Raw genomic sequence first — 57,671 nt, forward strand, 5'->3', positions numbered from 1 at the left:
CCCGAAGACAGCCATGAAGATGGACGGCACGAGGATGAACGCATCCAAACCTTGATGCTGTCCGAGCGTCTGGAACGACGCTGCACTTCCATCCGCAGCCGGGGGCGGGCTTATGAGCAGGAGACGGGGGTGCAGGTGCTGCAATGTGCGATGGGGTTCCTGGAATGGCAGGACAACGCCAGCGACCGAATTGCCCTATCTCCGATACTTCTTTTGCCGATCAGCCTGTCGCAGAAAAAAACCTCCAAAGGCTTGGAATTCTGGGTCGAGGCCAGCGACTCGCTGATCAGTAACGCCGTACTCAAGCACAAGATGCTTAATGACTACGGCATCGAACTTCCTCAGCCAGATGCCGAGGCACCAAATATCGAGCACCATCTGGCTGAGATAGAAGCTCTCAAACCCAAGTCATTTCGCGTGTGGCGTATCCGTCGCTTCGTGGCCATTGGTGTTTGGCAGGCGGTGAGTCTCGCCATGTATGAGGATCTCAATCCTGATGATTGGCCTTTACCTGATGGCGCCCTGATCAGCCGCTTCCTCGGTGGCCGAGAACTGAGCGGTGAAATGGGCCAATTCGCCGATGAGCACGAGGTGGACGATCCTGAAGTCGAGTCCCAAGTGCCCTTGCTAATTTCTGATGCCGACTCAAGTCAGTTCAGCGCCATGGTCGATGTCATGCGTGGCGAGGATGTCGCTTTGGAAGGACCTCCAGGGACAGGTAAGTCGCAAACCATCGTCAACACGATCGCTGCAGCGCTGGCGGCTGGCAAGAAGGTCCTGTTCGTGGCGGAAAAGCTGGCTGCTCTCGATGTGGTGCGGTCACGCCTAGAGGCTATGGGACTTGGCGAATTCCTGATGAACCTTCAGGCCAGTCAGAACACTCGCCAGCAAGTCCGTGACTCTGTGGTTCAGCGACTCGACTTGCGCCCATCGCAAGCTCGAGATCCCCATGGACTCGACGAGAAAATTCAAGAATTCACTCAGGTTCGTAACGCCCTGGCTGACTATATTCGCTTGATTGGCATGGTGTTCCGCGATACTGGCTTTACCTATCATCATATCCTCGGCCAGGCGATTGTAGCCCAGGCCACCTTGGAAGACCTTTCTCCGGAACTTAGGCGCTTGACGCTACCACACGTGGCCAACTTAAGCGGCCATCAGATCGACCAGCTTTATCGAGATTGCCAAGACTATGCAGATATGGTCACTCGCATGGGCACTCGAGATAGCGAGTGGAGCTTCGTCAATTGTGGTCCACTCGATCGTTTCCGGCGGGACAACCTACTGGATATGGCAGATGAGGCACGCCAGTCGTTGGAAGCAGTCCTTGAGGCCCGCGAAGGCTTGGCCTCATTAAGCTTACCTGTCTTGGATATACCCACCACGAGTCGGCTTCGAGATGATCTCAGGGAAAAAGGGCCACTGCTCCAACAAACCGACATCGACCTTGTCGAGCGCCTACTGCCTGACTCAGCCCGAGAGACAATAGCCAACTTTCGTCAGATCCTCGCCGACATCGAAGCCCTACTCCCCCGGCTTGAACTGTTGGCCGACCCTCACAGCCCTGAGGCCGTCTCTCAGCTCGACAATCTGCTCACAGGACTGGATAGCTTAGGGCAGATCTATCTCGACGATTGTCAGCTGGACGATCAGGTGGAAAAGCATCGCCAGAGGGAAAGTCAGTTCGATGCCATGAGCGAAGGGTTTGACCGTCTGGTTCGTTTCCAGCCTCAACTCGCACATCTGCCCCTGCGCCTGTTATCGGCCATGCTCTCCATTTTACGTGAAACACCCTCGTATATTTTGGAGCAGCGCGGCCAGCAGTCAATCTCCGAGACCGAGATCCATGCCCTGCCGGCAATTGAAGCACAGCTGTCTATCATCGAGACCGAACGGGAAGTCCTGAGCGACACATTCGACTTGAGCCTAGCCACCGATCTAAAGGCATTGACCAATCATCTCACTCAACTCCGCACTAAAGGCGCCCTATCCTTCCTTTCTGGTGCCCTGCGCCAGGCTCGCAAAGCACTGAAGGGATTGCTTCGTGACCCTAACAGTTATAGCGATGATCAGATGCTGGTGGACTTGCCGCCTCTTATCGACCACCTCAAGCGCGTCGAGGCATTTGTAGAGGATAAACAATATAACCAGTTTAGCTGGTTTAGAGGCATACAGACTGATGTAGCTACCATCCGTAAGCGCATTGCCTATCAGCAGCGTGCTCGTACGCTAGCCCGGGAGGAAGGGCAATCAGTGGTCAGTGTAGTGTTGCTCGACGAGCATCCCGAGGTTCTGATTGGCATGAGAGCCTTGGCAGAACAGCTCGATACATCTTCGCTTCCAAATGACGTTTTGTCGGGCACCTATCAAGATCTCGAACAGTTGCGCCAAAAAGCTAAGCAAACTCGGGAAGAGGTCGATAAACAGGTCGTTGAGCTTCGCAATACGCGCATATCGTTGTTATCAACCAAATCAGCGATCTCCCGGCAAGCAATTGCCGATACTCGGGAAAGTCTAATTACTTGGCAGGAGGCACGAGACAAGGCTACCCAACATGAGGCGGCATCGCTGTTAGGTGGGCATTTTGAAGGTCCCGCCACCCCCTTAGAGATCGCCAGTCAGGAGGTAGCCTTAGTTCAATGGATCATTGGGTACCCCGATGCCTTGCACAACCCCCTGCTATCGTTATGGAGGCAAACACCCGCAGCACTCTGTGAGGCCTTAGATATCTATTTGGCCCGGCATACAGCTCATTTAGAGCGTGTGGCAGTTCTGGTTGACACAACCCGAGTTCCTGCCGAGCAGTGGAGATGCAACCCTTATGATGACAGCGCCGTCGACGCCTTACGCCGCATGGCCCAGGATGCCGAAGGGCTGGATCACTTTGCCCAGCGTAATACCCAGAGAGCTCAACTTGAAATGTGGCATGTCACACCGCTGGTGCTCGCGCTGGACCACCAGGAGATCGCCGCCGAGGTATTTATTGATACCGTAAAGGCAGTAGTTGCGATGACCCTTGCGAAGGCCATCTACGACACCCACGGGCATCACCTGTCTCATTACCGAGGACAGAGGCTGAATGATCTACGAACCCGGCTTGCTGATCTTGATCGAGAAATTATTCGCCTCAACCGAGAGCGCTTGCGCCATCTGCTAGTAACCAACGCCCATCCACCGCAGGGCAATGGTAGTTTCGGCAAGCGGGCCAAGGTTTCAGAAATGACGGATTTGGCACTCTTGCAGAACGAGGCCAAAAAACAGAAACGCTTCCTTCCCGTACGCGACCTGACTGCCCGCGCTGGCACAGCGTTACGCGAACTTAAACCATGCTGGATGATGTCTCCTCTGACGGTAGCGAAGTATCTTCCAAAAGTAGAAAGCCTCTTCGACTTGGTGATCATCGACGAAGGCTCACAGATGCGACCCGAAAACGCCTTAGGGGCGATGCTACGTGCCAAGCAATCCATGACAGCCGGGGACACCAAGCAGCTCCCCCCCTCGAGCTTCTTCCGCAACCTTGGCCAGGGGGATGACGACGACGATGAAGATACCGTACAAGAAGAGTCGATCCTCGACCTTGCCAACCTAACGCTAAATTGTCGCCGACAATTACGTTGGCATTATCGCTCCCGCCACGAGAGCCTGATAGCCTTCTGCAACCGGCATATGTACAAAGATGACCTGGTAGTTTTCCCAACAGCGAATGCTAATGACCCACGTTTAGGCGTCAAGCTAGTACCCATTGAAAATGGCACCTATCACAAAAGCTATAATCGTGAAGAAGCTAAGGTCATGGTCAACCATATCCTTCAGCATATGAGCGAGCACCCTGATCGCTCACTCGGTGTCGTAACTCTCAACAAGGCCCAGCAGACCTTACTCGAGGACGAATTTCAGGCAATGGCGCAAACTTCGGCTGTCGCCCAGAGTTATGAGAAGCATTGGGAGGAAGCACGACATGGCCTGGAAGGCTTCTTTATCAAAAACCTCGAAAATGTCCAGGGCGATGAGCGTGACGTGATCTTTATCGGCACAGTGTTCGGTCCGGATCCTGGCTCAGGTAAGGTACATAACCGCTTTGGACCGCTGAGTGGGAGGGCTGGCAAGCGCCGACTCAACGTTCTTTTTTCTCGCGCAAAGGAAAAGATTGTCACCTTCACGTCAATGAAACCTAGCGACATCCGAGCTGAGCCAGATAAGAGCCCAGGAGCGCACATGCTCAAGCAATGGTTGGAATATTCCGCCACCGGGCAGCTGGATAGCGGATTCTCTACGGGAGCCGAGCCTGATTCAGAATTCGAGCGCCACGTGATAAAGGTGATCGAGGGAATGGGCTTCGAGGCCGTGCCCCAGGTCGGGGTGCAAGGTTTCTTTATCGACATTGGCGTGCGTCACCCTGATTACCCCTACGGCTACTTGCTAGGGGTGGAGTGCGACGGTGCTACCTACCACTCCTCACGTTCTGCCCGTGATCGGGACAGACTGCGCCAGGAAATTCTGGAGAGCAAGGGCTGGCATCTTCACCGCATCTGGTCGACCGACTGGTTCACCGACGCCCTCGGCGAAAAGGAGAAGCTCAAGGTGTCCATCGAGAATCGTCTCTCAGAGGCGGTGAGGCAGATGCCAAAGAGCGAAAGCATTCCATTAGATGAAGAAGATGATAGTCATAATACCATCCACCTTTCCCAATCAAATGAGGCTGAAGCACAGCGACCATTATTTAATTGAAAGATATGAGAAGGCGGGACCTTCCCGCCTTCTCATTAATAGTTACCCCATTCGATAATAACCAGCCAGCAAGACTCCCACCGCCTTCCTACAAAGGGAAAGACCGTCGCACCGGATGGCTGATGCAGGCTCTGAGTGCAACAGCGTCATTGGATAGATGATGGACCTTCTTGATATTTCGCCATCAGTTCACCCATCACCTCTATCGGGCATTTGAAATCAAAACGCTTACGTGGGCGCATATTCAGCTCAAAGGCAATGGCATCCAGCTCTTCCTGACTATGCACGGATAAATCCGTCCCTTTGGGCAGGTACTGGCGGATTAAGCAATTGATATTTTCGTTGGCACCCCGCTGCCACGGGCTATGTGGGTCACAAAAGTAGATGGCCACCCCTGTTTCCTGTGTGATCTTCGCATGCTTAGCCATTTCTCTACCCTGGTCGTAGGTCATGCTTTTGCGTGCTGCCAGAGGCATCCGGTTGAGAGCAGAACTGAACCCCTCCACGGCTGAAGTCGCGGTAGCGTCATTCATCTTTGCCAAGACCAGATAGCCGCTTTTGAGTTCCACAAGAGTGCCGACGGCAGAGGCATTGCCTTTGCCCTTGATCAGGTCACCTTCCCAGTGGCCGGGCACCTCACGTTTCTCAACTTCAGGGGGACGCAGGTGGATGCTGACCATATCGGGGATCTGATTGCGCCTGTCGACGTGCCCTTTTCGAGGCTTACGGGTCGATTTTCCCTGCCGTAGGCAATGAATCAGTTCTTTTCGCAGCTCACCGACAGGCAGGGCATAGATGGCGTTGTAGATCGTTTCACGGCTGTCAATGGCCATCAGAACTGACCCACCAGTGGCCAACAAAATTGACCCACCCGTGATCGTCAGCTGAGCGTCTTCTGCTTCAACCGGTAGCTCTCCCCGCCGAGCAGGTAGAGGTGCGAGTGGTGGATGATCCGGTCAACGATCGGCACCGCCACGTTGTCGTCGTGGAAGAACTCCCCCCAGCTGGTGAAGTCCTTGTTGGTGGTGATGATCAGCGAGCGGTGCTCATAGAACCGGTTGATCAGCTGGAACAGGGCGTAGCGCGCCTGCCGGCTCATCGGTAAATACCCCAGCTCATCGATCACCAGGGCGTCGACCTTGGCGAGCTTGTGCAGCGTCTTCTTCAGCTCCCCCTTCATCTCGGCGAGTTCCAGCTCCTCGACCAGGTCCAGGGCGTTGCGGAACAGCACCCGGTAGCCTGCCTCGATGGCCTTCTGGCCGATGCCGATCGCCAGGTGTGTTTTCCCGACCCCCGGCGGGCCGATGAACACCAGGTTCTCGCGGTTGTCGAGGAAGGCGAAGTCGAGCAGGGCGTTGACCTGGCGCTTGGTGATGGTGGTCTGGTGCCGGTAGTCGAAGCCCTCCAGCCTCTTGTCGCTGGGAAACCCGGCCTGTCGCCGGTAGAGGTCGACGCGCTTGGCCTCGCGGGTCTGGCGCTCGTGCTCGACCAGCATGTCGGCGAAGGCCAGGTAGGAGACCTCGTTGGCCTCGGCCTGGGCCAGCAGGTCGGTGAGGCCCCCGGCGATGGCACCGAGGCGCAGGCTGCGATAGCGCCCGGCGGTCAGCTCAAGCTGCCCCATGGGTCACCTCCTGCTGGCCGCTGGAGCGGCCAAGTCGGGCGTACTGGCTCAGGTCCGGGGGCGGCGTGAAGGCGCCGGACGGGGCGTCATCATCGCCATCTCGCCCGCGCGCCTTGGCCAGCCGGGCCGCCGCCAGGCGCTCCTTGAGACGGCCGGCGGTGAGGCGCTCACGGGTGACCCAGTCGCCGATCAGCGCCCGATCCAGCGCGTCCTCGCCCTCCAGCAGCTTTCTGGCGGCGCGCAGCTGGTCCTTGTAGTGACGCGGCATGCTCTCGCGCAGGCGCGCACACAGCTGGCCTCCCAAGGGCTCGCCGAGGCACCGGGCGATGGCCTGTTCCAGGTCGGCCTCTTGCTGGCGGTGATCGCGGTAGTGGGCCTCGTTGCGCAGCGTGCGGCCCTTGCCCAGGTGCAGGGCATGGGTGGCGATCTCGTCGCCGCTCTCCAGGTCATGGATCGACAGGCGATCATCTTCTTCCCGCACCCCGACGCGGCCCTGCTGGTAGGCCATCGGCACCGAGTACTTGTTGGCCTGCCAGGCGATCAGCCCGGTCTTGTCGACCCGGCGCGGGGCCAGGCCGTCAGCCTCGCGGCCCACGCAGACTGGCGTCAGGTAGGGGCGCAAGTGGCCCCGCTCCTCGGCGTCGAAGTGGGCCCTCGGCTGCTGACCGGTGGTGCCGTGAATGCGCACGTTGGCGACGTCGTCGAGCCACTGCTGCACATGAGCGCGCAGGTCGGCCTCGTCGCGGAACGTCTCGCCATAGAAAGCATCCTGCTTGGCGTACTTCACCCCGGCCTCGACCTTGCCCTTGCTCTCCGGGTCATAGCCGCAGCAGGCGTGGATCCGGAAGCCGGCGGCGGTGGCGTACTCGTGGAAGCGCTGGTTCACCTCCAACTCGCGGAACTGCTCGCTGATCACCACCATCTTGGTCTGGTCGTAGACGCACTCCTCCGGCAGGCCACCGAAGTAGCGGAACGCCTCGTCGTGCAGGCGGATGAAGGTGACGGTATCGAGCGGCGACAGACTGACGCCGACATAGGTCAGGCGCGAGTAGGAGAGCACGAACACCACGAAGTACAGGGGGCTCGGCTCGCCGCCGATCATCACCTCGCGCAGTTCGCCCGGATCCACCTGGCACTGCACGCCGGGCACCATATCGAGCACCGGCTCGTAGTAGCGACGCTGCCGGCTGGCCACGGTGCTCTTCACCTGCTGGACGTAGCGACGCAGGGTGCGTTCCGAGACTGCCAGCTCGCCGACCTTCTCGCGCAGCTTGCGGGCGACCTTGACGCTGCTCAGCCGAGGGAAGGTGCGCAGCAGGTAGGCGATATAGTCGCGGTGGGCATCGAGCTTCTTCTCGCGTTCCCGGTTGGACTGCGCCGCCTCGATGGTGGCCACCTCCTGGCGCAGGTACTTACGGACGGTGTTACGAGAGATACCCAGCTCCTGGCCGATGGCACGGATGGAGAGGCCCTGTCCGTCATCGTGTAACGCTTTGATCTTGTGAATCATTCCCCAGTCCTTCACATCTCCGTCCCGACCCTTGGCTGAGCCGACACGGTAGGTGGATGGTGGCAGCGCTGCCACCTCGGGGGTGGGTCAAAAGCGTTGGCCGGTACTGGGTCAATTTACTTGGCCATTAACACACGGCAGACGTAGGCGTCTCTGAGGCTTGGTATCGTCATCTTCTTGAGCTTGCCGGCGATCTGCTCAGGTGACAAGCGCTGCCGCAGCATGTCAAGAATCAGCTCAAACCGTTCGCTACCAGGCGCCAGCTTTTGCTTCGGACGACACCCGACTCGCCGTGCCTTTCGGAGACGTTGGGCATGATGAACAACGTAACGTCCACCAGGTTCTTGATTGCGTTTTATTTCGCGACTGATCGTGGATCGAGGGGGAGCGTTCCATCATTCGAGCGATCTGTCGCATGCTCATACCTTGAGCAAGGCTGACGTGGATCGTGGCGCGCTCTTCGATGCTGAGTTCAGAATATGACATGGATACAACACCTTACCTAAAAGATCAGGTGTTGCACTCAGATTCTGCGGCCAAGCCTTTAATATCGGGCAATATTGTGATGCAGGTGGCCTAACTTGGCTCAGCACCGCCAAGTCATCCGGTAGCCCCTTTGCGATACGCTCGGCGAAGCCGCTAAAGGGTGGGTTCCGCCAGCATGAAAAATGCCAAGCTTGATCATAAGCTTCTCCTCTGCGCCTCATGACCCGGCCTAGTACTTGGCGTTAGTACAGCTCGGTCCGAATTGGCTGAAGTAGCAGCACACTTAAAGGCGAGGAATATCTTATCCCTAGCTGATTATCCCAACCGCCACGATCTAGCGGCAATCACTATGTCGAAACGCGTTGATCAAGGGCATTGATCCGAGCCAAGCAGTCGTTTTCCGGAATGCCGCGACGACGCCAGCGTGACCATCAATTGGCGATTGACTTAGGGTGGATGGCCACAGACCGCCAAATCAAGTCCCTCGCGCCGGCACATGGACTTGCGGAAGGCCGCGAGATGCTGTCTCGGAAGCTCGCCAAGATTCGGGCAGCGCTACCAATTCGCCCCCTGCAAGGTCGGTCGGGGCGAAGGGGGCCAAGTATCATACTGATCGAGCCAGCAGCCTGCTAGCCAGTGATTAGCATGCAGAGAGAACGTATCTAGATTCGGGATCCAGGCACGCAGTCGACCTACTCCTCCGGTAAGAGCTGGCGGGTTTCGGATCGCCGTTGCGATGGATTTCTTCATCAAATAAGTCTCTACTGAGGTTTGCTCTGCGAAGCCAATGGCACGATTGACATAGTGGTCGACGCCCCCTTCGGTGCGCACCCAGCTCAGTGCAATAATGGCAAGATCGGCAACAAGGCCGGCTGAGCGCCGTCGCCAGCCTTGCCACGGCTTGGGCGGTGCTTCGGGCGATCTACCAACTGGAAAGGCCGACGTAGATTGTGATGCAGGCTGAGAACGGGCCAGGCCTCCGAATTTCGAGGATTATTTCAGGCTTCGTCGCAACCCAATCCCCTTTAGCAGCGGATGCCTGACGGCGTACTCACATAATCCAAAATTCCGATGTTCGAGCAAGAACTCATCGATAGCTTGGAGTGCTTCCTCGTCATCATGACCCCACAAATCTTCGATCACCACTGTGCCCCCCTTAGACACAAACTCAACCCAGGCCCCCAACGCGGCTAGGTTCCGGCGAAGATCGCCGCCTAGGTCGATCACGATCACGTCAAAAGTCCGCGTAATTTCGCACACAGAGGTCAGGGTCTCTTGACTCAGAGCGTCACCAATCAGCATATGCTGCCCGACCGCAGACCAGCATGACCCATCGATCGCCGGCTCTTGGGGATCGGTATCAACCGAAACCACAAGCCCCCCCCCCAGCAGGTGCAGCACGCTAGACAGAAACCAGACTCCGCCTCCACGCCCTCTACCGAGTTCGAGCACTCGCCGGCCTGCAGCGCCCATGAGCAGCTCCTGCAGATAGAACAGGTCGCTCGGCATCTTGACCACAACCTCACCCAGCCAACAGTAGTCTCGCTCGGTCTCGATCTCATGCCGCCAATACCAGCGCTGATAATCGGCAGCCAGCGCTGCTTCCGAGCCTGATGCTGGACCATGACCTGCGAGCGTGTCGGTGAAGGGCTCGACGAGCACGCCCAGCTCAACCCACTGCGCGAAGCCGGGCGGGGCGGAACTAAATCCCAAGAACTCACGCAGATACTCGTAAGTTGCACGATCGACACAATGCCGCTCTCTGCGGACAGCGTGCTGGACTTCAATGAAGTCGCCATAGTCCACAAACACAGCAAAGCGGCTCAATCGAAGCGGCTGCCCGATCACCGCAGACTCCGCCGAGCAAGAACAAAGGGGCTAATAGAGTGCAAAAAAGCTTCACCGCGCCAACTGTCTAACATCTCAATGTTTACAAAGCCGATTTCGGCCAGGATCGAGGTTAAGAGCCTCACGTCGGCTACACGGAGTTCGTGACGCTCCTTGAAATGCTCCGCTGTGGAGACACACTCAAACTCGTACTCGGCGAGCAGCTTCTGAGGCCCGTCAGACCAGAAACGGTAGTGCAGCACGATGTCTTCGGGACCACCAGGGCCGCTCTCTAAGTCAACGTTGAACGACGGCATCTCAGTGGCCGCACTTGGTGCGTGGGCAACCTGCAAGACCAGGCCACCACCAGGGCGCAACATCCGATAGCATCGTCGAAACACGTCACGTAGCTCGTCGAGGTCTCGGCAATAGTTGAGCGACCACGACAACGACACGAGACAATCGAACACTTGCTCATGCTCGAGCTCCTGCATCGGCAGAAGCTGCACTCGGTTTCGGCCGACACGTGCACGCGCACACTCAATCATCTTGGGTGCTGAGTCAATGCCGAGCGGGTCGAGTCCGGCCGCTAGGGCCTTCTCGAGTAGTACACCGGTGCCACAGCCGAGGTCGAGGAGCCGACCTTCACCACCGACTCCACATGCTTGCTTGATCACAAAGGCGTGATCATGGACGTAATGGTGAGGCGGCGTGTGCAGATCGTAGCGATCACCGAACTCGCCATAGAGCTTGTAGTTAAGGTCGTCGCTCATACGTCTCCTTCTGTGAGCACTGGCATATTGGTAAAGGCTCTCGCGACTGCGGGGGCGAGGATCAACCAAGAGCCACCCGCGCCGAGGTGGCACAGTTTCGTAGAACCGAGCTTTTCAGTGTTGAGCAGGGTGAGGACCTTGATGAGGCGAGCTTGCCGTCGCTCGCTGCGGGCATTGGGGGGTACTAGCTTCTTAAGTGCATAGCAGAGTTCGGCGACAGTGCCCGTTGTTAGCCAATCAGCGTAGCTGCGGCCAGCGAACTCGAACAACAACACGTGCCGGCGCAACCCCAGACCGGCACACAAAGGGCAAGAGATCATCTCCTCAGAAGCCAGCACCGCTTCGCGCCATTGCTGCGAGCCGCGCGAGGCATTATCACGCATATACGCGAACAAGCCATCCCAGCGTAGCCAGCTCGCTACTTCCTTGGGATTGCTCTTAGGTGTCCGCAGGAATGACCCCGGGCCGGGACGAGCCCAAAAACCGTATAGCAGCAGCTTCCACTCATGATCGGAGAGCTGAGCAATAGGGCGGCCAGCTGGCCAAAGTTCTTCTTTGACCATGCGTCTAAAGAAAGGCAAAAGGACGTTGCGATGGACACCTTTGAGCACATCGAGTGCGCCCGGATGTAAGAAATCATTGTCCTCGACCGGCCTTCGCACATCGCCTATCAACAAGGTAAGGTCATAACTGAGCACCTGCCCGCGCCCCATGCAGCACGGACACCGTCCCCGCAAAGTGTGCCTATCAAAGTCGAAGGCCGAAGCCGAGTGCGGCCCGACCAAACCTCGCTCGAGATCTACTGGCCGTTTAAGACAGGTTGCCAGCACCTTCGCCCCTCTTTTCAGTTCAATATAGCCACCGCCGAGTAGCAACGCGCTATCGATCAGGCGAGCTCGCACGTTGCGCTCGGTTGCATCATCGCAAACGAGTGGACCACCAGCTGCGCGGAGTTGGGCGAGGTCTTCTTGCTCTATCCACTCTAGGCCCTGCTTGGACAACTGCTCGCGACGCTCCTGGATCGCACTAACTGGAACCTTGTCCCCCCATACATATAACTCGCGAATCAGTGGATAAATGAGCAACCGAGCGTCTGGTGCGCCTTCCCAAGCATCGAGCATCGAAGTTACGTCAAAACGGGGATCCATTGCGCACTTGCACTCGAGCATAAGCGAGGCGAGTTCACGATCAAGTCCTCCATACTCAAGCATACGACGATCACCCAAGCCCTGCGCATCAACGACCACCGCAAGCTGCTTCCCCTCGTGTGCGAGTTCTTGCTCCTGTGGAGGCAGGTCGTACCCGAGTAACCTTCGTAACCAACGAAGGGCACTTGCGGCTTCAGCAGAGCTAGGTGACGCATCGGGTTCGTAGCTTGCTGATCGGCGCGATAACTTAGCCGGCTTCGGCGATGCTCGGAGCATGCGACCGCTTGGAGTGTCCTGCTCGCGTAACTGGTTTGGGGTGCCCTCGGCTATTAGCCGCCCTCCTCGCGGACCACTTTCCGGACCGAACTCGACGACCCAATCTGCTGCAGAGACTAGCTCAAGGTTGTGCTCGACAACTACGAGCGAGTGCCCTTTTCTAACAATGTGATCTAAAGTTCGGAGCAAGCGTGCGACGTCGTCGCGATGCAGGCCCGCCGCCGGCTCGTCGAGCACGAATATCAACCGCTCACGCGAGCGTTGGTTCAGTTCGCGTGCAATCCTTAGGCGCTGAAGCTCACCGCCGCTTACGGTGTCGAGTCGACGCCCGAGTGAAAGGTGACCGACACCGAGTTCGTCGATAGTCTCCAACAGTGGCAGAGTGCCATCGAACGCGGAAAATGACTCAGAGCAGAGGCTTGAGATAGACCGCTCAAGGACTTGCGCGATATCAAAGCCGTCGTCGAGGACTGCCAGTACCGAAGAGCCAAACCGGGCGCCCCCGCAACTCGGACAGGTAACCCAAAGGCCTGCCTCATCAATCTCGCCAATACCTAGACACTGATCACATCGCCCCTCGCCGGCGTTGAGACCGAAGTCACTGGCTCGTAGCCCGATAGCGGCTGCCGAAGGCAACTTGGCATAATGTTGTCGCAGCGGCTCGGCCAGGCCCAAAAACGTAGCAACAGTGCTCCGCCTGTTCGCTGCGGGGGCCCGCTGATCTAGAGCGACAAGGCCCTCGAGATGTTTGGTACCAGAGAGAAATGTCCATCGTCCGCGGCGAACGTCGAAATCCAGCACTTCCGGCGAGGTCTCGAACGAAGCGGCAAGGGCGGGAACCAGCGCTCCGCGAACGAAGCTCGACTTGCCCGACCCGGATACACCAACCACGCATACGAAGTGCCCGAGGGGAATCTCCACGTCTACGCCCTGGAGATTGTTTGCCCGGGCACCCTTGATTTGAAGCTTCGGCCCACGCTCTTGTACGGCGAGGGGCTCCCGAGTGAGCCTAGCATCAGGTTGCCACCAACTATTGGGAACCTTACCCGCGTGGACGACAGTGCCGCCATGGGGGCCGGCACCAGGGCCGAGCTCGACAAAGAAGTCGGCCGCTGCAGCCAATCGGTGCCGATGTTCGTTAAGTATTAGGCTATGTGTACCCCGTAAACCGGCTAGAGTTGCCGAAAGTCGGTCGAGATCTTCATCATGTAAGCCGCGGGCAGGCTCGTCGAGCAACAGACACAGACCAGCATGACGACCGTCAAGGGTGGCCGCCAAACGCAATCGCCGCGACTCTCCCTCGCTGACGTCCAACATTCCGCGATCACCACTTATGTGATCTAGGCCAACGCCCACAAAGCTCTCGGCAAGGCGATGAAGCTGGGCGAGATAAGGACCAGCCTCCTTAGGCAGTGACTTTGCGAGGGCGGATTCGGGCGCGCAGAGGACCGATAGCTCATCGAAGGTGTACGCCAGGAGCTGATCTATTGAAAACCCTCCGAGTCGTAATGCACTAGTCACACCGGACCAACGACTGCCACAACAACTGGGACACGGCCCTTCGTCTACCAGGAAAGCTAACCGCTCAGCGGTCACGCCGCGCTTTCTTACCCGCTCGAGGATCGCTGAGCGAAACCCATCGAAACGGCGAGGAATGCTCATCTTGTGCCCACTACCTAGCTCGCGGTCAACGATAAGCTCTTCACCCGCCCCTTCGATGACCAACCGACGTGCGTCCTCGCTAAGCTTGGACCAGGGCTGATCGGGGCTGAAGCCCCTCACTCCACGCAACCCTTCAATCGTCTGGTGCTGAATGTTGACGTACTTATAGTTGTTAGTTTGCCACAACGCGAAGGCGCCCTCATGCATGGACAAATCGGGACGCACAACCAGCGAATCTATGTCCACAGTAATACTTCGCCCAAGTCCATGGCACTCGGGGCACGCACCGCTGGACTCATGCTCCGGCGCGTTGAACGACAAGAGATGCTCGCTTGCTGGTTGATAGCGTAGCGGGTCTGCTGGTATCACCCAGTGTTGTCGGGAATCAATCGCGGCCACTTCGGCCCCCTCAAGCTCGAGAAAAACACGTCCTTCGCCTGCATCGAAGGCGAGCGACAGCAACTTTTCGAGCTGCTGTTGAGTTGCCTTTGTCCGCTTGCCGAGGTTAACGCTGCCCACTTCGGTCTCGACGACGTGACGGGTTTTCGCGGAGAGAGGTTTGAATCTATCAAGCAGGACAATACTGCCCTTCTCCCAGCGTTTAGGAGAGTCGGTCTCGCTTCGCACGATAACACTAGTAAACCCCAGACCTCGCAGGCGCTCGGCCATCGCGACTCCGTCGCTAGTCACGAACGAGAGAGGGATTGCCCAGATTTTCACTTGGCCATGGTGCTGCTCCAGCAACCATGCTTTGTAGCTCTCCACGCTGGGAGCAGGAACTGCTTCGTCGCAGCACTTCGAGACAGGCACCGACCACCGGATGAACATCCGCCGAAGCAGAGAGAGTAGTCCACTTGCAGTACCGACTGTTGTCCTCGACGATGCTCGAAAGGCTCGTTGACCTAGGTGAAGAGTTGGCGGCATTCGACCCACGAATGCGTTACTCATCGGCAGGTCGAGGTGGTCCTGACCAACCCCAAGAAAGATCCTCAGCCGCAGGTTCCCCTCGCGAGCGAGCGTATTTGCAAGTAAGGAACTCTTGCCTGACCCCGAGACACCAACAACCATCGACACTCCCCCAACCGGGAAGCTAACGTCAACATCCTGAAGATTGTTGGCATTGGCGCCTACAACTTCGATAGTCTCAGGCTCTATTTGGGCCATGTAGGCTCGTCCCGTAGATGGAGAACATGAATCTCCCGGGCTTTGAAGCGTCGAGGAAATTCCAAGTATTGGACCGTACAATCACCACGATAGTGGAGTGCGCGGACATTAGAAACTAATAGCGCGTCACCCACCCCAAGTTCGATTGGCTCGGACGCCGCAAGTGCAGCGTTGTGGATCGTGTCGAGCTGATATTCAAGTGTATCGGTGAAGCGAGCCCCGCGCCGCTCGGCCGCCCTTAGAGTCTCAGGGTGAAAACGAATAGTCGATTCACTCGCCATAATCCCGGACCAAGATCCTTGTGCACGCTCATCAACCATCTCAACGTTGTCGGTGAGCAGAAGCTGCAAAGCCTTGACGGCTCCGCGCCGTTGAAGTTCCGCTAGGAGTTCACAGAGCCGAACGACACGGACAACACCGTAACCCTCGCTCGGGTCAGGCGCTCGACAGTGGATCAAGGTTACATGCGGAGGCTCGTCAGCCGTACTTAAATCAGTATGGAAGTGGCCATCGCGCAAACTCTGAGAAAGCTCTGTGGTCCACGGAGACATCTTGAAGTGCTTGACGATCTTCTCTCCACGGTAAGTCTTGAACTCGGCATCTAATGCGAGTGCGAGAAGCAGCGACGTGGTACCGTCTCCAAGTACAGGAAGTCCACGAATGACAGCGTGGTCGCGCATCATCCAAGTTCGAGCAAGATCTGCAACGAAAGCCCGCCAGTAGGGTGAGGCGAGTTCAGTAGCGAGCGCTCGTCGCTGCATGGGGACGAGCGCTAGTGCTTCGTAAAATTCAAGCGACCCACGAATAGCAAGGGCGATTAGGGTCTCTCTCACGGGAGTAGATAGCTTCAGCTCAGGAACGCTCATTCTCGGTTCTCGAATCGAAATAGCAGCTTATGGCGGAATTGATGTTTGAGCAGCGCTCCGACCGAAGGATACGAGAACGATCCGGATACACTCGGATCGTGGAATACCCAGCCGGTATCTCGTAGAGGACGAACCGAAGGTTTGAGCCCAGCGTGTGAACCTGCAGCCATCAATTCGAGTGGTGAGTGATCGTAGACAACATGACCCAGCTCTTCGAGTTCATGCTTCCAGTTGACCCACAATGGGTTTTCCGTGTGGCAACCTAGGACTAAGTACGCAAAACGGCCTGGTGCGAGCACCCGACGTATCTCTGCCATCAGCCACGAAGGATCGCTGATATATTGCAGGATCTCATGACCAAGGATGAGGTCCACACTCGCATCGGGGAGCTCGGACCAGCCATCGGAACCAACCAATTGAATCTCGGTCGCGAAACGAGCGAGACGTTGGGCAGCCGCGCGTCTCGCGCTAATGAGCGGCTCTAGACCTATAAGCTTCGACGGCCTTAAGCGCTCATGCACCAATTCCAGAAGTCCACCACGATGACAGCCGATATCGAGCACTGTCGCACCAGGCAATACGCAACCATCAGCCTGCACATGACCGACGAGCGCCCGCCAAAAATGAACATTGCGCTCGTCTAGACGCTTATCTTCCGCATAATCGAAGAAGTGCGTACGAATGACCTCAGACACTCAGGGACACCGCTGTGGAGCGCAGCTTCGGGCCTCGGCATCACCAGCGGTTGGATCGATCCCGAAGTGCGATACGAACAGGTTGAGTGACTCCTCGAACGTCGACTCGAGGTTTGCACGATCCGCCGCGCCCCGCATCCCAAAATACGGGAAGTGATGAAGATACTCGCCAAACAAGATATCGCAGTCCGCGAAGTAAGCATGCGTGTCGAGGATGTGAGCGTGCCAAAATTCGTCGATCGGTCCCGAAGGGCAGATCTTTTTATCTGGGTAGCGGATGTTGAGCGCGAGGAACTTGCGGTACAGGCTCTCAACCTCGTCGCAGTACTCGCGAGTCCAGCCACGTTCCTCCATTAATTTTCGCCCAAGCATGGAGAAGTCGAGTTGAGCGACCTTGTCTAAGGCAGCTTGCATCACCTCATCAATGCGTAGAAGTCTATGTGACTCCTCGAACGTGAGGGGGGCGCGGACAGCACTCTGATCCATAAAGGTCTCCGATATATCCATTAGCGTGACAATATTAGTTAAGACCTGGCTAACTTTATAGGATTAAGGACGGCATGTCAGGCCTCACGGAAAATCACCCCTTGGTCGGCGGTCTCAATGACCAAGTGCAACACTTAACCCATCAGGTACGGTGTTGCCATGACCTACTGCTACCGCCATCTCACTGCTGAAGACCGAGCTGCCATCATGATGATGCGAACGACTCACTCGATCCGAGCTATCTCCTGTCATCTGGGCCGTGCCCCGAGTACCGTATCGCGTGAAATCGCTCGCCATACGATTGACTCCATCAAAGGCTACGATGCCAGTCTCGCCGGCTACCGGGCCCGCCTAACGCGTCATCGGCCACGTCAGCGCCCCAAGCTGCATCCCGACGGCGAGTTGTTCGAGGTCGTGGTCCATCTGCTGCGCAAGTACTGGTCACCGCAGCAAATAGCCCGCACACTGAAACGCATGTCTCCCAACGATTCACATCGACAAGTTTCTCATGAGGCCATCTACAACGCGCTCTATGTGATGCCCCGTGGCAGCCTCAAAAAAGAGCTCATCGCCTGTTTGCGGCAGGGCAACGGCAAGCGTCGGCCACGCAGCCGTGGCTCAGATCGACGCCAGCAGATTCCCGATCTGGTCAGTATCCACATGCGGCCGCCTGAGATCGAAGACCGCTTGATGCCTGGCCATTGGGAGGGCGACCTCATCATTGGCGCCAATAATCGCTCCGCGGTCGGTACATTGGTGGAGCGCACCACGCGGCTGGTGATCCTGGCGAAGGTGGATGGCACCACGGCGGCGGCGGTTGGCTTCAGCGACAAGCTCAATGAAGTGCCTCGATCCCTGCGTCTGTCCATGACGTACGACCCAGGCAGGGAGATGGTTAAACATGCCGAGATCACCCAAAAGACCGGTACGGCCATCTACTTCGCTGACCCGCATAGCCCATGGCAGCGGGGCTCGAATGAGAACACCAACGGGCTGTTACGGCAGTACCTGCCGAAAGGCACGGATCTCTCTGTCTACCGCCAGGAAGAACTCGACGCGATCGCGGACTCACTAAACACGCGGCCGCGCAAGACACTGGACTGGCGCACGCCACTGGAAGTGTACGCCGAGGTGCCCAAGAAATCGGTCGCCGGTCCCGGCACCCTTCAATAGCGTTGCACTTGGAACTTGAGACCGCCGATACTACTGCCAAGGTATTAATGATACTTGGACCATTTCACACCCCTCCCCAGCAACAACAATTCTTTTTCTGTCGTTAGGTCTACATTTTCACCAGCGATGGATGCCAAGTGTAACGGGTGGTCGGGCGACCGCCTTGAGTGGAAGAAGGAACCTCTAAAGCCATGAGATGCTGGTAGTCCACCAGTGTATCGAGCGCATCACGCACGGCCTCGGGGGAATCCAGCCCGATCCAGCCCTTGCGCTGCACGTCTCGACTGGTGAAGAAGGAAGGCAGTTTGTCACGTCGCTCATGAATCAACCGAGCGCCCTCGACACCACCATTGGAGGACATGCTGTAAATCCGTTCAGCATGGCTGCTCAGGTAGTATGCCCAGTCCATTGCCCGGGCGGTTGCCACCTCCCCTACGCTGCCACTTTGGTCGTCCAGCACCTCGAACAACAGCGCCAACCCTGCCACAGTTTGTGGCATCTTCAGCAGGTGGGACTCCAGCGCAGGATGAATATCACAACGCCGAGCTTGAGCCTGCAGCCTCTCCATCCAATCCACAAACATGGTTTGTGCTGCGGCTGTGAAGCGCCAGATAGGCGGCTGTTTATCCTGGGCGGGGAAGGGCAAGCCATGCAGCTTTTCGAAAGCCTGGTCGAACCGCTCACGGGCTTGTGCATTTGGTGCCCGGTCACGCCACCTCCAGCTCCCTGGGTCATCTGGCCATACAGCCAATTGCAAGCGTTGCACCAAGCCATCATCGACAGTACCTCGGATGGCAGCTCGCACCAACTGGGCAAGCTTGCTCGGCTGAATACCTCCAACCAGCGACAAGGTGCAATTCTCAATTTCGATGGTGCCCCGCCCGATGCGGTCATAGGTGTAACGACCGTTGCCGTCGAAGCACTCCAGATAGAAAGCACGGTCAACTTGATAGTCATCTTGAGCCAACTTGCTGAGCCAGCCAGCGAGCTCGTCTCGTACCAAGAGCAAGCCATTGGCGTTTTCATTTAGCAGCTCACCCAGTTTCTCGACAGTGGTGTCATTCACAATAATGCGCTGCCGAGTCGGCAGTTTTTTGGTTTCAGTACCTGCCAAGAGCTTCAAAGCCTGCTGCCGCTTGCCCTCTTTGAACAAGCCCTTGGCAGTCAACTCAACCTCTTTCCTTTCAAACTCACAAAGTTTCGACTCAGCCGCAAATGCTTTGGATTCCTGTTGCTGCTGCTGGCGAGCCTGGCGCTCGATATTATCAAGCGGACGCAGCGCCTCTTTGATGCTCGGCGACTTCATGGCTGAAGGCCGACCAATGATGATGCCCCATTGGTTAGGCGTCACAGTCCAGTCATCGTTCTGCTTGGGGCGAATCAGTAGCTTGCGTCCCAGCAACGCCGCCAGACCGCAAATAGTGGCAACGGCCACGAAGTCGGGCGGGCTTTGCTGGCGGTCGGCCACATCCATGACATAGTCGCGAACTGCCTCAGGCAGCATCCTCGAGTCGAAGGGCGCGACGGGGGGCAGACTAGTAGGCAACGGTTTGGGCAGCAGGTCGTCGGTCGCCTGCTGAATTGCTGCAAAGGTCGCATTCATACGGCTACCTCCCGGTCCAACAGGGCCAAGTCGTTGTAGTCGCTGGCGCCCTCGATACCATCCAGGGCCGGCCAGATCGCGCGCCCCCCCACTGCCTCGGCGGCCGCCCTGCCCTTGGTGACACCTGGATTGCCCACGGTGGCGTGGTCGTTATCGCAGGCGACGATGATGCTGGCGCCGGGATAGCGACTGCGAAGATAGCGGGCCACGGGCATCAGGTTGCCAGCATCCATCGCGCAGGCCACGGCCAAGCCAGTCTCCGCGTGCAGCGTCATACCGGTCGCCCAGCCCTCACAGATCAGCAGCGGTCGGTCGGTGTCGAAGGCTCCGATGGGGTGATAGCAGCCCTGCTTGCGGCCTCCTTTCAGAAAGCGCTTGGTGCCATCGGTGGCAATGGTCTGCACATTCACCAGCCGGGTGCCGTCGACCAGCGGCACCAGCATCAAGCTGCCCAGCTGGCGATTCGAGCCGGGCGCAACGCCCTTGCGCCGCAAATAGGCATGATCCTTTGTCGGCATTGCCTTTGCCCAAAGCTCATGAGCTCGCAAAGCGGTTTGAGCATGCTCCTGCTGGCGCTGGGCTTGCTGCACGCGGCGGGCCTTTTCGGCAGCTTGCCAGGCCCTATCACGATGCTCGCATTGTTGGCGCTCGTTCATCTTGTTATCGCCCACCGCTACGAGGTGGCGCTCGCCATTATCCCAGCGGCCAAGCACTGCAACGTCATGGCTGAGAGTCGCGGCATATCCGTCGAGGTCGTGTTTGCCAAGCGGTGCGAACCTCTGCCACCGCCCACGACCCCGCAGAACAACGTCCCGTCCATAGAGGTCACTCAGCGCCAGCAAAAGAGCGCTATCGATGGTGTAGTGTCGGGCATCAAACTCGATGATGCTGTCGTATGACGCCCGGCTCAGCTTGCCGGTCGTTGTCATTCCGAGGGTCATGAGCTCGCCCTCCCCGTCACACCCGCCTCAGCGGTGCTCGCGTAGCTACTACGTAACCGCCCGGTGAACCCATCTGCCGAAAGTACCTGAATTCCATCACAGTAGGTGCCCACCTATTAATAAGTGGACACCTACCATGACTGACTTAAGCGTGCCGGAAGCCCCTCGGAAGCGTCGTCGCTTCACCACCGCGTTCAAGGCAAGAATCGTTGAGGCCTGCCTGCAATCGGGTGCCTCCGTGGCCGGGGTTGCCCTGGAGCACAGCCTGAATGCCAACTTGGTCCACAAGTGGATCCGCGCCGCCCGCCAGCGGACTGCCGCGCCAGAAGCACCGGCGTTTGTGCCGGTGCCCATGGCCAGTGCCTCATTACCGGTCGCTCGCCAAAATCAGGTGACGGACCGTATTCGCCTCACGATCCCGCACCCCAACGGCCCGATGGTCATCGAGTGGCCTGCCTCGGAGGCCGACGCGTGTCGATCTCTGATCCGAGAGCTGCTCGCATGATCCGCATCGACGAGATCTGGTTGGCGACGGAGCCGTTGGATATGCGCGCCGGACCGGATACGGCACTGGCCCGGGTGGTGAAGGTCTTCGGTGCCGCCCGACCGCACTGTGCCTATCTGTTCGCCAACCGGCGCGGCAACCGTATGAAGGTGCTGGTTCACGATGGCCTGGGCATCTGGCTGTGCGCCCGGCGTCTGAACCAGGGCAAGTTCCACTGGGCCAGCCACCGGCACGGCGATCGCGTCGAGCTCTGCCCAGAGCAGGTCACGGCGCTGGTTCAGGGCCTACCCTGGCAACGTCTCGGCGCCGGTGGCGTGATCTCGGTGGTCTGACATACCGAGCCAGATAAGGCACAGAATCTCCCGGCTCGCTATTCGCTGAAGTGCCAATCCCACTCCCCACGGCAGGTTGGCATACTCAGCGAATGAACATGCCTCCCGACCTGTCTCAGCTCTCTCCCGATCAGCTCCGCCACCTGGCGGCAACGCTGATGACGCAGGTCGAGGAAAAGGATAAAGCGCTCCGCCACAGCGAGCAGGTCAATCAGAAGCTGACCTATGAACTGGCGCTGCTCAAGCGCCACGCCTTCGGCAAGCGCAGCGAGCAGCTCAACGTTCTGCAGATCAGTCTGCTGGAGGATGGGATGGATGCCGACATCGCCGCCATCGAGACTGAGTTGGAAGACCTGGTCACGACCGATGCGTCATCGGCGCCCAAGAAGACGCCCAAGCGCGCCCCCTTGCCTCCCGAACTGCCGCGCACCGAGATTCACCATGACCCAGAGAATGATCACTGCCCGTGTGGTTGTCAGCTGCGGCGGATCGGCGAGGAGGTCAGCGAGAAGCTCGACTACACGCCGGGCGTATTCCATGTCGAGCGCCATATCCGTGGCAAGTGGGTCTGTGATCACTGCGAGACACTGACCCAGGCGCCGATGCCGGCGCAGATCATCGACAAGGGCATCCCCACCGCCGGTCTGCTGGCCCAGGTGCTGATCGCCAAGTACGCCGATCACCTCCCACTGTATCGCCAGGAGCAGATCTTCTCCCGTGCCGGCGTGGCGATTCCGCGCTCCACTCTGGCCGAGTGGGTCGGCATCTGCGGCGTGCGGCTTCAGCCGCTGATCGATGCCCTACGTAAGCTGCTGCTCAGTGAGCCGGTGCTGCATGCCGACGAGACGCCGGTGCCGATGCTGGCCCCGGGCAAGAAGAAGACACATCGCGCCTACCTTTGGGCTTACGCCACCACGCCCTACGCCGGCCTGAAGGCCGTCGTCTACGACTTCAGCGAGGGACGCAGTGGTCAGCATGCCCGCGACTTCCTCGGCGAGTGGCGGGGCAAGCTGGTCTGCGACGACTACAGCGGCTACAAGCAAAGCTTCGCCAACGGCGTCACCGAGATCGGCTGCATGGCTCATGCGCGGCGCAAGTTCGTTGATCTGCATGTAGCCGGCAAGAGCCAGATCGCCGAGCAGGCCATCGAGCTGATCGGCCAGCTCTACCAACTAGAGCGCGAGGCCCAGCCATTGACCGAGGAAGAACGCCAGCGGTTACGCGACACTCGAGCCAGACCTCTCGCCGACACGCTGCACCGCTGGATGCTGGCCCACCGAGAAAAGGTGCCGAATGGTTCGGCGACGGCGAAAGCGCTGGACTACAGCCTGAAGCGTTGGGCGGCGTTGACGCGCTATCTGGATGACGGCCGACTACCTATCGATAACAACCGGGTCGAGAACCTGATCCGCCCTTGGGCGCTGGGCCGCAGCAACTGGCTATTCGCCGGGTCACTGCGCAGTGGCCAGCGCGCCGCTACCATCATGAGCTTGATCCAGTGCGCCAAGCTCAACGGCCACGAGCCCTATGCCTACCTGAAGGACGTGCTGGAACGGCTACCGACACACAAGGCCAGCCAGATCCACGAGCTTCTGCCCCATCACTGGCAGCACAACGTCTGATCACTGACAAGCGGTGTTTGGCGAACGCTTACGCTACTACCATCGGCGAGCCAATCGAGTACGTCCTTGAGCCGGTAGCGAATCGAACGGCCACGACGTACGAAGCGCGGACCAGGGCGTCCCAAAAGATTGCCAGTACAACGAGCCTTTCGAGCAGTTGTGGGTTGGGCGGGGATAAGTCCGGGGAAGACCGCTTGCTCAGGCAATTCGATCAATGCTGGATCAAAGCCGTCACGATAGCGAGCCAGGGCATTGGCCAGGATGTCGCGGGGGTCTTGAGTCTTGGTGGGCATCGAAGCGTTTCCTTGTTGATGATGTACGCTTCGATGATAAACATAGGTTTAATGAAGTTAGGTCCACTTGGACAGGGTATTGGTCCAGCATCAGTCCAACGGGGCTTCATGTACTGAAGGGAGTTGCTTGAATAACTCGCCCAAAGTATTACGGGCTGCTGGTGCTTTTACCCTCTGCGACTGGCAATCATCAAGCACTGCATCTGAGAGACGATAAGGGTTCTCTAAATCCTTCATGCCGTACTGTATAGCCAATAGAGCAGCGATAATGCGTTGATAGGTGACCTCACGCCTGGGGTTGAGATCGTCGTCATCAAGGACTTTCTTAGTTACTGGCATTGCACGAAGCGCCTCGGGAATGTCTTCACCCGCTATTCCCCTAGACTTCAACCAGCGGATTACATTCAGGCGAGGAAACCAAGCACACACCTCATGACGTTTCGGATCATACCCGCCCATGGTCCAGTCTGAATCGTTATTTAGGATGATCAACTTTTGCTCACTTGTGAATAATAATGCTCCCCCTTCGTCCGGCTCCAGCTCTCCAACTATGATGGCCTCCACCATAACCCTCTGCCAGTACGGCACGTTTTCGAGATCACACCTGTGGTAGTACCCACCCTCAGCCATAGCAGGATCGAGACCGGCCAGTAGGTAAGAAACATCATCGAAGCTTAACCGCCGAGCCACATGCTGCGGTGAAAGTGCCATAGCAAACTCCTTGCAACCTTCTATGGAAGATATTGACCAACGCAGATGGCAATTGCAGCGCTTTTTGGGGTGCCGTTGAGCTATCCGGAGAAAACGAGTACGTACCATCGGCGCTAGCCCTATCGAATCATGGGCTTTGCAGGGGTTCTTCGCCAGTTGTGTCAGTTCTGTCGGCACCCTGTCTCAGGGTTTTGCGTGCGAACACCTCAACCGCATCACGGGTATGGTCGGGGCTAAGGTGCGCATAGTGAGCAATTGTCGTCTGGATGTCTGAGTGCGCCATCAACTTTGAGACTGCCAGCAGATCCACGCCGGCCATCACCAGTTGACTGGCAAAGTGGTGCCGCAGGCTATATAGGTGCAGGTCATCAGGCAACCCCGCCAGCTTGCGCACGGTAGCCCAGGGTTTCTGCATCGCCGTCTTGTCCATACGCCGACCATTCCGCGCTGAGGGGAACACCAGCCCCGCCTTTGGTTCGCCCTGCTGATGGTGCCATCCCTTGAGGACGTCCAGGGCCGCCACTGACAACGGAAAGGTCATGGGATCGGGATGGTGATGGGCAGTTTTCTCTACCACCTTCCGAATAGTGGCAAAGGTCAGATTGACGTGTTCCCAGCGAAGCCCGGTGATATCACCCGGCCGGAAGCCGGTGTAGTACATCGTCAGAATCCACGGCTTCACGTGATCCACGTAAGTCACGCCTTCAAGATCGGGCAGATAGGCCTTGCCATGACAGCGGCTGCTGCGCCGCTGTTGGCGCCGATCGTCTTGATACGCTTCCAGCCCAAAAAACAGTGCCTCAACCTCCTCATCATCCAGATAGCGGCGGCTAACTGCTTGATCGGCCATGGCATCATCGGACATGGCGGGTTTTTGCAACTTCACTCCAGCTAGGGGGTTGGCTGGTATCACCTTGCGCTCGGCCGCATGTACCAGCAGAGCGTGCATAGCGTCATAGGAGCGCTTGAGACTGCCAAAGGCCAGCGGCTTGTCCTTGGACTCCTGCTCGGCCTGCCAGCGCTCCACTTGGTCGCGACTAAGGCTGCTCATCGATTTGTTGAGCCAACAGCTAAAATCTTTCTCGATTCTACGTAGCGTACCCTTGCCGTCTTTCTTGCGATTCTGGAAGGCGGTATAAGGACCAGCCAGATAAGCACCTAGCGTTTGCTGCTGCTGGCGCTGCTCCTCGATCCTGGCCTCCTCCAGCACGGCTCGGGGGTCGCCGCCTTGGGCCACGATAGCTAGCGCTTCGATGGCATTCTCGCGAGCTTGAGCTGCAGTGAGGGTGCCGTAACGGCCAATAGTCAGGATGCGCTGGCGGCCAGTCTTGGTCCGGTAGTACAGTCGGAAAGTCAGTCCACGCTTGCCAGGGCGGACATGATAGCCTGCTAGTTCGGTGTCGAAGACGTTATCAGTCGGCGGCGCCTTCGCAAGCCGCTCAAGCGTTCTGGCTGTCAGCTTCTGATTGGTTTTCCCTGACATGCTGGCCCCGTGTTCTAGGTAGCAAATAGGTAGCAGTTGTAGGATAGAACAGGATACGCTGGGCAACGAAGAAGAAACTGTGGTACTGTTTCAGGCTATTGATTTTAATTGATAAATGGTGCCAACTTGTTGCTCCTCATTTCTAGTCAAATACCGAGTGAACGCAATGGGGTTGCAGAGGTCGCTGGTTCGAATCCAGTCGCTCCGACCAGTAATATTAAAAGCCACTCGGCCTTGTCGAGTGGCTTTTTTCATTGTGTTACCGAATCTCACCCTCCCCCACAGTTACCAGCAGCAAACGCTACTCTCACTGAGCGCTCTGCTTTTTCATCCTGTACGTTTTTGGCGCCAGACCCGGGTGAAGGTCATTATCTTGGCAGGCATAAAAGGCAACACCGCCCAAGACTCACGGGCGGTGTTGCAATATTACTGATGGAAGCCATCAGTTCGCGTGGTTCGGACCACGATCCTGACTCCAAACATTAAGCGGCAGCGTCCATCTCACGCTCACGTTGCCGCAACAGCCCCCAAAGCGATACCAGCAAGAAAGCGTACATCATGGTGCCGCTGTTGTGCGTCAGGAAGGCCTGGGTCAGCCCATAGTCGATAAAGGCCACAGGAAGCAGCACACCAGCAGTAGCAATCGCATTGGTCGCTGAATCGTCAGCCCCTATTCGCTTGGCGAATAACCTCATGGGGACAAGGTAAAGGGCCAACAACGCGAACACTCCAAGAAGGCCACGCTTCGATGCAGCATCCAAAAACTCGTTATGCGGATGACCGTAGTGTGCACTCCTTTGCGTTATGATCCCCTGGTCCGCCAGCTCTCCCATTCGCTTGGCATAGCCCAGGTCCCCCCATCCCAATACCGGCCGCTCAAGGAATAGATGGCTCGAACCTTTCCATAATTCAAACCGATTCCCAACAGAGCTTGTTTTACCCTCGCCGTGAACGTAGAGGGCAATTTGGTTTACAGCTTCCTGGACTCGCTGCTGCACACCCATCTGGGGCAAAGTATATATAAGCCCCAAAGCCAAAATCACGGCACACCCAGCTCCTAGAATCTGCTTTCGCGTCAGAAAATGGCCATAACCTCTATACATCACCAACAGAACAAAGGGCAGGCCAACCCAACCGCCACGACTACCGGATAGCAGGGAGCCGAGGATGCCAGAAAGCCCCGCCACGACAAGCAGTGAGACCCAGGCACGATGACGGGGCTGAGCCGCAGCCCAACCGAGCCCCGCAAGGCTAAGCACCCCCATGAGCATGCTGAGATTGCCGAACTGAATGGCATTGGTTGATCCATCCGCGCGCGCGGCACCCTCAACAAACTTCTGCCATGCCGCCAAAGAGCCAGACCCCAGCGCGCCTATCGCCAATCCAGACCAAAATGCCATTTGACGAGGTGGATAGCGCAGCAGCACCAGCAACACAGGGATAGCCAGAAGGTATCGACTGGGTTTATCGAAACCGGAGGTGCCTTGCCCATCCAGCACCACCTCCAAGCACCCCACCAAGCCAAATACTGCAAGCGCCCCCATGATTAGGAAGTCTTCACGCTGGATGTCGGATACGGGGCGCGCAGCCCATATCGTGAGGCTGGCCAGCACCAGCAAAGCAGGCCCCACTGAATAGCCACTCGGTATCACCAGCGCCAATGCACTCAGCAGAAATACACAAGCGCTGGTAAAAATGATCATAAGGTGAGAAATGCCACGGGTAGAATCAGTGTTAGCGGAAGCAGGCATAGAGGGACCAGAAGCAGCAGTTTAGTGACTCTCAGGGGGTATCCGCTGAGCGCGCCAAATCGGTCGGCATCTTACCACCGGTCCCTCATTTAGCCCTACATGCGTGTTAGCCGCATCAAGCAATTTTCTCGTATTTGTCGATTTATTGCCCCCACTCCTAACGAGTCATCACTACCGCACAGAAGGCCAAATCAAGACGTGCTAGCCAACGCCTTGTCCACTTGTTCGATGGCTGCGGGGCCGATCCCCTTGATGTCCGCCAGAGTGCCGGCTGCATAACGGCTCTCAATGTCACTAACCATCACGGCCCCGTTTTCGGCCAGTGTTGCCATAACTTTTGTTGGCAGTTCCAGGTCTTCAACCCTCAGGCACTGGTTCTGCTGTCGCCAGCGAGCCGCCATGGCCTGAGAAGCATGCTCCACGAACTCGCCGTACTCGCTCTCGCGAACTCTGGTGATCAGGCCGCAGAATTCGAGCTCATGCTGGTCACTGTCGCTCAACGGAGTGCTACTGATAACGTAATGAGGCGGCTGAGCAATGTGGACCTGGTCATTGATCAGCGACACCTTGACCTTGCCATCGTCACTGGTGATCGACGGCGCATCTTCATCAGCGCCGCTATTGGCCGACTTGCCACGCTTGGCATCCTGCTTGGCACGTGCCTTTTGCAACTCTTCGCGCGCCAGGTGCTTGGCCTGCTTCGCGTCTTTCTTTGCGGCATCAAGTTTGTCACTGAGCTTGGCGTTGCGGGTACGCAACTGCTCGGCTTCGTGCTTGGCCTTGTCACGCGCCTTCTGGGCCTGCTGCGCCTCTTTCCTCAGCTGCTGAACGTCAGCCTTTAGCTCATCGACTTCCATCTGCAGCGTGATGGCACGAACCAGCGCGTCGTCCTGAGTATCTTGAGCGGCTGTATCGGTCATAGGATCTCCCTTGGTGGATCAAGAAAAAACCCCGCCCAGCCAAGGCTGGGCGGGGTGCGAAGCGAGCATTGGTAAACAGACCGACGGCAGATGCCGCCGATCATGAGCGATATGATAGCGGCGAACAGCTTGTTTTCAAGCCTGGCGTCAAAGCTGACATCAAAGCCATGGAGCCAGGTAGGCGAGACTGCCTCCTGACCCATGCACAAGACCCATGCACAAAATCCATGCACAAGCGATTCACCGAGCAGGCCGCCGAGCATCTAGCGTGAAACGATTTGGCGCGTTATCTGACATAGCCGTTTAATAGAATATCATGCACCTATAGCCCTTTTAGGCTATATATTTGACAAATAGCCATTTTAGGCTATTTTTATGGCAAACCATGCTATGAGAGAACGCCCCCATGAGGCAGCCCCTTGCCGTGCTGACCGGCGACATCATCGCATCACAGCGAATCAGCGATACGACTGCTCTCTACCAAATGCTGGATACCACCTTGGCACGCCTTGCCAACCACTATGGCGGCCGTTTCGAACGCTACCGGGGAGATGGCTTCCAACTGGCCATACCCGGCACCAGCGAAGCTCTGCATGCCGCGGTGGCTCTGCGTGCCGAGCTGATCATGCATTCACAAGACCAACGCTGGGATGCCCGAGTCGCGGTGGCCGTTGGTCATAACGAGTGGCAGCCCGACAGTCCCCTGGCATCCGCCGACGGGCCAGTATTCGTTGCATCAGGCAAGGCGCTTGATGCCATGAGCGAGAGTGAAGCCCACCTGGCGCTGATCGAGGCTAGGTCCCCTCATGACGCCGCCATGACGCTGCTGGTCCGCTATGTGGATGAGCTGATCGATGACTGGTCTCACTACTCAGCTGAGATCGCCTATCTGAGGTTATGGCACGACGAATCCCAGCAGGCCATGGCCGAGCGTCTAGGCATCCGCCAGCCAAGCGTACACAAGCGCCTGCGTGCCGCTCGCTGGGCCATGCTCGCCGATACTCTGGACTTTTTCCAACAGCGCCTGGCCACGGAGCAACCTGACTGATGACTTCCCCAGAAATGGCGACACTGCTCGGCTTGGTGCTAGGCCACATGAGTGGCGATTTTCTGCTTCAGCCGCGCCGATGGGTGGACTCAAAACAACGCCACAAGCGATTGTCGCCAGCCCTCTACTGGCATGCATGCCTGCACGGTTTGCTCACGGCTCTGGTGCTCACGCTCGCAGGGAGCGGGCCGGGCATAATTCTGGCCGGCACGCTTCTCGTGGCGACCAGCCATGCACTGATCGACCTTGGCAAGGCACACCTTGATTCGAACCGACTGCGGTGGTTCCTACTCGACCAGCTATTACACCTGCTGGTGCTACTCGGGCTTTGGCTTGCCTGGCTAGGCAGCCTACAGCCACTCTTTGAAGTCGCCGCCTGGATAACCACCCCACGAGCCCTGACGCTTGCTGGCGCCTACCTGCTAGTGACCCGACCGATGGCCATCGCCATAGCCCTGGCCATGCGCCCCTGGAGCGATGAAGTCAACGACCCCGGGACTCTGGCGGCGGCCGGAGCCCGCATCGGCATGCTCGAGCGCTTCCTGGTACTGACACTGGTGCTGCTGGACGAACTGACCGCCGTGGGCTTCCTGCTGACTGCCAAGTCAGTGCTGCGCTTCGGCGACCTGCGCGAAAGCAGCGATCGTAAGCTCACCGAGTACGTGCTTCTAGGCACCCTGCTCAGCGTGTCAGCCACTCTGGCTCTAGGCTTGCTGGTACGCAGTCTGCACCTGGGCTGATAGCTTCAAGCTAATAAACTCGAGCTAATTAAAGGCTATGTCCCTGTTACGTATTGCACGGGACGCCCGACCGCTTCCTGAAGACAGTGAACGGGCTGTATCGCCGTTGCATAGCGCTCCAGCAGGCGCCGCCAGCCGAGATAGTTGACGAGATACTTGGTGGCAACGCCATGAAACCGAGCGATCCAGCGCCTCAATCGGCTGTGGTAGGCATTCACGTTCTGGATATGAAAAGCGCCCGTCTGGACTCGCTGTCCGGGCTTGGCATGCACTACCCGATGGGTGATGCCGCACTCTCTGGCAAAGGCCGCGTACACACTGGCACCGTCCGTGCACAACACGGATTCGCGATCGATCAGGGGCGTTAGCGCCTCCCGCACATGCCGCGCGTCGAGTTTTTCCAGCTGGAAATCAGCCGTGTGGCCTGCTCGGTCACGCACCACCATGACCGGAATCTGGTCCGGTCCAGTGCCTCTTGTCGCCCCGACACCCCCTCGCTTGCGCGATGGCCGTGGCAGGAGACGTTGGCCTTTGAAGGATTCCAGGAAGAAGGTTTCGTCCGCCTCGACGATGCCGGCTTCGCGTGTGTCGCTATGCTCGGCGACCCGTGTCAGAAAACGATGTCGCCATCGCGAAGGCCGTATTCTTGCTGATCCCACAGCGGCGCGCGGCCTCTCTTACTGTGAGCCCTTCGATCAGGGCCTGGGAATAGGCCAGCCAGCACTCGGCATGACGAAGGCGCGCCAGTGGCGTGGCCGTCAAGGCATTGCAGGTACGATGGCACTCCCGGCACCGGTGGCGGTGCAACCCGCGGCTCCAGCCCCACGGAGCTAACGACGCGTCATTGGCTGCACAGTGTGGGCAGGCCTGGTGCGCTGGCAAGGTATCGAGGAGTGCGTCTTGCTGGGGTCGCTTTTGAAGCTGACACCGAAGCAGGTGCTTTTGCCTGGTGTTGAGTTGGGTCAGCTGGCCCAGCCAGTGCTGGAAGGCGTGAGCATCCATGAGCAGGTACCTCTTAAGGCAACTACTAACAGGATAGCCTTCCAACACGTAACGGGGACATAGCCTTTAAAATGACCGGTTGGGGGTAGTTGTCGTCAGCCTGACGACACGGCTTTTCCTCCTTGTAGTTGACGCTGGTAGGCGCGTTTCCGGTAGCTCTCTCCGCTCAGCTCCATCAGCGTGGCGTGGTGCACCAGCCGGTCGATGGCGGCCACGGCCATCATGCTGTCGGGGAAGATGCTGTCCCAGGCACTGAACGGCTGGTTGGCAGTGATGATCAGGCTGGCCGACTGGTCGCACACCTCCCCAATACTCACTGGGACGAACAACAGCGCCAGAGGAAGGCCTCAGATCTTGATGTCGTAGTCGACGTACTTGTGCATGAGCTCGTCGTAGGTGCCATCTTGCTTAATCTCACGCAGCGCCTCGTTGAACTGATCCGCCAGGGCTTCATTGCGAGGGTGGAAGGCCACCGCGACGCCATGCCCGAAGTAACGGTTGGGCTCGCGAATCAACGACGAGCTCGTGACGAAGTCACTGCCTTCAGCGTCGACGTCGAGCGATGATAGCGCCAGGGGGTAATACATGAAGGCGGCGTCGAGGCGCCCCGTCCTCACATCCAGCGCCAGGTCCTCGCCTGTCGAATAGCGCCGCACGTCGACGAGATCGCCGTAAGTATCGGTGATGTAATTGTCCCGGATAGTGCCTCGCTGCACGCCCACTGCCAGGCCTTCCAGCGCTGCAGTGTCCTCGATATCAATTTCCCGGCCTTCCTGGGTCACCCAGACACTGGGATTGCTATAGTAGGGCTCGGAGAACAGGACCTTATCGCGGCGTGCATCGGTGATCGCCATGGAGGACATGATGGCGTCGTATTTCCTGGCCAGCAGGCCGGGAATGATCCCGTCCCAGCCCTGCTCCACCCATTCGCATTCACGCTGGATGCGCCGGCAAACTTCCTCTCCCAGTTCCACTTCGAAGCCTGTCAGGGTGCCGTCGGGCAAGCGATATTCGAAGGGTTCAAAGGGAATATCCACGGCGAGCGTCAACGGGTCATCCGCGTGGGCCGGAGCAGCGATCAACAACGACGCCAACGCAGCGGCCAAGCCTGCAGTAACACGGGTCATGGTGACTTCCTTATCATTGTTAATATGAGGGATTAAGAAATTACCACGTCGACCTTGGCCCAGCCACGATCCAATGATCGTAGGTCGAGGCATCTCTGCCTCACTGCTGGACGCAGCACGTCTAGGGACTGCGTCACACCAACTCAAGATCCCGATCAGTACCTGGTTCCTATTGGCTCAGGCAAATGACTCACCTGAAGTTTTCGTGCATTAACCACACTCGGATCGATGAGACAGATGTGAATCGTCCCGGTTTTCGTAGAAACCTGCACGGCGTATTACCGAAAGAGTGAAGTGGGGCTCATCGACGGCCCGCTGAACCTATAGGTAGCTGGCGCACCGAAAAATGGTTCGGACAGTGCGGCGACTGGCAAGGCGGTGGAGTATCTCCTGAAGCGGTCGGTAGGACTAGATCGCCACCTAGTAGGAAATAGCTGCCGACCGACAACAATCGAGTCGAGGTGCCTGGTTCGACCCTGAATTCAAGCAACAAGCGCAGCGCTGGACGGTCACATCCATCCCCCAGCATTGACAGTCTGCTCGTGTCCGCCACCTGGCTCTTGTTGCCTACCTCGCCCTGTTCGCTATATCGCCCCACCTACCGCACTGACGGCCAACGAGAGCCCCATGGCCATCAACACATGGTGTGGGATGAAAAAGAATATCATCCTATGGTGGGCTATAACCCTTTGATTTCTGGTCAGGGGCAGCCATGCCGTCAAGGTAAAGTATCATCCTTTCTTGCTTGCCTTGCCTACTCGCGGAAAAGATCAGCGTGGCTACCAGTACGAGCCAAGTGCAGTTCGTCATCTACTACGCGATACAGCACCAACCAATCGGGTTCGATGTGGGCATCCCGGTAGTCCTTCCAGTTCCCCCGCAGCGGGTGATCCTGGTAGGTATCCGGCAAGGGAGCTTGCTCGAGCAGCAGGCCCAGGAGGTGCCGTAGCTTGTCCATGTCCTTGCCGCGCTTCTGGACCCGCTTCACATCGCGTTTGAACTGACTGGAACGGATTGGGGTCAGCATCAGATGCCCAGGTCCTCGAACAGTGCATCCGCACTATCAAAGCGCTTGCCCTTGCCAGCATCCAGCTCTTCCAGGGCCTTAGCCGTGGTGGCGTTGGGCACCTGCACGGCAAACGGCAGGCGCTTTTCGTCGGCGATCCGCAGCATCAGCAGGCGAATGGCGTCGGACACGGACAGACCCATGGCCTCCAGGGCGGCGGTGGCGCGCTCCTTGGTTTCGGTATCGATGCGGGCTCGGACCACAGTATCAGCACTCATGATTATTCTCCCTCTCTATCGTGGCTACATCGTAGCTACATCATAGCCGGGCTAGGCCACCTTGTCATCACCGGAGGGTGACTCTCTATTTTCTAGGATGACACTTTGTTTTCATCCCACACATGGGTTTATGACGCCCAAGACGGCCTTACTGCGTCGCCACACATGACCAGCGGTTGCCGAAGTGGTCCCCGAAATTCGGACCAGGTCTGAACAATGGGGTCAGTTCAGTGCGGAAGGCTTCCTCGCTCACGACGCCGTTCAGGTTATGTGTGAACTCCTCTCTCCAGCCTGCCTATCAGATCCAGTACCTGATGAGGATCTTCTCGCATGACATCGATGGGGCGCTTCCAGCCGAGGCCTTTTACCTCGCTATATAGCCAACGCTCTGCCGCAGCTCGATTACCTTCGAAAAGTTCGATTGCTGCCCGCCAGACGGCGATTGCGATCTCCCCTACTGGCTCGGCAGCGCCATATATCGTCCAATCTTCCGCTTCTGCAGCTGGCTCTAGCGGGGCCTCGTACTTGATGACACTACCCCGTAACCGAACACGCGGTGTATTGCGTTCAGTCGTCATCGCAACCTCCAGTCAGAGACTCGCGGGTGAGGATAAGTACCTAGCTGACGCTGACCACCGGCGTGAGAACGGGCACCGAGGGAAGGGTCACTCACGTCGCCGGGCGACATGCCGGTATTCAGGATTATCAGTTACTTCTCTCAGTACTTAACTCTTGGCACGCAGGACTCGGACATCAGCCAGCGCAAGGCCCGTCGCCTCCGCGATCTGTTCATCCGTCAGCACACCCAACTGAATAAGGTTACGAGCTGTCTGTTCAGCACGCAGTTGCTCACCTTCCTGGCGACCTTCCTGCCGCTCTTTCTTCGCCCAGTTTTCCAGATTTTCTGCCAGCATGTCTCTATCCTCCACCAAGCTGTTGAGCTGCTCAAGGTTAACGCCAGCCCCGAGCCATTGAAGATGGCGCTTCAACCAGCGGGTGATGATGGCGTCCGTACGTTCCTTGTGGGGATCATTCTGGATGATCCCCACAACCCGATCGACGGCCCGTTGTAGGGCCTCTCGACTGCCCACGGCATTTTCGATACCGAACACCCCACTCAGTGGGGTCTGCCGCTGCCCTAGTTCCTCGGCAGTATAGCGGCCCTCATCGATTAGGTAGTATCGCAGGTGCGGCTGATAGACCCGGAGAAAGGCTGGTGGTTCCGGCTGTACCATGTCGTAGATGTCTTGCGGTGCCGTCCAGCGATCCGAGCCGTTGTAAAGCACGATGGGCAACACCGGTGGCAACCCTTGGCGCGGCGTCGTGACATGGGCCTTGAGCAGGTGGTCAATTCGGAAAATGCGCGGGTCCGACTGATCCTGAATCCCATATCGTCGCTGGGGATATAGGGGATAGTCGAGACAGGGTCATAGGCCGGCGCGAGTGAGGCGTTTTGCCGTTCGGGATAAATAAGTGACCAGTTCTTCTTGTGCATATTGCCGTTTCCCGTCAGAACGCAGAACACAAGACCCCGGATGAATTCAGCGATATCGGGATCGCTGGTCTCGGCGGCGAGCACCTATGCGATATTGAATAGGGCTGCCGTTTTGCCCTTACCCAGTAATCGGTCACGCCATTCAGCAGGGCTAGCTCGGCGATCGAGGCGCTCCCCCTGAAGTGGGCCTTAAGGACGGTGATGATCCGCGTTTCGGAATGACGGTATCGAGTCATCGCGAGACCTCCTGCTATCAGGGTAAACGTAGCGAAAATCTCAAATTGCCAGTGGACCGGTTTTTTTGGGGGGGGGGGGGGGAGAAGGTCAATTACGCAGCTGGCCTTGGCATGGCCTTCCAGCAGCATATTAAGCCCGACCAACCCGCCAGGCACGGATACCGCTTATGTCACGACTGCCCCTCTGAGCAGAATTCACACGGACTTCTCACACCAACTATTCCACTGGCGCGAACAGTAACGCCAGATCCTCTTCATCGAACAGGGGACCATCGCTCTTCTGTTCCCTACCACCCTCCAGGATCGAGGCGGCCAGGTCCGCCTTGCGCGCCTGCAGGTCGAGAATGCGCTCCTCCACGGTGCCGGCACATACCAGCTTGTAGACGAACACCGGATTCTGCTGTCCCATGCGATGAGCACGTCCGGTCGCCTGAGCTTCCACCGCAGGGTTCCACCAAGGATCATAGTGAATCACGGTATCTGCTGTGGTGAGATTGAGACCGGTGCCGCCGGCCTTGAGGCTGATCAGGAAGACCGGGACCTCGCCCTGCTGGAACAGCGCTACCCGCTGGGTGCGGGTCTTGCCCGGAGTGTCGCCAGTAAGAGTCGTGTAGGGGATGTGGTCGTCTTCCAACGCCTGGCCAATCAGCCCGAGCATTTCGGTGAACTGCGAGAAGATCAGGATCCGGCGCCCGTCCTCGATCAGCGGCGGCAGCAACTCACGCAACTGCTCCAGCTTGGCTGAGCGGCGCACCTCTTTCGCGCTGTCCAGCTTGACCAGGCGAGGGTCACAGCAGGCCTGACGCAGCTTAAGCAGCGCATCCAACATCACGATACCGGAACCGGCCAGGCCACGCTCGGCGATGGCCTCTTGCACCCGTTGGTGCTGGGCCAGGCGCAGGCTCTCATAGAGATCGCGCTGGCCACCGGTCAGCGCGATCTCGCGACGCGTCTCGGTCTTATCAGGTAACTCACTCAGCACCTGCTGCTTGGTTCGGCGCAGCATCAGAGGCGCGATGCGCCGCGAAAGGCTCTGGCTCAGCGATACGTCGCCGTCCTTCTCGATCGGGGCGCGAAAACGCTGCCCAAACCACTGCTGGCTGCCCAACGCCCCCGGTGCCACCACATCGAGCTGGGCCCACAGCTCGCCCAGATGGTTCTCCAACGGCGTCCCTGTCATCGCCAACGCTCGTTCTACGGTGAGCTCGCGTACAGCACGCGCTGTCTGGCTCGCCGCATTCTTGATCGCCTGAGCCTCATCAAGCACTAATAGACCAAACGTCTGTTCTTGCAACAAGACCACATCGCGCATCAGCAACGGGTAGGTAGTTATCACCATATCGGCCATGGGTAGGGACTTCTCGATCTGCTGATGACGCTGGATTTTACTGCCCTGCAAGACAATTACCTTCAAACTCGGGGCGAACCGTGCGGCTTCAGCACACCAGTTGCCCACCAGGCTTGTAGGCGCTACCACTAGTACTGGCCCTTCCAGCGCACCACGGGCATGCTCATCGAGTACATGTGCCAGCACCTGAACTGTCTTGCCAAGCCCCATATCGTCGGCGAGGATACCTCCCGTGCCGAGCTCGGAGAGAAAGCGCAACCAGGCCACACCTCGAGACTGATAGTCACGCAGCTCTCCGGCAAACCCTGATGGTTGGGGGACGCTGACGGGGAGCTCCCGTAGGCGTTGAGCCAAAACGGTTACGTTCTCGCGTCCCGCCCAGTGTTCTTGTTCAGCCAAGGGCGCAAGCTGCTCGGCCGTTGTCAGTGGCAGCTTGAGCGCCTCCTCGGGATCGCTTTCATCTTCCAACCAGTCGAGGATCGGCGACATTAGCGCCCGCAGCTTGGCCAGAGGCAGCACCAGCTGCCGGTTATCCGGCAGGCTCAGCGTCCAGGTCGCGTCTTTAGATTCCTCCTCACAGGGTTCCAACGGAAAATCCTCACGCATCAACAGCTGGCGTAGGATCGGCAGTAGGTTCAGCCGCTCCCCTGCCACCTCGATATCCAGCGCCAGATCGAACCACCCATTGCCCGCTGGCTCCAGTTCGCCATGCCAGCTATCCGGCTCGAGGCGAATTGGCTCATCGGGAAAGTCATCGCTGAACACGACCAGGCAACCCGCCTGACGCAGCTGGGCGATCATGTCCCACCAACCATCGGGGTCCGCCAGATGGGTCGGCCACTCCACGGCGCTGGTCGGAGGCGTTTCATCGATGGGCAGCAGAAACGTCCAGGGGGGCAATTCAAGATGGTCCGGCATCCTCTGCAGCTCGGCCAGCCGCTCCAGCGTCACCATCCCAGGCGGCAGGGCGCGCACCAATGCCAGCTCCGCCTGCGGATCGCGCACCACCGTCAGCCGCCGACCATTTCGGTAGCCCTTAGCGACCTCGCCTTCTTCAGGAGGCACCTCGATTCCGTCATAGTCAAAGCTGACGACCGCCGCTCCTGTCTGGATCCAACGAGGTAACGGCGCACCATGACGGAAGCCAATTTGGCCTTCAGCCACTACCATGGTCACCTTGAGCCGCGGCGCCACGTCCTCCAGAGTGTGCTCTGACACTTGGCTAGGCGCCGGAAATGCCGCCCCCGCCCTCTTCGACTCACGCAACCGCTCTGCTAACCAGTCACTGATCTCGGGTGGTACCGACGGCGCCCGACGTAACATGGCAAACAGGTCTGGATCGCCGTCCATTCGGCCAAACTGGCCACGCTCGGGATCGAGATAGCAGAGCTCACGACCAGCTCTAAGAATGATGGCCTCGGAGGAAAGCATGTCGGGAGGCATCGTCGACACTTGCAGTTGCTGGACGCCCTGGTCATCTACCTGCCAGCTGGGCGCCAGGCGGCACTCAGGGCCATGCTCCAGCTGAGGGCCTGTCTGCTTGCCGTAAAACAATAGCGGCGGCGTATTGCTGTCTAGTAATGCCCATAACGCCCGCGCCTGAAACGGTTGTGATATCAGCGCCCATGGCGGCTGACCGCTCGACCAGGGCATCTCTACCTTGCCGTGCATCAGCAGATCAATCGCGTCTTCTTGCTCGGCCAGCCAGCCCGCCTCAGGGGCCGGCACTAACTCTCCCGAGGCACTGACTTCGATGTGGCGGGGAGAGACCCATCCCGTTCCGCGGCTGCGTTGTTTGGAGGGTCGCAACCACACTGGAATCACCGTCAACGTAGGCACATGGGCATGTCGACCGCCGCGATCCAAGAACAGTCCTAGTCGATACTTGGCGTCAACGCGTTGCCCCTCGGCCAGTGACGTCTCGGTCAGCTCCCATTGACTAATCCAATGATCCCACTGCTGCTTGAGCGCACTCGTCTCATCCACGTTTGATGGCGCACTCGACTCGAGTGACGTGTCTTTTCCATCGCCCAGTTGATTGAGAAACGTTTGGATCAAGGCGACGGCATGTTTACAGCCGACGCCCACGGGGCAGCTGCAGCTCGTACTCAATGCCCCATACTTATCTACTACGTCAATCTCGATCCGCGTCTGATAAGGCCGCTTGTGGCTGCCATCTACATTGCCGCTCAGTGTTACCCGCTCATGCTTACGCTGCAGGTCCATCGTTCCCAACACACGCTGCTGATTGGCATATCGAAGACCTCGCTGAAACGCTCCGTTATCGAAGTTGCCCTGCCAATCGCGCTGGAGCAAGGCGATGAACAACGCCAAGGAGTCGTTCGTCGGAAGAGAATCAGACACGGGTACGCCTCAAGGTCAAAACCAAAACGGCCATTGGACCGAAGCCGTCATGGATTGACAACCATCGCTGGGGTTCAGGCCATCTCCTGCCGATCGCGCGACTTCCGGTGCCAGATAACGATCAAGCATTGAGACTACAACGCGAGCTCATATGCCAAGCGGCCGGGTTCGAATGTCAGGGACCATTACACCCTGGGACTAAACACCTAGCTATCGGAGCCGTATGTTGAAGTGCCTGCTCCAGCACATCCACTATCATGTCGCTGCGAGGTAAGCAGGAGACTCGCCCGACGATCATACCGGGCGATCCGGCGGGCAAAGTCGCCATAGACGAATCCTCGTCAGGTTGTGACCTAAGGGAAATTCGACTTCCATAAGCATCCAGCTGAGCCGTTTCAAACGGCCGCTGTAAAGCTACCAGCGAGGCCTTATAAAGATCTGACACAGTGATACGGGCTGGATTACGGGTAGAGGTTCACGCCCCGGGGCTATGAGTCGATCTCAGGACGGCCTTCGGTGAGACCCAGCGTAAATGCAAGCGCCCAGGCCAAGGGTCTGGGCGCTTGTGTGAGGTTTGGATCAACCCGCGCTACGTTCGAGCTCATGCAGGGCCGCAAGGGCCAGGAAACCAGAGAGGCTCTTGAACTCTCCATGGCGTGCGACGGCATTGTCGATGCGCTTGGTGAACAAGTATTGATTTCACTAACATTGACGAGGCAATGCAATCGCATTACCTTTTTCGAATAACAGTTGCATTACCATTGAGCAAAGGCCAACCATGAACACGACCATTGAGGATGACTCCACCCTGACGGATCGCTACCAGACGACCGTTCCGGCATCGGTTCGTCGTGCGCTGAAGCTGAAACGCCGTGATCGGATTCATTACATGATTCGCCCCAATGGGGAAGTAGTGCTAACTCGTGCCTGCGATGAGCCCGGCCAAGATCCCGTGATTACCAGCTTCCTGGCCTTCCTGGAGCGCGATCTGCAGGAGCACCCGGCCAACATTCGTCCTGTCACTGCCAGCACCTTTGCCGAGGCCGAACGCCTGACGGCAGGCATTGAGGTAGATCTCGATGAAGAACTGGCAGAGGACGACGACGACGCATGAACCCCCTGGAGATAAATGGATGGACGATCTACGCACATCCGCTGTTCCTGGAGCAGGTCGATGCGCTCACCAATAAGGTAAAGCGACTTCAGGAAAAGGATCCACTCGGATATCGCAGCAAACCGGCCACCAAGCGTCTGGCGGCGGTTGTGAAGTTGACCAAGAGCGACATTCCACAAGATCCGGCAGGCTCTCAGTATCGCCAAGGAAACACTCTCGGGTCTAGGCACACTCATTGGTGCCGGGCAAAGTTCTACCAGCAGTACCGGCTGTTCTTTCGCTATGACCTGGCGAACAAAATCCTCATCTACGCCTGGGTCAACGACGAATCCACCAAGCGCGCCTATGGCAGCAAGCAGGACGCTTACACTACCTTCAGTAAGATGCTCGAGAATGGTCACCCACCAGATAGCTGGAGTGACTTGTGGAGAGCGGCTATCAGGGATGGCGAACACATCAAAGCGCTTCTAGGGGCTGAGGATGATCAGCCTTAATTTCGACATGCTGGAATTGCCCCTCAATTAGCAAGCCATGAACCATTCCGGGAGTGTCGGCGGCGCACCGGTCAAGGTGGCCACCTCCAACTACTTCCGCGGTGCCTTCGCCCATCACCACTGCTTGGTGCCGGCGGATGGCTGGTTCGAGTGGTTGCCGGTAGATGAGAAGAAGCAGCCGCACTTCCTATGCCGGGCAGATCATGAGCCGGTCTGGCTGGCATCTGGAGCGAGCGGCCGGACGGCATGCCCGGCTGCGAGATCCTCACCGAGCCCGCTCGAGGTGTGGCCAAGGAGATCCACTCGCGCATGCCGTTAGCCTTGGAAGCCGAAAGCCTGGAGCCTTGGCTAGATCCCCACCTGACCGACAGCAAAACCATACGCCAGCTGGTTCACCATCTGCCCGCCGATACCCTCACTCAATGGCCGGTGAGCACCCGCGTGAACCGTCCGGGGAATGACGACGTCAGTTTGATTGAGCCGTTGTCTGCCGAATCCTGGCCATTGATCCGTTATTCGAGATAGTGGCCAACGGTCGTTCTCAGCAGGTCCTTGTGCCGGCAGAGATACCTGATCACGGGCGCGTTTCTACAGACCCCCCAGCCTTCAACGCAAGGCCAGGGGGGTTAATGAGATGGTCAGCCTGACCTCGATGTCCAGCAGGCTATGCTTGTCGGGCTTCTTCTTTTATGAGGACCTCGCCATGACCACTGCCACCATCATCGGTATCGACCTGGGCAAGCAAACCTTCCACTTGCATGCTCAGGTAAGGTGACGCTTTCTTGATGATTTGAGTACCGTCGCCACAACCCTCCTAACTCTGGGCCGCGCTGGCGACGACGGCCTCGCTATCTGTCACGTGAATGACATGACAGGCATTTATAAATGCTTATCAAAATGTGCTATCGGAGCGACGTCCTCATGCAGAAACAGCGCGTGCTTTTTCTCTGCAACGCCAATTCCGCCCGTTCTTTGATGGGAGAAGCACTGTTACGCCACCTGGCAGGTGAGCGTTTCGAGGCTTTCAGTGCCGGTTCCGAGCCCGATCGACCCCATGAGCAGACACTAGCGGCGCTGCAAAAACAGGAAGTTGCGACAGAGCAACTCGCCAGCAAGTCCTTGGACGAGTTCGAGGGCGAGCATTTCGATGCCGTCATCGTGCTCTGTGACAAGGCGCAGCAGGCATGTCGCGATTGGCAAGGCAGCAGCACCGAATACCTCTACTGGAACATCCGCGACCCTCGCCTGATCGAACGAGCCGATGCCTACGAACAAGCACTGCAGGAAATCCGTCAACGCCTCCAGCTGTGGCTTCAGCTCAAGGAACGAGACGACATTCCTCAATAGCCACCTCACCTTTGGTCATGGATCAGGGCGCGGGATATGGCCAATCGTGGCGCCATGTGCCACATTCAAAGAGTTTGTATGAACCTGGGCCGAGAGGGCCTACCGATGTATTCCGAGAACGCTAAAGTAGAAGCCCCTTCGCCGACAACGTCCTGTCCTTATGAACAAGGCGGTATCGTTTCTAACATCAGAAGATGCGTTCGCCATAGAGTGAGGCGCTAGGCCCACTCCTTACCCAGGCCCGTGACGAACCTCGATTCCCCGGGCGATATGGCCAGGAAGGCTCCGATTCATCGAGCGTGGCATACCATGAAGCTCCTTATCGTCAGCTACACCCCCGGCAGTTCTCTCCTTCATCCCCTGGACGCCGACCACATGCCTCAAGTGGGCGAAATCCTTCAGGTTGGACACACACGCGGTGAGGTGCTCCGCGCCTTGCCCATAGAGGATGTGCAGTGCTGTGAATGTATCGTCGTCGTGGATGACTTAACGTTTAGGACACCGCCCATGCCGATGACGGAGGCGGCTCGTGATCCGGCGCACCAACCCATCCAGTATTAACATTCATGAAACACAAACCTATCCTGTGAGGATTTCTCGTGGATGGGGAAACCATTCTCAATGGACCCGAAGAGCCAGCCGTGGCCTGGGTATTAGCCAGGCTGCTTGAGCAAGATGTCTTTCCCGAAGGGACGGAAGCCCACCAGATCGCCAGAAAGTGGGTACAGCACGGCCATGATGCCATCACGCCCATCGAACTGACGTTGCTCGCCCGGTCCATTGAGCCGCTGATGAAAAACGCCCGCTGCCAGGTGTGCGGCCAGCCCATCACCTTCGTGGAACTCCCCGCCTACCTGAAGGGTAGCGATGGCCGCTGCTGGCGGCATCATCTTTCCCGCCACATCGGAAACGACTCTTTTATTTTCTAAATCAGCCTTGTGCGTAACCGCTTCGCCGTTGCTGTCTGGTTATTAGGTTGAAGCCAGACAATGACACGGCAATGCCGAGAACCTGCCGGGCTTGCTCCACCCTAGATGTTTCACCAGAATTCTCGCCCTTTCCCCTTTCCCCTTTCCCCTTTCCCCTTTCCACTATCCCGCTAGGAGACATGTCATGGAACGCCTTTTCATCTACGGAACGCTTGGCCCCGGCCGCCCCAACGAACACGTCATGCAGAAGATAGGCGGCACCTGGGAAGCTGGAAGCATCAAGGGCCGTCTCATCGAAGCGGGTTGGGGCGCCGAGTTGGGGTTTCCCGGCTTGGTACTGGATGACGCCGGCGACGATATTGAAGGCCATGTCTTTGTGTCGGAGAACCTGTCTCAGCATTGGACCGCGCTGGACGACTTTGAAGGGGCAGAGTACAAACGACAGCTGACGACGGTGACACTTTCCAAGGGTGGCACAACTGAAGCCTACGTATACGCCCTGCGCTGAAGCACTGGTCGCATCGCTGACACTCTTTAGGTGCCGGGCCTTCTTCTCGGAGTCTGGCACTATCCCGGTATGTTTTGCTTTAGGTGTCGACGGTACTCATCCGGCGTCTCACCGGTGAGACGCCGGAACATCGCGATAAACGCTGAGATACTGGCATAGCCTATACCCATGGCAATGCTTTCGACATTGGCCCCGGCCTATAATCGAGCCATCGCCTTGATGACCCTGAGGCGATGCCGCCACTGCGACAGCGATCTCGGATTCACTGCGCGGTATGTCTCTTACCAGAAGGCTGGATCATTGAACGCCTCGACACAGTGCGCCGTTCCCTTCAGCGGCGTTATCTCGGTCTCCGCGAGCGATTGTGCGAGCCAGCCCTCGGGGTATTGCAGCGTGAAAGGCGCGGGGATGAGCGCCCCAGTGACCGGCGCAAAGCCAACACGCGAGTAGTAGTTCGGGTCACCATAGGTCACAGCGATGTCGATCCCCGCCTTACGCAGCGCCTGCAAAGCATAAGTCAGCAGCTGCCGCCCAATACCTTGACCTTGCCTCTCGGTCGCCACCGCTACCGGGCCGAGTACAAACACGCTCCGATCATCCTGGTCGTAGGTCAGCCTCGTGAAGACCGCCCCACCGATGGCCACACCATCGGACTCGGCGGTGAAAACATAGAGATCCGCCGCTGGCGTGCGAGACAGCTGGTTACGCACCAGGTCGCCAATCAGCGTGCCTTCTGACGCTCCCTCAGAGGCGGTGAAGGTCGCCGTGAACAGCGCGACGAGCTCCTGATAGCGCCCTCGGGCGTCTTGCGAAAATTCCATGGAGGCTCCTTTGGTGCCATGCGCATGTGCAGAGCCACTGTCCGGGTTCTAGTTGAAAGCCAGACAGTACACTACCACCTCGGCGAAGCGACGCCCGAAAGCAGCGGTCGCCTAATCCAACAGGCCCATCCATCGCCGAAGGTAGCGGGTTCGGTTAGGGTAGCTCCTTCTTTTGCAGATCCGTTGCGGATGCGAAAAAACGGGATCAAGGAGGATCATATGCCGTCGTCATTGAAAGGCATTCTGTGGATGTGTGCCGGAGTGTTCTGCTTTTCGGCGGGTGATGCACTTTCCAAGTGGCTGGGCGAGGTGCATTCGCCAGTCCAGATTATCTTCTTCCGTACCCTGGTTTCTCTTCCATTGATCGCCCTGATCGCCCACTTCAGCGGCGGCCTTCGCAAGCTGTCCACCCAGCGTCCGGGCTTGCACCTAGTACGTGGCTTATTGGCTACTGCAGCGATGCTGTGCTTCGTGTATAGCTTAACGCTGCTACCGCTGGCAGAGACCACTGCGATCGCCTTTGCCGCACCACTCTTCGTGACGCTGCTCTCGGTGCCACTGCTCGGCGAGCGAGTTGAACGTTTGCCCCTGACAGCCGCGATTGTCGGATTCCTCGGGGTACTGGTGGTAGTGCGCCCTGGCGCGGAGAGCTTTCAACCGGGGGCGCTGGTGGTAGTAGCTACCGCGCTCTTTTACGCATTGGTGATGATCACCACCCGACGCTATGGGGCCCGAGAATATCTGTGGGCGATGGTCTTCTACGTGACCCTTGTGCCACTGCTGGTTACCGGCGCTCTCTTGCCCTGGGCTTGGCAAACGCCCTTGCCCTGGCACTGGCTGGGGTTTCTGGCCGCTGGTGTATTCGGCATCGGCGCCATGGCCAGCATCACCTTGGCCTTTCGTCATGCTCCAGCGGCGCTTGCTGCACCCTTTGATTACACCGCCATGGTCTGGGCGGTGCTACTGGGCTGGTGGTTCTGGGATGAGCAACCGGATCTGTGGGTCTATATCGGCACCCTGATCATCATCGCCAGTGGCCTGGCGATCGCTTATCACGAGAAGCGCACCAGCCTGAAGCGTAGGCCGGTGTCGTAAAAATGCCGTTTGGCCTCAGGTAACCGTCGCATACCATCCGTCATCACTCGTAGGTTGAGCACTATCTGGGTTCTAGGTAGGCCAGACAGCAGGCGCCTCCAGGCACGTCATTGGAGGGATGGTAGCGCTGTCGACATGGAATTCACTGCGCGGTACGTCTCCTAATAGAAAGCTGGATCATTGAACGCCTCGACACAGTGGGCCGTCCCCTTCAGCGGTGTCATCTCGGTCTTCTTCAGTGATTGTGCGAGGCCACCCCACGGGGTACTTCAGCTTGAACGCGGCCGGGATGAATGACTCAGAGACTGGCGCAAAGCCAACACGCGAATAGTAGCTCGGGGCACCATAAGTCACAGCGATGTCGATTCCCGCCTAACACAGCGCCATAAGAGCGTAGGTCAGCAACTGCCGACCAACACCTTGGCCTTGCCACTCGGTCGCCACCGCTACCGGGCCGAGTACAAACACGCTCCGATCATCTTGGTCGTAGGTCAGCCTCGTGAAGACTGCTCCACCGATGACCACACCATCGGACTCGGCGGTAAAAACATAGAGATCCGCGGCTGCCGTGCGAGACAGCTGGCTACGCACCAGGTCGCCAATCAGCGTACCTTCTGACACTCCCTCAGAGGCGGTGAAGGTAACCGTGAACAGCGCGACGAGCTCCTAATCTTGCCCTCAGACGCCTTGCGAAAATTCCATGTGGGCTCATTTGATGCCATGCGCATGTGCAGGGTCGCTGTCTGGGCTCCATCTAGAAGCTAGGTAGTGTATGCCTTCTCCGATCGGCTCGATCAACCTGACCCCCTTGGGACATTAGCGGCAGCCACCAACACGGTGCTCACCACCTCGTCTTTGCTGGTTGAGCGAAGCAGGAGGTGAGCCATGCACGCCGCAGGTAAAGAGTATCGACCTAAGGCAACCGCTCGAAAAGAGAACTTCTAGAAGGCCCTGGGCTTTCTATCCCGGGGTACGAAGCTACATGAAGCGCTAGATGAAGGTGACGGGCCGGTGAACTTATCTGCTGCTAGCTATGTAACCCCACCAGGTTGTTTACAGAAAGCCCCAGCCGGCTAACCGAAGGCTGATAATTCAGACTGGCATGCGGTCGATGCCAGTTGTACTGATGGAGCCAGGCGAGGAGATGCTGTAGAGCGCTTGGAGGATGCCACCATCGCCCTTTCTGTCGGGGGTGTTGGCGACTCATATGATAACGCACTGGCCGAGACGGTGATTGGGTTGTTCAAGACAGAGGTGATCCGCCGAAGTGGGCCATGGCGGCATCTGGAAGCTGTTGAGTTCGCTACCCTGGAATGGATCGACTGATTCAATCATCGGTGGCTCTTGGAGCCGATCGGTAACATGCCGCCGGTCGAACGAGAAGCGCTGTACTATGAGCAACAGGGTCAGGCCAAGAAAGCGGTGTGACTGCTCGCCGCCCGGATGGGCGAGGGTTCTCGCGGTTTTATTGCTGACTCAAACCAACGGAGCTCCGAGAAAGCCAGTACGGTTCAGTTTTTCGGACAATCGCGTTACATGTAACGTAGATGTGCGCTAACATGTTTCATGTAACAAGACGGAGAAACCGCCATGGTGGCTACGAACGATGTAAACAACAGGGTAAAAAAGCACCGCGGCGCCCTGCGAGCGGCCGGCCTGCGCCCGATCCAAATCTGGGTCCCGGACACTCGACAGCCCGGCTTCGCCGAAGAGGCTCGCCGTCAGTGCGCTATCGTGGCAGCTGCCGACGCCGGGGATCGCGACCTGCAGGACTTAATGGACGCGGCTCTGCTGGATCTTGACCTGGATGACGAGGATGACGCATGAGGCGTGGGGATCTCGTGACCATTGCCCTAACGGGTGATTTCGGTAAGCCGCGTCCCGCCCTCATCGTCCAGTCTGATCAGTTTGCCTGCACAGGCAGTGTGACGGTGCTGCTGCTCTCCAGCAGCCGGGTCGATGCACCGTTGATCCGCCTCGATGTTGAGCCCACCCCCGAAAACGGCTTGCACCGACGCTCCCAGATCATGGTGGACAAACCCATGACGGTGAAACGCGAGAGAGTTGGAGAGTACTTCGGTCACCTCGATGACAGCGCCATGGTCGCCGTCAACAGAGCGCTGGCCGTCTTCCTGGGCTTCGCGTGAGTGAGGCTAGCCATCACTTGCCCCACACATTCTTGAATGAAGGCCAGCCTCACCTTCCGCTCACGCACATAAAGAATATCGCCTTGCTCGTCATCTCAGGCCCGTTATCGCCGGAAATCGCGGTGGGAAACGGGTGCTGCTGCGCGATTGCTTCCAGAATCCTGGCCAGGCACCGCCTCGCCGATCGATGATCCCACCCATTGGCTGACGTATTCCCGACTGACGCCATCACCGATCGTCAGCACACGGAATCGCCGCCCCGCCACTAGCTGATCCGCGACGCTATTCATTGAGCAGCGTGGGTTGGCACTGAACGGGCACGGCATCGTCGTTCACGACCGCTCTCGTCGCTTGCACTTTCGGGTTCAGGCCTACTCCCGCTTCCCTCTGCAGCTGAGAAGCTCACTCGCGATTCATCATGCGGCCCTCCTGGCGGACAGCAATAGGCAGACGTAGTGGGGAGCAACAGGTTGCCAAGGCATTCAGCCACATCGGTAGCGGGTCCTCATCTCGCGGCATCACCGGGTAGTGGACCACCGGTCATAGCAGCCCCACCTTCAACAGCGATATCACTGGACTGAACCAGCCGCCGGTCATCAGGTGCATTGCTGCGCCTCCTTCGCGTCGATCGTCCTCAATTACCCGAGACAAGCTCCTTGTGGTCGTCACTGTCGCGTGGGCGCTTGCCGCAGTCCTTTCGTCAGGCAAGTGCTTGGGGTTTCAGATCATGGAGCCCCTTCGTCCCCAAGCCTTCCATGCCGCCCTACCAGATCTTCCCACGAAAGATGTCTATTCGGTCACGCCATCTCGACGGGCTAGATCGGCGAGGGAGGCGCCTCACTCGTGGGTCCTAAGGACGGCGATGGTTTGCAAGCCGAAATGACGGTGTCGCTGCACCGCGAGATCGCCCGGTACCGGGGAACATAGCGAAATTCTCACATTGGCAGTGACCGGGATTCGGGGCGCGATTTGGCAGCGTAAGACTTAACGCTTTGCGTGCCACTTATAGAAGGGGGGAATACATCCTGTACCACCCATGAATCTTACAGTCTCATCCAGCATCGCACCGACTCAGGCCATTTTTGAGCAGTGGGCACGCCATGCGACCCGACATCAAAGTTTTTTTACTCCCTTCGCCAAAAAACACCGCAAAAGTACGCCGTTGACCCCTGTTCTAAGGGCATACCCCAAAGAAACAGTGAGTTGAGCATGACCAAAGATACAGTTATCGTCGCCCGAGGTGGCTTTCATTACTTCGCCGAGCACCTCTGTTGTGAGGTAGGAGACCTCCCGCATCTTGATTTAGCGCAGCCGGTCAACGGTACGCCAAATGTTAACCTGAGCATCAAACCGGTCCTTTTGAAGAAAGCCGATGGACAGCGTGAACTGCTCAATGCGGAATCGGTGTCGCATGCACTGCAGAAGCTGCCCGGGGTAGGCAGCGTCATGGTTCATGAAGTCGACGAGGACGACCTCTCCCCTATTGCCGACCTGTTCCTCAAGTTTATCTATCGCATAATTAAGCCCTGCTACGAGTTGCCCACCAAGAAGCAGAAAACGGCCGCACGCCGGCAGAACGCCCTTAATATCCTGAAAGGTGACCCACTGCTTCAGCAGTTTATTACAGAGGTCGTGTTTCCAGGTAAAGATCCGCTGCAGCGTTCCACTATTTTCAAGCTCTTCGACGCCAAACTGTCGATCAATGCCATCGATATGGACCTGAAGGTGTTTCGTGACAACCAGCAGAAAACGGGGGAGCACACGTCGACTCGATCAAACGCATCACCCGCTAAAAAGCCCAAGCCAGCACTTGCCACAGAATCAATGCAGGCTGAGGTTTCGGGCCCAGCTGCGCCCATCGCTTCCGATATCCCTGCTACTCGGTTGGCAGTAGACGGTTGCTCTGCGCCGGCGTCAGCGCAACTCGCCCCTACATCACAGGACGACCAGCCCCATCACCGCCAATCGCTGGCCCTCGTCAGTGAAGACGCACAACCCGATTCAGACGCCGCACATCATCCCTATTCAAGCGTCGATGATCGCGTCGAAGCTGACACTGTCCCTGAGCATATGCCGCCGCCCTCTCCAAAGGTCAGTGCTCCGCCCCAGGCCCCATTAGAGAATAACGCCACCTCAACACCGTCTCATCCTGCGCCGCCTGCTACCCACCAGCCTGCCAAGGCGAAACCGACATTCCCGCATAACCTCTCGCAAATCACTGACCCGGAGCATGCCTTACGAATGGCCGAATTCGACTTTGGTGTTTCCCCGCGAACTCGTCATGTGGGGCGCACGCCACAAACAGTAATCCGGGAAAAACTGGGCCTAAATATCGATTAATTGAGCATCCTCCGGCTCATTTCCGCGACAGACCCCGGCGTCAACGACGTCGGGTAGACCGGGAGGTTGGTTTTTGCCCACAGACCCGGGCATGTGCGACTGACGCATTCGGGTTCTCAGCGCCAAGGCGGTATTACGCCGAGAGCTCGTACTTGATGGTGGCAACCACCAAAGGGATTAAAGGTCTGCCCCTTGGCGGTCGCGGCATCGACAGCATTGTTGTGTCGATCTTCAGGTACGCGCACCTGAATTTAGGAAGACGCGCAGCGATATCCAGCCTTCCTCATGCAGCGTTGGCCACTCGCTCGGCGTAGACGTCGGCGCCACCGCTTACGCCGGTGAACTCGCCCCCGAAACAACTCGATATCCGGGTCGAACTGAATAACAGCGGCGTTATAGCCGTCAATGGTCATGACGTTGTTCACCGGGGCTCTCTGTTCTCTTTCAACCACAGGCGGATGGTAGCCATCGCGCCCTTGTCGGTATCCGGTGAAGGCTGAGGGCTAGGGGAACACGCGCACCTCACCCAACAGCACAATCGCGATACACGAGCCTTCTCGTTCCTGGATGTCGGTGCCCAGCTCTTCGAGCAGCGATCCAAGATTTTTTTTTATCCATTCGCAACAAATCACCGCAAAACCAGGACCACAGCCCCCTTTATATAGAGCAGGCACATAGAACAGTGAGTTAATCATGACCCAAGAAACAATTTTCGAGACGCCGGACAGCTTTCATGTCTCCGCCAATCGCATCAGTCGCGAGGTGTGGGACATCCCGACGCTCAATGTCGCGCAGCCGATTACCGGTGCGCAAAATGTCAGCCTGGACAACCCCCCAGTCATCTTAAAGTGGGCCAGCGGCGAGCACGAACTCCTCAATGCGGAAATCGTGGCGCATCAGCTGCAGAACCTGCCTGCAATAGCCAGCGTCATGACCTATGAAGTCGCAGAGGACGACCTTCCCCCCGGTGCCGTGCGATTTCTGATGTTTATCTACAGCAAACTGCAGCCCTGCTACGTGTTGCCCATCCAAAAGGGGGTAACGGCCAGACGCCGGCGGAACGCCCTTATCACGCTGAAGGACGACGCCCGGCTTCAGCAGTTCATTAAAGAAATGGTGTTCCCATGCAAAGACCCGCTCCAGCGTTCAATTATTTTCCAACTCTACGACGGCCAACTGTCGCTACAAACAGTGGACGAGGACCTGAAGACGCTACGTGGCAGCCCGCAGAAAACGGCGGAGTAAACGCCGACTCGATCAACCGCTAAAACATCCGAGCCATCATCTGATACAGAACGGCGCAGTCGGAGGTTTCAGTACTAGCTGCGCCCACCGCTTCCGAGATGCCTGCTGAAGCTGAAGGCCATGACGCCCCGCAACATCGTCGTATGGGACGCACGGCAGACTGATTCAACAGGGAAATACTGGACCTAACTATCGGTTAATCGACCTTTACTTCGATGCATTTTCACGTAAATGACAGGACATCAAGTGAGCAAATCGCCACAACTACCCGCTTGGACAATTCCGCGCTGCGAGGAGATCCTGACGGCCTCCTCGCTATCCGACAGCGAGCGCGCGTTCGGGCTCGCCGTCATTGGCTATTCGCTGCCCGCGCCAACACAACCAGACATCGCAAAAGCCTACGATCGCTATGTCGCCGACCATGACCTCGAGCCGGATACCGATGCCAGAAACAAGCTGGTAATGACCCCAAACTGGCACCTCTCGCCCTGCACAACGGTCGGCTCGCAATACCCCCTGTCATATGCGATGGAGCAGCCCCACCTGCTCAACCGCGCGGGTGAGGAGGCCAAATGTGCCCGGACGCTGCTTAGTCGCATGTTTGGCTGTGTCATCCCGCATGCCCAGCCATCGATCTATACCGCCCAGACGCGCCATGTCAGAGATGTCCTGGTGAGTGTGCTGGAGAATAAGGACCTGCATGGCATCTCGTTGCATGATTGGGATAGCGCATGCCGCGCCCTGGGCAGCCCCAGCATGGCCGCGGAACGCCAGCGCCTCGGGCGGCAGTATCAGACCTTTTATGCGTTGCTGGAAAAGACGCGCCGGCCGGGACAGGCCGAGCGCGACACATCGTCAGTGCGCCGAGGCCCACGAGAAGGGGCCACGCCTTCGCCGGCGCTCACTCATCACCAGCGACACCGTCGCGATCAGATTGCCGATGCCCTGCCCTCGCCGACCACGCGACAGCAGGTACCGACCAACAGCGACACGGACTGGCAACCCATGGCGAATGCCATGCCCAGCGAGCTGGCAGCGCAAGGCTACCGGTTGACCCGACCCTCCAACGCCCATCGCGCGAGCCCCGACGATGAAGCCCCCGTACTAATGCTCGAACGGGCCCGCCCATCGCTACTCACGCCTAGCGATGACCGCCGTGCGGCACGCCGCGTCGCGTCCATGGCGGCGACAGATGCTTTGGTGACCCAGGAGGACGTTCAGCGCCTGACGCCATGGCAAGTGCATCAGGTATTGGCCCTCACCCTGCCCCCTCTGGCCCATGCACTGGTTCGGCTACTGCTGGTCACGGGGATGCGCGTCAAACGTCTGATCACGCTGACCCGACACCCCTATGCCCCATCGGATAGCGATGAACTCGACGCTGACACACCGCGCTGGGATCCTGAGCGGGGCCTCCTGTATTACCGGCTCCTGGACGGGCCCAGCCAGCATCCTGACGGATCCCAAGACAACTGCTGGGTGATCCTGACCCTGCCGCCGTCCCTACAGCAGGCGCTGCTGAGCGCTGATCAAGAACGACCGCTGAACGGCAGCGTCACGGTACTGAACCGTCATCTGCGCAAGCATTTCCACGCTTTGCCCGGTATCTCCCCCACGGCCAACCGACTCAGGGCGACGGCATGGCTGCACATGCGCTCGCTATCCCAAAACAACCACCTGGTGCTGACCCTGCAGGGACAATACGGCGCGCTAGATGCCGCGCCTGCCGCGTATCGCGCCGTCCCTCGGCAGCGCTTACAGGCGTTGTTCGATGCCGGCATGCAGCGCTGTGGTGTGCCGGTCAGCCCGTCCGAGGACCAGCAGCCGCTATCTACCCAAGGATGGGTGGGTTCAGGTCGGGGACTCTCCGAGTCAACCGCCCAGCAATGGTTCACCGCGCTGCGTGACGCGCTTCAGGCCTCGGCGACACCGATCCAACAGTGGTTACGCGTCGACCCCCTGCCGGTCGAGGCACTCGTCACGTATCTGCAGGTGTCGGCCGCCCACACCTACCTGGGCTGGATGGTCAGCACCGGGGCGCGTCCCGTCTCCGCCAACACGCAGACCCACATCACGGGCACGACAGGCTGGTTGCGCGATAAGGCGTCCAGCCGTGGCCTCGAGAGTCGTGTGACGCCCCTGCTCCCGGCCATCGTCGAGCAACTGTCAGCTCATCAGCAGCTTCTCAAAACCGCGATGACACTGCTAACCGACCAGGGCTATCGCGTGGAGGACCAGCGTCAGGTAGATCAGCACTGGCCGGCCTGGCTGATCCCGACCAGCAAGCGCAGGACCGGATTCCGTGTGCGCGCGCTCCATCATGGCGACTTCCGCGCCCTGCTCTGTGACGTGCTGGGGGTCGATGAGCTGACCGTTTCGGACAACGCCACACGGCACAGCTTCACCACGGCACTGCACGAACACCTCGACGAGGCGTTACTCGATGCGCTGGTCGGGCATGCCCGCATCGGACGCGACCGCTGTCATCCCCGCTCGCTCGCCCCCATCACCGGTTGGCAACAGGGAACGATGGCCATGGAGCAACGCCTGTCGGCCGTGAATTTTCGCCCCCTCAAGATGGAGGTATTACGATGGCTATAACGCTGACGCCCCACACGATGATGGCGCAACTGAAGGCCATGCAGTCGCCTCTCTACGCCAAGGCCTCACGGGATGAGACGTGGGCCATCATGGAGCGTGCGCTCAGGTATCAGGCCAACGGTGAATTGCGGCTGGGCAGTGAGCAGGCCACTGCCCTCATTCGTGAGCACCAGGCATGGCGCAAAGCCCAAGAGCGTCCGATCAGCCGGCGCGAAAGCCATCGCCGCGTCTGCAATGTGCTGGCAACGCTTAACACCTTACCCGGGTGCTGTAACGTCTTGCCCATCCAGCCACAGCCGGTTCATCGCGCGACCGCCATGCCCACGCGGGGTGATCTGTTGCAGGATATCAACGAGGCGGAGCAGGTGCTCCGACAGTTGCGGCCCTGGTGCGTGAAGCATCAACATCGGCACCCCGATGCCTGGTTGGTGGGACTGGCCCTGTCGCTTACGGCGAGTGCGGGCATGGGGGAACGGGTCATTGTGTCGACCCTCGCGATGTTACGGCCAAGCATGGTGGGAGATGACCAATGGTTATCCATTCCGTCCCAGCCCATCGAGGCCGAACAGATCGGCCGCTACCCTCTGCGGCTGACCCAGCGGGCATCAGAGGCACTGAACGAACTGCGCCGGGGGGCACCGACGGACCTGAATGATGGCCTGCTCTTGTTTACCGAGCATGATCAGACTAAGACGCTAAAGCAGCGCGAGAAGAAGATCCGCCAGCGTCTGGACAAGGTCACCCAGGTGTTCTTGGCGGCATGCCGGGATGAGGCCGACGAGGATACGCCGCGCCGCTTGAAGCATTGGCATTCCCTGGCGCGAGCGACCCGTTATCTGCCGGTGTTCAATGGCATCGCGCCGTTATGGAGCTCGTTGCTTCTGCGTTACCCCCTGCCCATCAGTACGCGACACGCGCTACTCGAGATTCCCGGTGTCGTGCAGAAGACGTGGCGGCCATCCCCCTCGGCGCAAACCAACCACCAGCCCTCCACCAGTGAGCCGGAGTTATTGACCACCCCAGCCGGTGTGTGGGCCCCCGACTGGCAGCAACTGCCACCTGATTGGCCGCGACGCTTGAAGAACATCACCCATCAGTTCATCAATACGATACGCCGGGACGTGGCGACGCCGTATTCGAAGGCCGCCAGTCAGCGCGCGGTGGAGGATATCAAGCAGCACTATCACGATGAACTGACGCAACTGACCGGCTCCACTACCAGTTATGTCCACCTGTTGCTGGATTGGGCGTACGATCTCCTGTGTCGCCAACCCAAAGGCAACCTCAACACGCTACAGACCTATCTCTCGAAGCTGACCCAGATGCGTCTGCTGGAGCACCCAGCCGTGCTGGAGCTTCAGGACTGGGATGACGACACGGTTGAGGATCTGCAGGCCATATTGACCGATGAGGCTGGGATCAGGGACTCCACCCTGTCGCAGACCCTCGGGTTGATGCGACGCTTCTTGGCCTTCTGTCCCGAACTCGGGCTCCTCGAGGGCATTCGGCTGCCGCATGTCGATGTCGAGGTGCCGCTCAGTACCTTGCGAACCGACATCATCTCCCCGAGCGAGGCTGCTTCCCTGTGGAAGCGCCTGACGTACGCGGGCGTGGATGGCTCCACGCGCCAGATGTACGCCCTCGTGATCGCACTGGGCTGTTATGGCGGACTGCGCATCTCTGAGATTGCCAGCCTGACGCTCAAGGATGTGCAACTCGAACCCTTGATGTCATTTGCCACGCCCTTTAACGGCGACAGGTCAGTGACACATGACGAGAGTGAGGGCGAGGGAGGAGAAGAGAAAGCGGCGCCTCTGGCCTGCTGGATTCTCGTGCTGGACGGTAAGAGCGAGGCGGCAAGGCGCCGTATTCCGCTGCATGTGCTATCCCCCCGCCGCGTCATTCCCATGCTCCAGCGGTGGGTCGAGGAACGAAAGCGGCAGTGCCCGGGGCGTCCTCTGGATCAGATCGCCCTGTTCGGGCCGCGGGGCAATCCGGATGCGTATCAGAAGGAGGTTCTGAGCCGCGAGACCATCACCCTGCTAAGAGAAGAGATGGGTGAGCATGTCGATTTCCACAGCCTGCGCCATGCGGCGGCGAGCTGGTTGATCCTGCGGCTGCATGCGGCCCAGTCGGCGGACTTTCTTCAGTCACTGTGCTACCAATACGACGAAATTTTTACCCCGCCCCGGGTACAGGAAGCGCTCACGCATTTCTGTGCGGAAGAAGGTCAAGACACGCTACGGCGGGGCACCCTCTTCGAAGTCGTGGCGAAATGGATCGGTCACCGCCATGCCGGTACGACGCTTCAGTACTATGTGCATACCCTATCGGTCATTCACTCAGATATTCTCAAGGAGGCGACCCCGGCCAACGGCAAAGCCGCCAAGCGTCGACGGTGAGGGCCGCGAAGGCGTCTTGTGCCTAGTGTCGCGATTCGTCGTATGTTGCCGGTGGTGGCGCATGGCATGAGGCCATGACGCGGAGGGGCTCCTGGGCTTTGGCTTGCCGCTATCAAGCCCAGGTGGCGATGCGCCTTCTCGGCTAACCAAGACACGCGAGCCCCTGCGCCTGATAAAGCATAGCGATGGCATTCCCTATCCGTGCACCTGCTTGGACCTTGCCTTGCCCTGGCCTGCCAGGCCATCAAGGCAAGAGGCACACTACTCTGGTCAGTCCTCGGGTGGCGGGGACTGCATATTCTGATCTTGCCGGGCAGCAGTGGACACCTCGTTATGACATTACACTGAGACGAGGAGACCGATGGCAAGGCAAGCAGCTGCGATGAAGAAGCCCCATGCCCGCTACTCCTAAAGCTAAACGTAAAAAGGGCATGTATGTGACTGCTCCCCGCCCGGATGGGCGAGGCTTCTCACTTCATCGGCCGTTGCCTGCGGTATCACGCAGGGCTTATACCGCCTCCATGAGCAGAGACGGACAGCCCTGCCGCCTTTAATTCGATAATGCCCTGGTGTCGGATATTGCGTGCCGCGTTGATGTCGCGGTCGATGCCTTGCGTGCCGCAGACCGGGCAGTCCCAGGTGCGGACGGAAAGCGGCATCGCCTCGGCCTTGTGACCGCAATGGAAGCAGGTCTTGCTGCTTGGATACCAGGCATCGAGCTTGACCAGATGCTTGCCGGCGCGTTCGGCCTTGTAGGCGAGTTTCTGGATCAGTCCGCCCAAGGCCGCATCGGCAATGTGCTTCGCCAACTGCTTGTTCTTGAGCAAATTGGCGATACGCAGGGTCTCGACGATCACCGCTTGATTATCGTCAATGAGCCGTCGAGACAGTTGGTGCTGGAAGTTGGCGCGGGCATTGGCCAGCCGTTCATGCGCCTTGGCGACCTTCAGCCGTGCTTTCGCCCGACGCCGGCTGCCTTTCTGGCAGCGCGACAGTGCTTTCTGCTTGCGGCGCACGTTGGCCGCGGCCTTAAGCAAAAAGCGCGGATTGGGCAGCTTGCGCCCACTGGAGTCGATGACGAGATGTGACAGGCCGGCATCGAGGCCGGTGACCGCCTCCGCGTCAAGGTCACGGATCGGCGTCGTTGCCGCCTCGCCGGTTTCCACCAGAATCGAGGCAAAATACTTGCCGGTGGTGGTGCGGGTGAGCGTGAGGCTTTTCAGGCTGTCGTCGATGGACCGATGGAGGCGGGCCTTGATCGGCCCGACCGTGGGCACCTTGATTGCGCCCTCGCCGACCTGAATGCCGACGCAGTGATAGCTCGACTGCTTACCGTGCTTGCGCTTGAAGCGCGGATAGCGTGCCTTGAGCTGGGGATTGAAGAAGTTCTGGAAGGCGCGATCGAGGT

46 protein-coding genes and 9 pseudogenes (2 of these 55 running past the window's edge) are annotated in these 57,671 nt (G+C 58.4%); 23 read left to right on the plus strand and 32 right to left on the minus strand.

What is annotated here, in order from left to right:
• Positions 1 to 4,728 carry the 3' portion of a DUF4011 domain-containing protein gene (locus tag Q2K57_RS16500; protein ID WP_304525724.1) on the plus strand. 495 nt of this gene lie to the left of the window's left edge, so only the last 4,728 of its 5,223 coding nucleotides appear in the window; its start codon lies beyond the left edge, outside the window; its stop codon occupies positions 4,726 to 4,728.
• A 146-nt stretch (positions 4,729 to 4,874) separates the two neighbouring features.
• Here the strand turns inward: Q2K57_RS16500 and Q2K57_RS16505 are convergent.
• From Q2K57_RS16505 to Q2K57_RS16550, 10 genes and pseudogenes are all read right to left on the minus strand, one after another.
• Positions 4,875 to 5,546: pseudogene (locus Q2K57_RS16505) on the minus strand (IS30 family transposase); the annotation flags it as partial.
• Positions 5,547 to 5,608: 62 nt separating this feature from the next.
• Positions 5,609 to 6,349, minus strand: coding sequence for an IS21-like element helper ATPase IstB (istB, locus tag Q2K57_RS16510; RefSeq protein WP_304525725.1), 741 nt, complete (start codon positions 6,347 to 6,349; stop codon positions 5,609 to 5,611).
• Positions 6,336 to 7,859 carry an IS21 family transposase gene (gene istA, locus Q2K57_RS16515; RefSeq protein ID WP_304525726.1) on the minus strand — a complete coding sequence of 508 codons (1,524 nt, stop codon included), beginning with the start codon at positions 7,857 to 7,859 and terminating at the stop codon, positions 6,336 to 6,338. Before istA ends, istB begins: the two co-directional genes overlap by 14 nt.
• 134 nt (positions 7,860 to 7,993) lie before the next feature.
• Positions 7,994 to 8,345 (minus strand): annotated as a pseudogene (locus tag Q2K57_RS16520) (transposase); the annotation flags it as partial.
• Between the two features lie 993 nt (positions 8,346 to 9,338).
• Complete coding sequence (locus Q2K57_RS16525; protein WP_304525727.1) at positions 9,339 to 10,193, minus strand: CmcI family methyltransferase; 855 nt, start codon at positions 10,191 to 10,193, stop codon at positions 9,339 to 9,341.
• Positions 10,190 to 10,945, minus strand: a complete 756-nt coding sequence (locus Q2K57_RS16530; RefSeq protein WP_304525728.1) for a class I SAM-dependent methyltransferase — start codon at positions 10,943 to 10,945, stop codon at positions 10,190 to 10,192. Before Q2K57_RS16530 ends, Q2K57_RS16525 begins: the two co-directional genes overlap by 4 nt.
• The gene (locus Q2K57_RS16535; protein WP_304525729.1) at positions 10,942 to 14,700 is read right to left on the minus strand and encodes a hypothetical protein; all 3,759 of its coding nucleotides are present in this window, start codon (positions 14,698 to 14,700) and stop codon (positions 10,942 to 10,944) included. The genes Q2K57_RS16530 and Q2K57_RS16535 overlap by 4 nt, the downstream gene beginning before the upstream one ends.
• A gap of 482 nt (positions 14,701 to 15,182) precedes the next feature.
• Entirely contained in the window at positions 15,183 to 16,061 is an 879-nt protein-coding gene (locus Q2K57_RS16540; protein ID WP_304525730.1) for a TauD/TfdA family dioxygenase, read from the minus strand.
• Positions 16,058 to 16,756 (minus strand): class I SAM-dependent methyltransferase, encoded by a 699-nt coding sequence (locus Q2K57_RS16545; RefSeq protein WP_304525731.1) that lies wholly within the window; start codon positions 16,754 to 16,756, stop codon positions 16,058 to 16,060. Before Q2K57_RS16545 ends, Q2K57_RS16540 begins: the two co-directional genes overlap by 4 nt.
• Complete coding sequence (locus Q2K57_RS16550) at positions 16,757 to 17,242, minus strand: hypothetical protein (RefSeq protein ID WP_304525732.1); 486 nt, start codon at positions 17,240 to 17,242, stop codon at positions 16,757 to 16,759. It abuts the gene before it with no gap.
• A 159-nt stretch (positions 17,243 to 17,401) separates the two neighbouring features.
• Between Q2K57_RS16550 and Q2K57_RS16555 the strand changes: the two genes are divergently transcribed.
• The gene (locus Q2K57_RS16555) at positions 17,402 to 18,415 is read left to right on the plus strand and encodes an IS30 family transposase (RefSeq protein ID WP_304525733.1); all 1,014 of its coding nucleotides are present in this window, start codon (positions 17,402 to 17,404) and stop codon (positions 18,413 to 18,415) included.
• A gap of 109 nt (positions 18,416 to 18,524) precedes the next feature.
• Here Q2K57_RS16555 and Q2K57_RS16560 read toward each other — a convergent pair whose 3' ends face one another.
• Positions 18,525 to 20,018 (minus strand): YfjI family protein, encoded by a 1,494-nt coding sequence (locus Q2K57_RS16560; RefSeq protein ID WP_304525734.1) that lies wholly within the window; start codon positions 20,016 to 20,018, stop codon positions 18,525 to 18,527.
• On the minus strand, positions 20,015 to 20,536 hold the full coding sequence (locus tag Q2K57_RS16565) for a toprim domain-containing protein (protein ID WP_304525735.1): 522 nt from the start codon (positions 20,534 to 20,536) through the stop codon (positions 20,015 to 20,017). The genes Q2K57_RS16560 and Q2K57_RS16565 overlap by 4 nt, the downstream gene beginning before the upstream one ends.
• Before the next feature lie 42 nt (positions 20,537 to 20,578).
• On the opposite strand from Q2K57_RS16565, the gene Q2K57_RS16570 reads away from it, so the two are divergent.
• From Q2K57_RS16570 to Q2K57_RS16585, 4 genes are all read left to right on the plus strand, one after another.
• Positions 20,579 to 20,917, plus strand: a complete 339-nt coding sequence (locus Q2K57_RS16570; RefSeq protein WP_304525736.1) for a hypothetical protein — start codon at positions 20,579 to 20,581, stop codon at positions 20,915 to 20,917.
• A 178-nt stretch (positions 20,918 to 21,095) separates the two neighbouring features.
• The gene (locus Q2K57_RS16575; RefSeq protein WP_304524917.1) at positions 21,096 to 21,464 is read left to right on the plus strand and encodes a transposase; all 369 of its coding nucleotides are present in this window, start codon (positions 21,096 to 21,098) and stop codon (positions 21,462 to 21,464) included.
• Positions 21,461 to 21,796: an IS66 family insertion sequence element accessory protein TnpB gene (gene tnpB, locus Q2K57_RS16580; RefSeq protein ID WP_304524918.1), complete on the plus strand. Its 336-nt coding sequence runs from the start codon at positions 21,461 to 21,463 to the stop codon at positions 21,794 to 21,796. The genes Q2K57_RS16575 and tnpB overlap by 4 nt, the downstream gene beginning before the upstream one ends.
• A gap of 92 nt (positions 21,797 to 21,888) precedes the next feature.
• Positions 21,889 to 23,418, plus strand: coding sequence for an IS66 family transposase (locus Q2K57_RS16585; RefSeq protein WP_304524919.1), 1,530 nt, complete (start codon positions 21,889 to 21,891; stop codon positions 23,416 to 23,418).
• Here Q2K57_RS16585 and Q2K57_RS16590 read toward each other — a convergent pair.
• The 5 genes from Q2K57_RS16590 to Q2K57_RS16610 all read right to left on the minus strand — a co-directional run bounded on the left by Q2K57_RS16590 (position 23,397) and on the right by Q2K57_RS16610 (position 28,576).
• Complete coding sequence (locus tag Q2K57_RS16590) at positions 23,397 to 23,711, minus strand: hypothetical protein (protein WP_304525737.1); 315 nt, start codon at positions 23,709 to 23,711, stop codon at positions 23,397 to 23,399. The two genes, Q2K57_RS16585 and Q2K57_RS16590, sit on opposite strands and share 22 nt — an antisense overlap.
• Before the next feature lie 90 nt (positions 23,712 to 23,801).
• Positions 23,802 to 24,422 (minus strand): hypothetical protein, encoded by a 621-nt coding sequence (locus Q2K57_RS16595; protein ID WP_304525738.1) that lies wholly within the window; start codon positions 24,420 to 24,422, stop codon positions 23,802 to 23,804.
• A 127-nt stretch (positions 24,423 to 24,549) separates the two neighbouring features.
• Positions 24,550 to 25,905 (minus strand): site-specific integrase, encoded by a 1,356-nt coding sequence (locus Q2K57_RS16600; protein WP_304525739.1) that lies wholly within the window; start codon positions 25,903 to 25,905, stop codon positions 24,550 to 24,552.
• Between the two features lie 482 nt (positions 25,906 to 26,387).
• Positions 26,388 to 27,608 (minus strand): O-antigen ligase, encoded by a 1,221-nt coding sequence (locus tag Q2K57_RS16605; RefSeq protein ID WP_304525740.1) that lies wholly within the window; start codon positions 27,606 to 27,608, stop codon positions 26,388 to 26,390.
• Positions 27,609 to 27,847: 239 nt separating this feature from the next.
• On the minus strand, positions 27,848 to 28,576 hold the full coding sequence (locus Q2K57_RS16610; protein ID WP_304525741.1) for a hypothetical protein: 729 nt from the start codon (positions 28,574 to 28,576) through the stop codon (positions 27,848 to 27,850).
• A gap of 406 nt (positions 28,577 to 28,982) precedes the next feature.
• Between Q2K57_RS16610 and Q2K57_RS16615 the strand changes: the two genes are divergently transcribed.
• Positions 28,983 to 29,624 carry a hypothetical protein gene (locus tag Q2K57_RS16615; RefSeq protein WP_304525742.1) on the plus strand — a complete coding sequence of 214 codons (642 nt, stop codon included), beginning with the start codon at positions 28,983 to 28,985 and terminating at the stop codon, positions 29,622 to 29,624.
• Positions 29,624 to 30,364: a DUF3307 domain-containing protein gene (locus tag Q2K57_RS16620; protein ID WP_304525743.1), complete on the plus strand. Its 741-nt coding sequence runs from the start codon at positions 29,624 to 29,626 to the stop codon at positions 30,362 to 30,364. The genes Q2K57_RS16615 and Q2K57_RS16620 overlap by 1 nt, the downstream gene beginning before the upstream one ends.
• Before the next feature lie 35 nt (positions 30,365 to 30,399).
• On the opposite strand, the pseudogene Q2K57_RS16625 reads toward Q2K57_RS16620, so the two are convergent.
• From Q2K57_RS16625 to Q2K57_RS18390, 10 genes and pseudogenes are all read right to left on the minus strand, one after another.
• Positions 30,400 to 31,366: pseudogene (locus Q2K57_RS16625) on the minus strand (IS1595 family transposase).
• A gap of 95 nt (positions 31,367 to 31,461) precedes the next feature.
• Positions 31,462 to 31,650, minus strand: a pseudogene (locus tag Q2K57_RS16630) (ATP-binding protein); the annotation flags it as partial.
• Positions 31,651 to 31,713: 63 nt separating this feature from the next.
• Complete coding sequence (locus tag Q2K57_RS16635) at positions 31,714 to 32,493, minus strand: transporter substrate-binding domain-containing protein (RefSeq protein ID WP_304525744.1); 780 nt, start codon at positions 32,491 to 32,493, stop codon at positions 31,714 to 31,716.
• A 754-nt stretch (positions 32,494 to 33,247) separates the two neighbouring features.
• Positions 33,248 to 33,520: a type II toxin-antitoxin system YafQ family toxin gene (locus Q2K57_RS16640; protein ID WP_304525745.1), complete on the minus strand. Its 273-nt coding sequence runs from the start codon at positions 33,518 to 33,520 to the stop codon at positions 33,248 to 33,250.
• On the minus strand, positions 33,520 to 33,777 hold the full coding sequence (locus tag Q2K57_RS16645) for a type II toxin-antitoxin system RelB/DinJ family antitoxin (RefSeq protein WP_369700275.1): 258 nt from the start codon (positions 33,775 to 33,777) through the stop codon (positions 33,520 to 33,522). The genes Q2K57_RS16640 and Q2K57_RS16645 overlap by 1 nt, the downstream gene beginning before the upstream one ends.
• Before the next feature lie 266 nt (positions 33,778 to 34,043).
• Positions 34,044 to 34,355, minus strand: a complete 312-nt coding sequence (locus Q2K57_RS16650; protein WP_304525746.1) for an antitoxin Xre/MbcA/ParS toxin-binding domain-containing protein — start codon at positions 34,353 to 34,355, stop codon at positions 34,044 to 34,046.
• Between the two features lie 147 nt (positions 34,356 to 34,502).
• Complete coding sequence (locus tag Q2K57_RS16655; RefSeq protein ID WP_369700315.1) at positions 34,503 to 35,162, minus strand: Rpn family recombination-promoting nuclease/putative transposase; 660 nt, start codon at positions 35,160 to 35,162, stop codon at positions 34,503 to 34,505.
• A gap of 23 nt (positions 35,163 to 35,185) precedes the next feature.
• Positions 35,186 to 35,356: pseudogene (locus Q2K57_RS18385) on the minus strand (HipA domain-containing protein); the annotation flags it as partial.
• A gap of 369 nt (positions 35,357 to 35,725) precedes the next feature.
• Complete coding sequence (locus Q2K57_RS16660; RefSeq protein ID WP_304525747.1) at positions 35,726 to 38,842, minus strand: DEAD/DEAH box helicase; 3,117 nt, start codon at positions 38,840 to 38,842, stop codon at positions 35,726 to 35,728.
• Between the two features lie 96 nt (positions 38,843 to 38,938).
• Positions 38,939 to 39,082 (minus strand): annotated as a pseudogene (locus Q2K57_RS18390) (hypothetical protein); the annotation flags it as partial.
• A 916-nt stretch (positions 39,083 to 39,998) separates the two neighbouring features.
• Here Q2K57_RS18390 and Q2K57_RS16665 point away from each other — a divergent pair.
• The 7 genes and pseudogenes from Q2K57_RS16665 (at position 39,999) to Q2K57_RS16695 (ending at position 43,612) form a co-directional block, all read left to right on the plus strand.
• Positions 39,999 to 40,334 carry a type II toxin-antitoxin system PrlF family antitoxin gene (locus tag Q2K57_RS16665; protein ID WP_304525748.1) on the plus strand — a complete coding sequence of 112 codons (336 nt, stop codon included), beginning with the start codon at positions 39,999 to 40,001 and terminating at the stop codon, positions 40,332 to 40,334.
• Positions 40,331 to 40,828: a type II toxin-antitoxin system YhaV family toxin gene (locus Q2K57_RS16670; RefSeq protein WP_304525749.1), complete on the plus strand. Its 498-nt coding sequence runs from the start codon at positions 40,331 to 40,333 to the stop codon at positions 40,826 to 40,828. Before Q2K57_RS16665 ends, Q2K57_RS16670 begins: the two co-directional genes overlap by 4 nt.
• A 37-nt stretch (positions 40,829 to 40,865) precedes the next feature.
• Positions 40,866 to 41,353: pseudogene (locus Q2K57_RS16675) on the plus strand (SOS response-associated peptidase).
• Positions 41,354 to 41,462: 109 nt separating this feature from the next.
• Complete coding sequence (locus Q2K57_RS16680; RefSeq protein WP_304525750.1) at positions 41,463 to 41,603, plus strand: hypothetical protein; 141 nt, start codon at positions 41,463 to 41,465, stop codon at positions 41,601 to 41,603.
• A 146-nt stretch (positions 41,604 to 41,749) separates the two neighbouring features.
• Positions 41,750 to 42,175, plus strand: coding sequence for an arsenate reductase ArsC (locus Q2K57_RS16685; RefSeq protein WP_304525751.1), 426 nt, complete (start codon positions 41,750 to 41,752; stop codon positions 42,173 to 42,175).
• Between the two features lie 599 nt (positions 42,176 to 42,774).
• Positions 42,775 to 43,104, plus strand: coding sequence for a hypothetical protein (locus Q2K57_RS16690; RefSeq protein WP_304525752.1), 330 nt, complete (start codon positions 42,775 to 42,777; stop codon positions 43,102 to 43,104).
• 184 nt (positions 43,105 to 43,288) lie between these two features.
• Complete coding sequence (locus Q2K57_RS16695) at positions 43,289 to 43,612, plus strand: gamma-glutamylcyclotransferase (RefSeq protein ID WP_304525753.1); 324 nt, start codon at positions 43,289 to 43,291, stop codon at positions 43,610 to 43,612.
• Positions 43,613 to 43,671: 59 nt separating this feature from the next.
• On the opposite strand, the gene Q2K57_RS18395 is transcribed toward Q2K57_RS16695, so the two are convergent.
• Positions 43,672 to 43,782, minus strand: coding sequence for a hypothetical protein (locus Q2K57_RS18395; protein ID WP_369700276.1), 111 nt, complete (start codon positions 43,780 to 43,782; stop codon positions 43,672 to 43,674).
• A gap of 111 nt (positions 43,783 to 43,893) precedes the next feature.
• On the minus strand, positions 43,894 to 44,433 hold the full coding sequence (locus Q2K57_RS16700) for a GNAT family N-acetyltransferase (RefSeq protein ID WP_304525754.1): 540 nt from the start codon (positions 44,431 to 44,433) through the stop codon (positions 43,894 to 43,896).
• A gap of 219 nt (positions 44,434 to 44,652) precedes the next feature.
• Between Q2K57_RS16700 and Q2K57_RS16705 the strand changes: the two genes are divergently transcribed.
• Positions 44,653 to 45,528, plus strand: a complete 876-nt coding sequence (locus tag Q2K57_RS16705) for a DMT family transporter (RefSeq protein WP_304525755.1) — start codon at positions 44,653 to 44,655, stop codon at positions 45,526 to 45,528.
• Positions 45,529 to 45,900: 372 nt separating this feature from the next.
• Here Q2K57_RS16705 and Q2K57_RS16710 read toward each other — a convergent pair whose 3' ends face one another.
• Positions 45,901 to 46,149 (minus strand): GNAT family N-acetyltransferase, encoded by a 249-nt coding sequence (locus Q2K57_RS16710; RefSeq protein WP_304525756.1) that lies wholly within the window; start codon positions 46,147 to 46,149, stop codon positions 45,901 to 45,903.
• A gap of 406 nt (positions 46,150 to 46,555) precedes the next feature.
• Positions 46,556 to 46,678 (minus strand): annotated as a pseudogene (locus Q2K57_RS16715) (IS481 family transposase); the annotation flags it as partial.
• 2 nt (positions 46,679 to 46,680) lie between these two features.
• On the opposite strand from Q2K57_RS16715, the pseudogene Q2K57_RS16720 reads away from it, so the two are divergent.
• From Q2K57_RS16720 to Q2K57_RS16750, 7 genes and pseudogenes are all read left to right on the plus strand, one after another.
• Positions 46,681 to 46,956, plus strand: a pseudogene (locus tag Q2K57_RS16720) (integrase core domain-containing protein); the annotation flags it as partial.
• Between the two features lie 162 nt (positions 46,957 to 47,118).
• On the plus strand, positions 47,119 to 47,355 hold the full coding sequence (locus Q2K57_RS16725; protein ID WP_304525757.1) for an antitoxin MazE family protein: 237 nt from the start codon (positions 47,119 to 47,121) through the stop codon (positions 47,353 to 47,355).
• A gap of 14 nt (positions 47,356 to 47,369) precedes the next feature.
• The gene (locus tag Q2K57_RS16730; protein ID WP_304525758.1) at positions 47,370 to 47,675 is read left to right on the plus strand and encodes a type II toxin-antitoxin system PemK/MazF family toxin; all 306 of its coding nucleotides are present in this window, start codon (positions 47,370 to 47,372) and stop codon (positions 47,673 to 47,675) included.
• Positions 47,676 to 48,884: 1,209 nt separating this feature from the next.
• Positions 48,885 to 50,015: a hypothetical protein gene (locus Q2K57_RS16735; RefSeq protein WP_304525759.1), complete on the plus strand. Its 1,131-nt coding sequence runs from the start codon at positions 48,885 to 48,887 to the stop codon at positions 50,013 to 50,015.
• Positions 50,016 to 50,708: 693 nt separating this feature from the next.
• Positions 50,709 to 51,260 carry a hypothetical protein gene (locus tag Q2K57_RS16740; protein ID WP_304525760.1) on the plus strand — a complete coding sequence of 184 codons (552 nt, stop codon included), beginning with the start codon at positions 50,709 to 50,711 and terminating at the stop codon, positions 51,258 to 51,260.
• Between the two features lie 246 nt (positions 51,261 to 51,506).
• The gene (locus tag Q2K57_RS16745) at positions 51,507 to 53,861 is read left to right on the plus strand and encodes a hypothetical protein (RefSeq protein WP_304525761.1); all 2,355 of its coding nucleotides are present in this window, start codon (positions 51,507 to 51,509) and stop codon (positions 53,859 to 53,861) included.
• Positions 53,852 to 56,263 (plus strand): tyrosine-type recombinase/integrase, encoded by a 2,412-nt coding sequence (locus tag Q2K57_RS16750; RefSeq protein WP_304525762.1) that lies wholly within the window; start codon positions 53,852 to 53,854, stop codon positions 56,261 to 56,263. Before Q2K57_RS16745 ends, Q2K57_RS16750 begins: the two co-directional genes overlap by 10 nt.
• Positions 56,264 to 56,760: 497 nt before the next feature.
• Here the strand turns inward: Q2K57_RS16750 and Q2K57_RS16755 are convergent, their stop codons facing one another.
• Positions 56,761 to 57,671 carry the 3' portion of a transposase gene (locus Q2K57_RS16755; RefSeq protein WP_304525763.1) on the minus strand. It continues 250 nt past the right edge of the window, so the window shows 911 of its 1,161 coding nt (coding positions 251-1,161); the start codon falls outside the window, past its right edge — the gene reads right to left on this strand; it ends in the stop codon at positions 56,761 to 56,763.

The organism is Halomonas sp. I5-271120 (assembly GCF_030553075.1).
In the GTDB taxonomy this organism is placed as follows: Bacteria; Pseudomonadota; Gammaproteobacteria; order Pseudomonadales; family Halomonadaceae; genus Onishia; species Onishia taeanensis_A.

Coding starts and splice junctions, on each gene's coding strand:
- Q2K57_RS16725 (WP_304525757.1), top strand. CDS start 47,119: ATGGTGGCTACGAACGATGTAAACAACAGGGTAAAAAAGCACCGCGGC.
- Q2K57_RS16645 (WP_369700275.1), bottom strand. CDS start 33,777: ATGAGTGCTGATACTGTGGTCCGAGCCCGCATCGATACCGAAACCAAG.
- Q2K57_RS16555 (WP_304525733.1), top strand. CDS start 17,402: ATGACCTACTGCTACCGCCATCTCACTGCTGAAGACCGAGCTGCCATC.
- Q2K57_RS16695 (WP_304525753.1), top strand. CDS start 43,289: ATGGAACGCCTTTTCATCTACGGAACGCTTGGCCCCGGCCGCCCCAAC.
- Q2K57_RS16575 (WP_304524917.1), top strand. CDS start 21,096: ATGACTGACTTAAGCGTGCCGGAAGCCCCTCGGAAGCGTCGTCGCTTC.
- Q2K57_RS16615 (WP_304525742.1), top strand. CDS start 28,983: ATGAGGCAGCCCCTTGCCGTGCTGACCGGCGACATCATCGCATCACAG.
- Q2K57_RS16640 (WP_304525745.1), bottom strand. CDS start 33,520: ATGCTGACCCCAATCCGTTCCAGTCAGTTCAAACGCGATGTGAAGCGG.
- Q2K57_RS16680 (WP_304525750.1), top strand. CDS start 41,463: ATGGTCAGCCTGACCTCGATGTCCAGCAGGCTATGCTTGTCGGGCTTC.
- Q2K57_RS16565 (WP_304525735.1), bottom strand. CDS start 20,536: ATGCCGACAAAGGATCATGCCTATTTGCGGCGCAAGGGCGTTGCGCCC.
- istB (WP_304525725.1), bottom strand. CDS start 6,349: ATGGGGCAGCTTGAGCTGACCGCCGGGCGCTATCGCAGCCTGCGCCTC.
- Q2K57_RS16650 (WP_304525746.1), bottom strand. CDS start 34,355: ATGACGACTGAACGCAATACACCGCGTGTTCGGTTACGGGGTAGTGTC.
- Q2K57_RS16560 (WP_304525734.1), bottom strand. CDS start 20,018: ATGAATGCGACCTTTGCAGCAATTCAGCAGGCGACCGACGACCTGCTG.
- Q2K57_RS16750 (WP_304525762.1), top strand. CDS start 53,852: ATGGCTATAACGCTGACGCCCCACACGATGATGGCGCAACTGAAGGCC.
- Q2K57_RS16535 (WP_304525729.1), bottom strand. CDS start 14,700: ATGGCCGAGCGCCTGCGAGGTCTGGGGTTTACTAGTGTTATCGTGCGA.
- Q2K57_RS16605 (WP_304525740.1), bottom strand. CDS start 27,608: ATGATCATTTTTACCAGCGCTTGTGTATTTCTGCTGAGTGCATTGGCG.
- Q2K57_RS16570 (WP_304525736.1), top strand. CDS start 20,579: ATGCTCCTGCTGGCGCTGGGCTTGCTGCACGCGGCGGGCCTTTTCGGC.
- Q2K57_RS16705 (WP_304525755.1), top strand. CDS start 44,653: ATGCCGTCGTCATTGAAAGGCATTCTGTGGATGTGTGCCGGAGTGTTC.
- Q2K57_RS16540 (WP_304525730.1), bottom strand. CDS start 16,061: ATGAGCGTTCCTGAGCTGAAGCTATCTACTCCCGTGAGAGAGACCCTA.
- Q2K57_RS16700 (WP_304525754.1), bottom strand. CDS start 44,433: ATGGAATTTTCGCAAGACGCCCGAGGGCGCTATCAGGAGCTCGTCGCG.
- Q2K57_RS16620 (WP_304525743.1), top strand. CDS start 29,624: ATGACTTCCCCAGAAATGGCGACACTGCTCGGCTTGGTGCTAGGCCAC.
- Q2K57_RS16670 (WP_304525749.1), top strand. CDS start 40,331: ATGAACCCCCTGGAGATAAATGGATGGACGATCTACGCACATCCGCTG.
- istA (WP_304525726.1), bottom strand. CDS start 7,859: ATGATTCACAAGATCAAAGCGTTACACGATGACGGACAGGGCCTCTCC.
- tnpB (WP_304524918.1), top strand. CDS start 21,461: ATGATCCGCATCGACGAGATCTGGTTGGCGACGGAGCCGTTGGATATG.
- Q2K57_RS16595 (WP_304525738.1), bottom strand. CDS start 24,422: ATGGCACTTTCACCGCAGCATGTGGCTCGGCGGTTAAGCTTCGATGAT.
- Q2K57_RS16590 (WP_304525737.1), bottom strand. CDS start 23,711: ATGCCCACCAAGACTCAAGACCCCCGCGACATCCTGGCCAATGCCCTG.
- Q2K57_RS16635 (WP_304525744.1), bottom strand. CDS start 32,493: ATGACCCGTGTTACTGCAGGCTTGGCCGCTGCGTTGGCGTCGTTGTTG.
- Q2K57_RS18395 (WP_369700276.1), bottom strand. CDS start 43,782: ATGGGTATAGGCTATGCCAGTATCTCAGCGTTTATCGCGATGTTCCGG.
- Q2K57_RS16600 (WP_304525739.1), bottom strand. CDS start 25,905: ATGTCAGGGAAAACCAATCAGAAGCTGACAGCCAGAACGCTTGAGCGG.
- Q2K57_RS16735 (WP_304525759.1), top strand. CDS start 48,885: ATGACCAAAGATACAGTTATCGTCGCCCGAGGTGGCTTTCATTACTTC.
- Q2K57_RS16685 (WP_304525751.1), top strand. CDS start 41,750: ATGCAGAAACAGCGCGTGCTTTTTCTCTGCAACGCCAATTCCGCCCGT.
- Q2K57_RS16530 (WP_304525728.1), bottom strand. CDS start 10,945: ATGAGCGACGACCTTAACTACAAGCTCTATGGCGAGTTCGGTGATCGC.
- Q2K57_RS16740 (WP_304525760.1), top strand. CDS start 50,709: ATGACCCAAGAAACAATTTTCGAGACGCCGGACAGCTTTCATGTCTCC.
- Q2K57_RS16665 (WP_304525748.1), top strand. CDS start 39,999: ATGAACACGACCATTGAGGATGACTCCACCCTGACGGATCGCTACCAG.
- Q2K57_RS16585 (WP_304524919.1), top strand. CDS start 21,889: ATGAACATGCCTCCCGACCTGTCTCAGCTCTCTCCCGATCAGCTCCGC.
- Q2K57_RS16610 (WP_304525741.1), bottom strand. CDS start 28,576: ATGACCGATACAGCCGCTCAAGATACTCAGGACGACGCGCTGGTTCGT.
- Q2K57_RS16550 (WP_304525732.1), bottom strand. CDS start 17,242: ATGGATCAGAGTGCTGTCCGCGCCCCCCTCACGTTCGAGGAGTCACAT.